This window comes from Hydrogenophaga sp. (assembly GCF_026125785.1).
Classification (GTDB): Bacteria; Pseudomonadota; Gammaproteobacteria; order Burkholderiales; family Burkholderiaceae_C; genus Hydrogenophaga.
The window spans coordinates 56561-111617 of the sequence record NZ_JAHCKL010000011.1 but is presented as its reverse complement, the minus strand read 5'-3'; the positions used below and the strand labels follow the sequence as shown (position 1 = coordinate 111617).

General features: G+C 68.1%; 54 protein-coding genes (2 of these 54 cut by a window edge). 17 read left to right on the top strand and 37 right to left on the bottom strand.

All coding sequences use genetic code 11. From position 1 onward, the window contains the following. The 4 genes in view from KIT53_RS12425 to KIT53_RS12410 are tightly spaced (at most 15 nt apart) and all read left to right on the top strand, a layout consistent with a single transcriptional unit that may run on beyond the window. Nucleotides 1–51, top strand: partial view of an FAD-dependent oxidoreductase gene (locus tag KIT53_RS12425; protein WP_297752821.1) — the end only. The gene continues 1050 nt to the left of window position 1, outside the view; 51 of the gene's 1101 nt are visible here — the last part of the coding sequence; its start codon lies off the left edge, out of view; the stop codon is at nt 49–51. Then, entirely contained in the window at nt 48–245 is a 198-nt protein-coding gene (gene thiS, locus KIT53_RS12420) for a sulfur carrier protein ThiS (RefSeq protein ID WP_297752819.1), read from the top strand. Before KIT53_RS12425 ends, thiS begins: the two co-directional genes overlap by 4 nt. Nucleotides 246–260: 15 nt before the next feature. Further along, a complete protein-coding gene (locus KIT53_RS12415; protein ID WP_297752847.1) occupies nt 261–1067 on the top strand; it encodes a thiazole synthase in 807 nt (268 codons plus the stop codon). An 8-nt stretch (nt 1068–1075) separates the two neighbouring features. Then, a complete protein-coding gene (locus KIT53_RS12410; RefSeq protein WP_297752816.1) occupies nt 1076–1984 on the top strand; it encodes a thiamine phosphate synthase in 909 nt (302 codons plus the stop codon). On the opposite strand, the gene KIT53_RS12405 is transcribed toward KIT53_RS12410, so the two are convergent. Then, nucleotides 1971–2525: an MOSC domain-containing protein gene (locus KIT53_RS12405; protein ID WP_297752814.1), complete on the bottom strand. Its 555-nt coding sequence runs from the start codon at nt 2523–2525 to the stop codon at nt 1971–1973. The two genes, KIT53_RS12410 and KIT53_RS12405, sit on opposite strands and share 14 nt — an antisense overlap. A gap of 26 nt (nt 2526–2551) precedes the next feature. Between KIT53_RS12405 and KIT53_RS12400 the strand changes: the two genes are divergently transcribed. Continuing rightward, on the top strand, nt 2552–2791 hold the full coding sequence (locus KIT53_RS12400) for a SlyX family protein (RefSeq protein ID WP_297752812.1): 240 nt from the start codon (nt 2552–2554) through the stop codon (nt 2789–2791). 295 nt (nt 2792–3086) lie between these two features. Here KIT53_RS12400 and KIT53_RS12395 read toward each other — a convergent pair whose 3' ends face one another. The 3 genes from KIT53_RS12395 to KIT53_RS12385 form a co-directional block, all read right to left on the bottom strand. Continuing rightward, nucleotides 3087–3791, bottom strand: a complete 705-nt coding sequence (locus tag KIT53_RS12395) for an enoyl-CoA hydratase/isomerase family protein (RefSeq protein WP_297752810.1) — start codon at nt 3789–3791, stop codon at nt 3087–3089. Nucleotides 3792–3795: 4 nt separating this feature from the next. Continuing rightward, complete coding sequence (locus KIT53_RS12390) at nt 3796–4191, bottom strand: hypothetical protein (RefSeq protein WP_297752808.1); 396 nt, start codon at nt 4189–4191, stop codon at nt 3796–3798. Between the two features lie 187 nt (nt 4192–4378). Then, nucleotides 4379–5623 carry an FAD-dependent oxidoreductase gene (locus tag KIT53_RS12385; RefSeq protein ID WP_297752806.1) on the bottom strand — a complete coding sequence of 415 codons (1245 nt, stop codon included), beginning with the start codon at nt 5621–5623 and terminating at the stop codon, nt 4379–4381. Between the two features lie 110 nt (nt 5624–5733). Here KIT53_RS12385 and KIT53_RS12380 point away from each other — a divergent pair, with 110 nt between their 5' ends. Beyond that, complete coding sequence (locus tag KIT53_RS12380) at nt 5734–6714, top strand: diacylglycerol kinase family protein (protein ID WP_297752804.1); 981 nt, start codon at nt 5734–5736, stop codon at nt 6712–6714. Next, nucleotides 6711–7502, top strand: a complete 792-nt coding sequence (locus KIT53_RS12375) for a metallophosphoesterase (protein WP_297752802.1) — start codon at nt 6711–6713, stop codon at nt 7500–7502. The genes KIT53_RS12380 and KIT53_RS12375 overlap by 4 nt, the downstream gene beginning before the upstream one ends. 66 nt (nt 7503–7568) lie before the next feature. Here KIT53_RS12375 and KIT53_RS12370 read toward each other — a convergent pair whose 3' ends face one another. Both KIT53_RS12370 and KIT53_RS12365 read right to left on the bottom strand, forming a co-directional pair. Further along, nucleotides 7569–8093, bottom strand: coding sequence for an Mpo1-like protein (locus KIT53_RS12370; RefSeq protein WP_297752800.1), 525 nt, complete (start codon nt 8091–8093; stop codon nt 7569–7571). Between the two features lie 82 nt (nt 8094–8175). Beyond that, nucleotides 8176–8985: a hypothetical protein gene (locus KIT53_RS12365; RefSeq protein WP_297752798.1), complete on the bottom strand. Its 810-nt coding sequence runs from the start codon at nt 8983–8985 to the stop codon at nt 8176–8178. Nucleotides 8986–9018: 33 nt separating this feature from the next. Between KIT53_RS12365 and KIT53_RS12360 the strand changes: the two genes are divergently transcribed. Further along, the gene (locus tag KIT53_RS12360) at nt 9019–11328 is read left to right on the top strand and encodes an ATP-dependent DNA helicase (RefSeq protein ID WP_297752796.1); all 2310 of its coding nucleotides are present in this window, start codon (nt 9019–9021) and stop codon (nt 11326–11328) included. On the opposite strand, the gene KIT53_RS12355 is transcribed toward KIT53_RS12360, so the two are convergent. From KIT53_RS12355 to KIT53_RS12340, 4 genes are read right to left on the bottom strand one after another with little or no spacing between them, the layout of a single operon-like run. Beyond that, nucleotides 11307–13640 (bottom strand): nitric oxide reductase activation protein NorD, encoded by a 2334-nt coding sequence (locus KIT53_RS12355; RefSeq protein ID WP_297752794.1) that lies wholly within the window; start codon nt 13638–13640, stop codon nt 11307–11309. The genes KIT53_RS12360 and KIT53_RS12355 overlap by 22 nt on opposite strands. Nucleotides 13641–13643: 3 nt before the next feature. Next, nucleotides 13644–14447 carry a CbbQ/NirQ/NorQ/GpvN family protein gene (locus KIT53_RS12350; RefSeq protein ID WP_297752792.1) on the bottom strand — a complete coding sequence of 268 codons (804 nt, stop codon included), beginning with the start codon at nt 14445–14447 and terminating at the stop codon, nt 13644–13646. Continuing rightward, nucleotides 14444–14791, bottom strand: coding sequence for a ribulose bisphosphate carboxylase small subunit (locus KIT53_RS12345; protein WP_297752790.1), 348 nt, complete (start codon nt 14789–14791; stop codon nt 14444–14446). Before KIT53_RS12345 ends, KIT53_RS12350 begins: the two co-directional genes overlap by 4 nt. A 21-nt stretch (nt 14792–14812) precedes the next feature. Continuing rightward, nucleotides 14813–16234: a form I ribulose bisphosphate carboxylase large subunit gene (locus KIT53_RS12340; protein WP_297752788.1), complete on the bottom strand. Its 1422-nt coding sequence runs from the start codon at nt 16232–16234 to the stop codon at nt 14813–14815. Nucleotides 16235–16359: 125 nt separating this feature from the next. Between KIT53_RS12340 and KIT53_RS12335 the strand changes: the two genes are divergently transcribed. Next, on the top strand, nt 16360–17280 hold the full coding sequence (locus KIT53_RS12335; protein ID WP_297752786.1) for a LysR family transcriptional regulator: 921 nt from the start codon (nt 16360–16362) through the stop codon (nt 17278–17280). A 12-nt stretch (nt 17281–17292) separates the two neighbouring features. Here the strand turns inward: KIT53_RS12335 and KIT53_RS12330 are convergent, their stop codons facing one another. After that, nucleotides 17293–18603 (bottom strand): hemolysin family protein, encoded by a 1311-nt coding sequence (locus KIT53_RS12330; RefSeq protein WP_297752784.1) that lies wholly within the window; start codon nt 18601–18603, stop codon nt 17293–17295. Between the two features lie 9 nt (nt 18604–18612). Between KIT53_RS12330 and KIT53_RS12325 the strand changes: the two genes are divergently transcribed. After that, a complete protein-coding gene (locus KIT53_RS12325; RefSeq protein ID WP_297752782.1) occupies nt 18613–19452 on the top strand; it encodes a symmetrical bis(5'-nucleosyl)-tetraphosphatase in 840 nt (279 codons plus the stop codon). Nucleotides 19453–19520: 68 nt separating this feature from the next. On the opposite strand, the gene KIT53_RS12320 is transcribed toward KIT53_RS12325, so the two are convergent. From KIT53_RS12320 to dcd, 4 genes are all read right to left on the bottom strand, one after another. Further along, on the bottom strand, nt 19521–20981 hold the full coding sequence (locus KIT53_RS12320; RefSeq protein ID WP_297752780.1) for a DEAD/DEAH box helicase: 1461 nt from the start codon (nt 20979–20981) through the stop codon (nt 19521–19523). 145 nt (nt 20982–21126) lie between these two features. After that, nucleotides 21127–22035, bottom strand: a complete 909-nt coding sequence (locus tag KIT53_RS12315) for a neutral zinc metallopeptidase (RefSeq protein WP_297752778.1) — start codon at nt 22033–22035, stop codon at nt 21127–21129. 68 nt (nt 22036–22103) lie between these two features. Continuing rightward, nucleotides 22104–23207 carry a fatty acid desaturase gene (locus KIT53_RS12310; protein WP_297752776.1) on the bottom strand — a complete coding sequence of 368 codons (1104 nt, stop codon included), beginning with the start codon at nt 23205–23207 and terminating at the stop codon, nt 22104–22106. Nucleotides 23208–23270: 63 nt separating this feature from the next. Continuing rightward, nucleotides 23271–23837 carry a dCTP deaminase gene (gene dcd, locus KIT53_RS12305; protein WP_297752774.1) on the bottom strand — a complete coding sequence of 189 codons (567 nt, stop codon included), beginning with the start codon at nt 23835–23837 and terminating at the stop codon, nt 23271–23273. Between the two features lie 104 nt (nt 23838–23941). On the opposite strand from dcd, the gene KIT53_RS12300 reads away from it, so the two are divergent. The 3 genes from KIT53_RS12300 to KIT53_RS12290 are packed head-to-tail and all read left to right on the top strand — an operon-like array spanning nt 23942 to nt 26931. Then, on the top strand, nt 23942–24532 hold the full coding sequence (locus KIT53_RS12300; protein WP_297752771.1) for a GbsR/MarR family transcriptional regulator: 591 nt from the start codon (nt 23942–23944) through the stop codon (nt 24530–24532). A gap of 22 nt (nt 24533–24554) precedes the next feature. Next, nucleotides 24555–25907 (top strand): cytochrome ubiquinol oxidase subunit I, encoded by a 1353-nt coding sequence (locus tag KIT53_RS12295; RefSeq protein ID WP_297752769.1) that lies wholly within the window; start codon nt 24555–24557, stop codon nt 25905–25907. Nucleotides 25908–25932: 25 nt separating this feature from the next. Then, the gene (locus KIT53_RS12290; protein ID WP_297752767.1) at nt 25933–26931 is read left to right on the top strand and encodes a cytochrome d ubiquinol oxidase subunit II; all 999 of its coding nucleotides are present in this window, start codon (nt 25933–25935) and stop codon (nt 26929–26931) included. Between the two features lie 217 nt (nt 26932–27148). On the opposite strand, the gene guaD is transcribed toward KIT53_RS12290, so the two are convergent. The 9 genes from guaD to KIT53_RS12245 all read right to left on the bottom strand — a co-directional run bounded on the left by guaD (nt 27149) and on the right by KIT53_RS12245 (nt 37650). Continuing rightward, nucleotides 27149–28438, bottom strand: coding sequence for a guanine deaminase (gene guaD, locus KIT53_RS12285; RefSeq protein WP_297752765.1), 1290 nt, complete (start codon nt 28436–28438; stop codon nt 27149–27151). Nucleotides 28439–28511: 73 nt separating this feature from the next. After that, nucleotides 28512–29621, bottom strand: a complete 1110-nt coding sequence (locus KIT53_RS12280; RefSeq protein WP_297752763.1) for a BMP family ABC transporter substrate-binding protein — start codon at nt 29619–29621, stop codon at nt 28512–28514. Nucleotides 29622–29704: 83 nt separating this feature from the next. Next, complete coding sequence (locus KIT53_RS12275) at nt 29705–30721, bottom strand: adenosine deaminase (RefSeq protein WP_297752760.1); 1017 nt, start codon at nt 30719–30721, stop codon at nt 29705–29707. A 29-nt stretch (nt 30722–30750) separates the two neighbouring features. After that, nucleotides 30751–31767, bottom strand: a complete 1017-nt coding sequence (locus KIT53_RS12270) for an aromatic ring-hydroxylating dioxygenase subunit alpha (protein WP_297752758.1) — start codon at nt 31765–31767, stop codon at nt 30751–30753. Between the two features lie 148 nt (nt 31768–31915). Next, nucleotides 31916–33070 (bottom strand): BMP family ABC transporter substrate-binding protein, encoded by a 1155-nt coding sequence (locus tag KIT53_RS12265; protein WP_297752756.1) that lies wholly within the window; start codon nt 33068–33070, stop codon nt 31916–31918. An 81-nt stretch (nt 33071–33151) separates the two neighbouring features. After that, on the bottom strand, nt 33152–34072 hold the full coding sequence (locus KIT53_RS12260) for an ABC transporter permease (protein ID WP_297752754.1): 921 nt from the start codon (nt 34070–34072) through the stop codon (nt 33152–33154). Nucleotides 34073–34079: 7 nt separating this feature from the next. Next, nucleotides 34080–35138 carry an ABC transporter permease gene (locus KIT53_RS12255; protein ID WP_297752752.1) on the bottom strand — a complete coding sequence of 353 codons (1059 nt, stop codon included), beginning with the start codon at nt 35136–35138 and terminating at the stop codon, nt 34080–34082. Further along, on the bottom strand, nt 35125–36672 hold the full coding sequence (locus tag KIT53_RS12250; RefSeq protein WP_297752750.1) for an ABC transporter ATP-binding protein: 1548 nt from the start codon (nt 36670–36672) through the stop codon (nt 35125–35127). Before KIT53_RS12250 ends, KIT53_RS12255 begins: the two co-directional genes overlap by 14 nt. Nucleotides 36673–36705: 33 nt before the next feature. After that, on the bottom strand, nt 36706–37650 hold the full coding sequence (locus tag KIT53_RS12245) for a LysR family transcriptional regulator (RefSeq protein WP_297752748.1): 945 nt from the start codon (nt 37648–37650) through the stop codon (nt 36706–36708). A 94-nt stretch (nt 37651–37744) separates the two neighbouring features. Here KIT53_RS12245 and xdhA point away from each other — a divergent pair, with 94 nt between their 5' ends. Both xdhA and KIT53_RS12235 read left to right on the top strand, forming a co-directional pair. Further along, nucleotides 37745–39241 (top strand): xanthine dehydrogenase small subunit, encoded by a 1497-nt coding sequence (gene xdhA, locus KIT53_RS12240; RefSeq protein WP_297752746.1) that lies wholly within the window; start codon nt 37745–37747, stop codon nt 39239–39241. Then, complete coding sequence (locus KIT53_RS12235) at nt 39238–41898, top strand: molybdopterin cofactor-binding domain-containing protein (RefSeq protein ID WP_297752744.1); 2661 nt, start codon at nt 39238–39240, stop codon at nt 41896–41898. The genes xdhA and KIT53_RS12235 overlap by 4 nt, the downstream gene beginning before the upstream one ends. A gap of 56 nt (nt 41899–41954) precedes the next feature. On the opposite strand, the gene KIT53_RS12230 is transcribed toward KIT53_RS12235, so the two are convergent. The 10 genes from KIT53_RS12230 to KIT53_RS12185 all read right to left on the bottom strand — a co-directional run bounded on the left by KIT53_RS12230 (nt 41955) and on the right by KIT53_RS12185 (nt 51701). Next, nucleotides 41955–42971, bottom strand: coding sequence for a porin (locus KIT53_RS12230; protein WP_297752742.1), 1017 nt, complete (start codon nt 42969–42971; stop codon nt 41955–41957). A gap of 39 nt (nt 42972–43010) precedes the next feature. Next, nucleotides 43011–44015, bottom strand: coding sequence for a 2-dehydropantoate 2-reductase (locus KIT53_RS12225; RefSeq protein WP_297752740.1), 1005 nt, complete (start codon nt 44013–44015; stop codon nt 43011–43013). A 2-nt stretch (nt 44016–44017) separates the two neighbouring features. After that, nucleotides 44018–44779: a class II aldolase/adducin family protein gene (locus KIT53_RS12220; protein ID WP_297752738.1), complete on the bottom strand. Its 762-nt coding sequence runs from the start codon at nt 44777–44779 to the stop codon at nt 44018–44020. Nucleotides 44780–44785: 6 nt separating this feature from the next. After that, a complete protein-coding gene (locus KIT53_RS12215) occupies nt 44786–46165 on the bottom strand; it encodes an MmgE/PrpD family protein (RefSeq protein ID WP_297752736.1) in 1380 nt (459 codons plus the stop codon). A 24-nt stretch (nt 46166–46189) separates the two neighbouring features. After that, nucleotides 46190–47206: a TauD/TfdA family dioxygenase gene (locus KIT53_RS12210; RefSeq protein WP_297752734.1), complete on the bottom strand. Its 1017-nt coding sequence runs from the start codon at nt 47204–47206 to the stop codon at nt 46190–46192. Nucleotides 47207–47253: 47 nt separating this feature from the next. Then, nucleotides 47254–47574, bottom strand: coding sequence for a DUF4387 domain-containing protein (locus tag KIT53_RS12205; RefSeq protein ID WP_297752732.1), 321 nt, complete (start codon nt 47572–47574; stop codon nt 47254–47256). Between the two features lie 2 nt (nt 47575–47576). Continuing rightward, on the bottom strand, nt 47577–48947 hold the full coding sequence (locus KIT53_RS12200) for an acyclic terpene utilization AtuA family protein (RefSeq protein WP_297752730.1): 1371 nt from the start codon (nt 48945–48947) through the stop codon (nt 47577–47579). 95 nt (nt 48948–49042) lie between these two features. Further along, nucleotides 49043–49834, bottom strand: coding sequence for an amino acid ABC transporter ATP-binding protein (locus KIT53_RS12195; RefSeq protein ID WP_297752728.1), 792 nt, complete (start codon nt 49832–49834; stop codon nt 49043–49045). 15 nt (nt 49835–49849) lie between these two features. Further along, nucleotides 49850–50761, bottom strand: coding sequence for an amino acid ABC transporter permease (locus KIT53_RS12190; RefSeq protein ID WP_297752726.1), 912 nt, complete (start codon nt 50759–50761; stop codon nt 49850–49852). A gap of 31 nt (nt 50762–50792) precedes the next feature. Beyond that, nucleotides 50793–51701 (bottom strand): transporter substrate-binding domain-containing protein, encoded by a 909-nt coding sequence (locus KIT53_RS12185; RefSeq protein ID WP_297752723.1) that lies wholly within the window; start codon nt 51699–51701, stop codon nt 50793–50795. A gap of 147 nt (nt 51702–51848) precedes the next feature. Here KIT53_RS12185 and KIT53_RS12180 point away from each other — a divergent pair, with 147 nt between their 5' ends. Both KIT53_RS12180 and KIT53_RS12175 read left to right on the top strand, forming a co-directional pair. Continuing rightward, nucleotides 51849–52373: a MarR family winged helix-turn-helix transcriptional regulator gene (locus KIT53_RS12180; protein WP_297752721.1), complete on the top strand. Its 525-nt coding sequence runs from the start codon at nt 51849–51851 to the stop codon at nt 52371–52373. A 60-nt stretch (nt 52374–52433) separates the two neighbouring features. Then, nucleotides 52434–53009, top strand: coding sequence for a mechanosensitive ion channel family protein (locus tag KIT53_RS12175; protein WP_297752719.1), 576 nt, complete (start codon nt 52434–52436; stop codon nt 53007–53009). A gap of 7 nt (nt 53010–53016) precedes the next feature. Here the strand turns inward: KIT53_RS12175 and KIT53_RS12170 are convergent, their stop codons facing one another. The 3 genes in view from KIT53_RS12170 to KIT53_RS12160 are tightly spaced (at most 59 nt apart) and all read right to left on the bottom strand, a layout consistent with a single transcriptional unit that may run on beyond the window. After that, entirely contained in the window at nt 53017–53910 is an 894-nt protein-coding gene (locus tag KIT53_RS12170; protein WP_297752717.1) for a LysR family transcriptional regulator, read from the bottom strand. A gap of 59 nt (nt 53911–53969) precedes the next feature. Then, entirely contained in the window at nt 53970–54551 is a 582-nt protein-coding gene (locus KIT53_RS12165; RefSeq protein ID WP_297752715.1) for an amino acid synthesis family protein, read from the bottom strand. A 7-nt stretch (nt 54552–54558) separates the two neighbouring features. Continuing rightward, nucleotides 54559–55057 carry the 3' portion of an NAD(P)-dependent oxidoreductase gene (locus tag KIT53_RS12160; protein ID WP_297752713.1) on the bottom strand. The gene runs 407 nt beyond the window's last position, so the window shows 499 of its 906 coding nt (coding positions 408–906); its start codon lies beyond the right edge, outside the window — the gene reads right to left on this strand; its stop codon occupies nt 54559–54561.

Sequence of the window (55057 nt, the reverse complement as noted above, 5' to 3'; positions counted from 1 at the left end):
CTGGCCGAGTCGCTCGGCCTCGCGGTCCACAGATCGGAATCCGCCACATGAACGTGTTCATCAACCAGCAGGCCCGCGAGCTGCCCGAGGGCGCGACACTGGCCGACGCCGTGCGCCTGTGGGAAGCGCCCGCGGTGTTCGCCACCGCCGTCAACCTGCAGTTCGTGCCCCGCACCCAGCACGCGCAGCATCTGCTGCACGAGGGTGACCGCATCGAGATCATTGCCCCCATCACCGGAGGCTGAGGACAAGCCATGGACATGACGCCCACGCTCACACACCAGGACCCGCTGGTGCTCTATGGGGAGGTCTTCGCCAGCCGCCTGCTGCTGGGCACGTCGCGCTATCCCTCGCCGGCCACGCTGCGCGCCGCCGTGCAGCGGGCGCAACCGGCCATGCTGACCGCTTCGCTGCGCCGCCAGGGCGCGGCGCAGCCCGAGGCCGGCACGGCCTTCTGGACACTGTTGCAGGAGCTCGCCGTGCCGGTGCTGCCCAACACGGCCGGCTGCCACACGGCGCAGGAGGTCATCACCACCGCGCAGATGGCGCGCGAGGTGTTCGGCACCGAATGGATCAAGCTCGAGCTCATTGGCGACGACTACAGTCTGCAGCCCGACACGCTGAACCTGGTGGACTGCGCCAGGCAACTGATCGACGACGGCTTCAAGGTCCTGCCGTACTGCACCGAGGACCTGGTGCTGTGCCAGCGCCTGGTCGACGTCGGGTGCCAGGCGGTGATGCCGTGGGCCGCGCCCATAGGCACCGGCCAGGGACCCGTCAACCCGTATGCCATGCGCCTGCTGCGCGAACGCCTGGAGGTGCCCCTGATCGTGGATGCCGGTCTGGGCCTGCCCTCGCACGCCTGCACCGTGATGGAATGGGGCTTCGACGCCGTGCTGCTCAACACCGCCGTGGCGCTGGCGCAATCGCCGGTGGACATGGCCGGCGCCTTCGCGGACGCGGTGCGGGCGGGCCGCGCGGCCTTTCGCGCTGGCGCCATGCAGCCACAGCAGCAGGCACAACCCAGCACACCGGTAATGGGCACCCCCTTCTGGCACCACACCTGAGCATGAACATGACCCCGACCGACCCTCTCGCCCAGGCCATCGTGGACGCGCACCGCGGTACCCTGGCGCTGCCGCTGCGCGCCCAGGCCAGTCCGCTGTCGGTGCAAACCGGCGATCCGGTATTCAGCGCCAGCCTGCAGGCGGCTCAGGCACTGGGCTTCGTGCCCGACGACGCCCTGTGCATCGCACGCGCGTGGTCGCGCCAGAGCCAGCGCACCGGCGGGTTCGACCCGCTGCGCTGGCCAGATGAACCTGTGGATTTCGGCATGGCACCGTTCCCACGCAGCGAAGCCTTCGCCGCCTGCCCGCGCGCCCTGGGTCTCTACGCCGTCATGCCCGATGCCGCATCCACCATCCGCATGGCGCAAGCCGGTGTGCCCACGGTGCAGTTGCGTTTCAAGTCCACCGATGCCGCCGCGGTACGCGCCGAGGTGCAAGCCGCTGTCAAGGGCGTGAGCGGCACCGCGGCGCGCCTGTTCATCAACGACCACTGGCGAGAGGCGATCGATGCCGGCGCCTACGGTGTGCACCTGGGCCAGGAGGACCTGCAGGCCATGGCCCCGGCCGCGCTGGCAGCCATCCGCCAGGCGGGACTGCGCCTGGGCCTGAGCACCCATGGCTATGCCGAAATGCTGACAGCCGACCGGCACAGCCCGAGCTACATCGCCATGGGAGCGGTGTTTCCCACCACACTCAAGCAGATGGCCACGGCACCGCAGGGCACCGGCCGGCTGGCGGCCTATGCGCGGCTGCTGCGCGACTATCCCCAGGTGGCCATTGGCGGCATCGACCTGGAGCGCCTGCCCGCCGTGCTGCCAAGCGGAGTGGGGTCGGTGGCCGTGGTGCGGGCGCTGCTGACGGCCGATCCGCTGGAGGCAGCGGTCGCACGCTGGAACGCGGCGCTCAGACAGGCCTGAGCGGCGAGTGCGGTGGTGCGGGCGGCGTCACCTCGATGAGGTCGCGCGCGCAGACCGTGCCGCCTCGAAGCACCACGCCCATCACCCCCGCCTTGCGCACCAGTTCGCCGTCCGGCCCTCGGTCGAGCACGGCCGCCATGAGCCCCTTCTGGAAACGATCGATCTGCACGCACGGATTGCGCAAACCGGTGATGCGCACCACCGCGCTGGCCCCCAGCCGCAGCTCCGTGCCGGTGGGCAAGGCCAGCAGGTCGATCCCCGCAGTGGTGATGTTCTCGCCCATGTCACCGGGCTGCACGGTGTGCCCCATGACGGCCAGCCAATCGAACAACTCCGCGTGCAACAGGTGCACCTGCCGCAGGTTGGGCTGGCTGGGGTCGCGCGCCACACGCGAACGGTGCTTGACCGTGATGCCGCAATGCGCATCGCCCTGCACACCGCGGCCTTCGAGCAGCGTGATCACCGCCTCGGCCTGCTTGGAAAACCGGTGCGACGGACTGCGGTGAACCGCCATGACGTGTGCCGAACTGCTGCTGGACATGGTCGCCAGGTTTTAGCATAGGCGTCATGCCCGAACCTGACGACTCCCCCCTGCCCCACGACCTGGTCGACCAGCGCCTGACCGAACTGGAGATCAAAGCCAGCTACGCCGACGACCTGCTGGACACGCTCAATGCGCTGGTGACCCGGCAACAGGCGCAGATCGACCTCCTGCTGCGCGAAGTCGCCCGCCTGCGCCAGCGCGCCGACCCCGAGGCACCCACCACGCCCCGCAGCCTGCGGGACGAGCTGCCTCCGCATTGGTAGAGGGGAACTCCCCCCTGCGCCGCTGCGCGGCTTCCCCCCTCTCTGGCGCGCCTTCGGCGCTGGGAGGGGGGACGATGCCTTGGGCCGGCGAAGCCGGACCCTCGGCATCTCTGGGTTGGGGCGCCTCGCTACGCTGGGGTGCTTCGTGCTGACCTCTGGGCTGGGTTGATCAGCGCTAGTTGCAGCAGCCCGGTGGTCTCTGTCGTCGCTCTACGGTGCAACCGAGAATTTCGACGTCCAATGTCTGCATGCGGTCGAGGTCGCGCTCGCGCAGCAGCGGATGGTCGCCCGGCGCCTATGGCGCGGCGGCTGGCTGCGCGTGTGCGGCCGCTTCGCGCGCCAGCGACGCTGTGAAATCGCCCAGTTGCTCGCGGTGCACCAGGTGCTTGACCTGGGTCAGCAGCGCCGGATCGCTCTGCGCCAGTTGCGTGGCCAGCGCTCGGGCGTGCCCATCCAGCCTGTCGTCGTCCACGACCTGCCAGACCAGGCCCCACTGGGCGGCCTCCTGTGCGTCGATCTCCTGTCCCAGCATCAGCAGGCCCTTGGCGCGCTGCAAGCCCACCAGACGCGGCAACAATGCGGCCACCCCGCCGGTGCCCAACAGGCCCACCCGCACTTCGGGCAGCGCAAAGCGCGCACTGCGCGCGGCCACGACAAGATCGCCATTGAGCATCAGTTCAAGGCCGGCACCGACGGCCCAGCCGCGCACGGCAACCACCACCGGCCTGGGTCCCTCCACCAGTGCGCCGGCCAGCGCCTGGAGCGTGTCGACGAAGTCGGCGGTCGGTGGGTCGTCACGGTCCTTCCCCGCACAGAAGGCGCGGCCCTCGCCGCTGAGGAGCAGGACGCGCACGTCGGGATCGCCCATGCCGGCACGCACCGCCGCCAGCAGTGCACGCGCGAGCTCCGCGGTGAGGGCATTGAGGCGCGCAGGCCGGTTCAGGCGCAACTCCAGCACGCCCTCGCGGTGGTGCACGCGCAGCAGGGGGGCGTCCGTCACGGGGTCAGGGGCGCACCAGCCGCAGCGGGCGGCCGTTGTCGAAGCTGCCTTCGAGCGTTTTCTCGTCCACCCGCTGCAGGGTGGCCTTGCGGTCGCGGCAGCCGCTGACCACCGATGAGGCCTCCACGCGCAGTTGCAGCGCGGACGAGGCGCCATCACCGCCACTGAGCGTCAGCGGCAGCGCGCGTCCCACGCAGGGGTCGCGCTTGTCCTTGTCCGAACGTGCGTAGGTGGTCCAGGTACCGCTCTGCCCCCGGATCTCCACCTGGGCCTCGCGGCCATCGGCTCCTTCGGTGGAGAAGGTCACGCGCCAGGCACCGTCCAGCGGCGCCTGGGCCCAGTTCGCACTGGCGGCGAGGCCGCACGACAAGGCGACCAGAAGACGTAAGGGCAGGCGCATGGTAAAGCTCCAGAGAAAGCGTTGAGGGAGGAGGTAGTGGGATGCCGCACGCATTCTCGCGCGCCCGGGCGCGGGCGTGAAGCGGCTCGAACGATGGCGCGGCCCCTTCGCCGATGAAGTTGGGCAGGCATCCTGGACCTGGTCTTGCGCCGTTGCGGACGGCCGGGGCATGCGGTTGGCGGCGATGTCAGGCGCCGAAACGCGCGGGCAGGTAGGGCGTGGGGTCCACGACCGGGGCCGTGCCGTCGATCTGCTCGGCGAGCAACTGCGCACTGATCGGCCCCATGGTGAAGCCCTGGTGCGCGTGGCCGAAGTGGAACCACAGGCCCTTGTGCCGGGGCGCCGGCCCTATGACGGGCTTGAGATCGCCGGTGCAGGGACGCGCGCCCAGCCAGGGCTCTGCCTCCACGGGTTCAGGCAGGTCCAGCAGTTCGCGCGCCAGGGCCTCGGCGCGCCCCATCTGCACCGGTGTGGCCGGCGCATCCAGGCGGGCGAACTCTGCGCCAGTGGTCAGGCGCACCCCCAGCGCCATGGGCGCGAGCACAAAGCCACGCTCGGCATCGAGCAGCGGCAGGTCTGGCCCTTGGGCGCCGCGGTAGTGGCGGTGGTAACCCCGCTTGACGAACAGCGGGTAGCGGTAGCCCAGCCCACGAATGGCCTGATCGGACCAGGGACCCAGTGCGATCACGGCGTGCGCGGCCTCCATCGGGCCCTCTTCACTGCGCACCTGCCAGCCCGCGCCGGTCTGCCGCAACGTGGCCGCGTCACCCCGCACGATGCGCCCGCCCTGGCGCACCAGCAGGTCGGCGTAGCGCTGAACCAGCGCGCCCGGGTCGGACACGGACCAGGGGTCGGTCCATTGCAGCGCACCGGCCAGCCGGCGCCGCAGCGCCGGTTCGGCGGCGGCCAGCGCGTCGCTGTCCAGCACGCGGAAGTTCACGCCGGCGTCTCGCTGCAAACGCTCGGCGGTGCGCGCCTGGTCGTCCAGCGCCGCCTGGGTGCGGAACACGTAGCGGTAGCCCTCGCGCCGCACCAGGTCCTGCGCGCCGGCCAGCTCGATCAACGGCGCATGCGCCAGCACCGAGCGGCTGGTGAGCTGGCCATACTCGTGGGCCACGCGCTCGTACAGAGGCGCGCGCGAATGGCGCCAGTAGCGCCACAGCGCCGGTACCAGCGCGGGCAGCGCACCCAGGTGGTAGTGGGCGTCTGCGCCCCGGCGCAGCGCCATGCGCAACAACACCGCCGGATCCTGCGGAAAAGGGTACGGCTCCACCGCCTCGCACTGGATGATGCCGGCGTTGCCGTAGGAGGTCTCGCGGCCTGGTTCGCGCCGGTCCAGCAACACCACCGCATGGCCGCGCAGCGCGAGCTGCAGCGCAGTGCAGGTGCCGATCATGCCGGCGCCCAGCACCAGGATGTCTTTCTTCGTCATGTCATGCGTCCTCAGGACCTGCTCACCAGGCCATGGCAGAGAAGCATTATCCCGACCCCATCTGACGGATGCCAACCACACGCCACTACACTGGACCGCCCCTCGAGCCCATGTCCAAACCCATGCCCATTCCTACCGACCTCGACCCGGGCGCGCCGCTGCACTTCATCTTGAATGGCCAGGCTGGCAGCCAGGATGGCGAGGCCACGCGCGCCGGGATCGAAAACGCCCTGGCCGCTGCGGGCCGGCGCGGCCAGTTGCATGCCTGCGCGCCTGCGGAGTTGCCCCGTCTGGCGGCCGCGCTGGCCCGTCAGGCGGTCGACGAGGGCGGCGCCATCGTCGCCGTCGGTGGCGACGGCACCATCAACACCGTGGCGCACGCCGCGCACGCCGCCGGCTGCGTGATGGGCGTCGTGCCGCGCGGTACCTTCAACTACTTCGCGCGCGCCCACGGCATGGCCACCGATGCGGCGCAGGCGGCCGCACAGTTGCTGGCGGCGCGCGTCGCACCGGTGCAGGTCGCGGCGGTCAACCAGCAGATCTTTCTCGTCAACGCCAGCGTGGGCCTCTACCCGGACCTGCTGGAGGACCGGGAGGCCTGGAAGGCGCGCTTTGGCCGCAGCCAGATCGTCGCACTGTGGGCGGCTGCGGCCACCCTGCTGCGTGCACAGCGCCGTCTGACGCTCAGCGCATCGCTCGATGGCGAGCAGCGCGAACTGCGCACGCTCACGCTGTTCGTCGGCAACAACCGGCTGCAGCTCGAACAGTTGGGCGTGCTGGTGGACGCCGGGCCGGATGGCGCATCCGATCGAGGCCGCGTCACCGCCGTCGTGCTCAAACCCATTGGCACACTGGCCATGCTGCGCCTGATGTTGCGCGGTGCCATGGGATCGCTCGGGGACGACGACGGCATAGAGCGCTTTGCCTTCCAGGACATGGTCGTCAATCCACCGCGCGTCATGCGCCTGCGCCGCATGAAGGTCGCGTTCGACGGCGAGGTAGCGCACATGAAGCCGCCTCTGCGCTTTCGTGTACTGCCCGAGCCGCTGTACCTCTTGAGGCCAGACGCCCCGCAGGAGGCTGCCACTTGAGCCGTGTGCTGCACATCTCCGACACCCACTTCGGGACCGAGGTACCTGGCATAGCGCAAGCGCTGGTCCATCTGAGCCAGGCGCTGCGGCCCGACCTGGTGGTCCTGTCGGGCGACATCACGCAGCGCGCGCGCAGTGCACAGTTCCAGGCCGCACGGTCCTTCATGGACCGCCTCGGTGCTCCCTGGCTGGCGGTGCCAGGCAACCACGACATTCCGCTGTTCAACCTCTGGGCACGCTGCACGCGACCGTATGCGGGTCACCGCGCGGCCTTCGGCAGCGAACTCGAACCGGTGTTTGCCTCCCACGACCTGCTGGTCCTGGGCGTGAACACCACGCGTGCCCACCGCCACAAGAACGGCGAGGTGTCGACGCAGCAGGTCCAGCGCGTGGCCAGGCGTTTGTCGCAGGCCACGGCGGTCCAGCTTCGCGTGGTGGTGGTGCACCAGCCCATCGACGTGATGCGGCCGCAGGACCTGCCCGACCGCCTGCTGGGGCATACCACCGCACAACAGGCCTGGGCCGAAGCCGGCGCCGACATCGTCCTGGGCGGGCATATCCACCTGCCGTACGTGATGCCACTGCCCGGCCTGGCGCGGCCGCTGTGGGCCGTGCAGGCCGGCACGGCGGTCTCGCACCGGGTGCGCCCGGGCGTACCGAACTCGGTGAACGTGCTGCAGTGGAACGCCGTGCCAGGCACCTGCACGGTCACGCAGTGGGACCATGGCGCCGCCTCGGGGCGCTTCGAGCCGGTGCGCGAAACCACGCTGCGGCCGGCGCGCGGCTGAGCGCGGGCCGCCCCACTGCGCGCAACGCGCCGCCGATGAAGGCTTGGCCCTGTGGCTCGGAACGGATCACTCGGCCTGCGGGGCCCGACCCGTGTGCACCGGGCCGGCGCGCGCAGTCACCACGGCCTCGACCTCGCGCCGCAAGCCGAGCAGGAAGCCGAACTCCGCCACCACGAACAGCGGGCCGATGATCAGCCCCATGATGTCGTCGACGAAAGCCGGCTTGCGGCCCTCGAAGATGTGGCCCACGAACTGGATCACCCAGCCCACCACGAACAGGCCCACGCCCAGCGTGGCCCAGGCAGCGGTGGCCATGCCGGCGGTGGTCTGCGCGAACGCCAGGCAGGCGGCGAGCAGCAGGCCCATGACGATGCCGTAGCGCCAGTCCAGGCGCAGGTAGTAGAGCGTCGAGGCGATCGCCGCCAGCGTGGCTGCGGACACGGCCACGCCGCCGAGTTCGGCGGCCGGGCGCGCCAGCAGCACCACGACCGAGAGCACGATCATGGGAATGCCAACGAAATGGGTGAGGATGTTGCGACGGTCGCGGTGGTAGGCCGCGTACTGGCTCAGTTGGTCTTCCAGTGTCTTCATGTCTGTCTCCTGGCAACACTGCATGGGGCTTTCATCATCTCCAAAGTCAAGGCGGTGCGCCAGCGGCCGGCGGCGGACGGCGTCACAACAGCGACTGCGCGTCGTCGTCCAGGCGCACCGCCGGCCCGCTGCGCGCCAATGCCATCCACACATGAAAGGGCAGGCGTTCGACGGCGCGGCGTGGCGCCTCGCGCGCCACCACCAGGCGCTCGCCCTGCAATTGCAGCACCCCGCACTCGGCCGGGATTTCCTCGGGTTCGGCGATGGGCCTGCCTTTGGCATCCTGGCCCAGCACGTACCAGCAGGCACCGGCCATCGCGAGGTAGGCGGCGCGCTTGGCCGGCTTCTTGAGGTCCCCCAGCAGATCGGCGCGGCTGACCTTGATCTCGTGCACCACGGGCTCCAGGTAGGCCTCCACCGTGGTGTGGCGCACCGAAAACACGTCCGGACAGGCCATGCACCAGACGTGGCCGGCCACCGGCGCCGCCGGCTCCCGCACCTCGGCCTCGAAGGCGCTGGCCTGGCGCGGCGCCTCGGCAGGCTCCGCCGCGACCCCGCTGTCGAACAGCACCTGCGGCAGCGCCACGCGCAGCATCAGGCCGCGCCAGGTAAGACGCCCGGCTTGCGCCATGGCGATGGCCACGCGCTCGACCAGGGCCTCGTGCGGCGTGCGCACGGCCTTGTTCTGTGCAAACACCTCGGCCAGGCGCCGCACGCCGGCGTCCGTCACGCGCAGGCTCTCAAAACCCTCGGGCGAGGGCCGGCGCTCCAGCAGGCCGGCGGCCAGCAACTCCACTTCCAGCATGTCGTGGCAGGGCCAGCCAGCGGACCGGTAGATCTCGCGCAGGCGCTGGTGGTGGCGCCGAGTCAGGGCGGGAGGGTCTTGGTTCATTCACTGACTATATATCCAGTACCATGCCTGTCCATGCGCCATGCCACGCCAACCGATCGCACGCCGCCCCCGTTGCAGGTGGCGGTGCGTGTGCTGTGCGCGTTCGCGGCCAAGACCGGCGACCTGGACCTGCGCTTCACGCCCGCCCCCAGTGCACAGGAGGGCGTGGCCGGCCATGGCACGGTGACCGCGCGCCGTGCCGAGGGCTACCAGCGCGAGCGGCCGGTCAGCGCCGACTGCGGCGCGCTGCGCGTACAGGGCCGCGCCGACGGTTTCCACCCGGCCGTTCCTCGCCTGGAAGAGATCAAGACCCACAGGGGTGACGCGGCACGCATCCCCGACAACCACCGCGCGCTGCATTGGGCGCAGGCCCGGGTGTACGGCTGGATGCTGTGCCAGGAGCTGGGCCTGCCGCGCATCGAACTGGCGCTGGTGTACTACGACGTCGACACCGGGCACGAGACTGTCGAGGCCCTCTGGGCGGACGCCGCCGCGCTGCGGGCGTTCTTCGATGCGCTGTGTGCGCGCTACACCCGCTGGGCGCAAACGGAGCAGGCGCATCGTGCCGCGCGCGATGCGGCGCTTCAGGCCCTGGCGTTCCCGTTCGGGGCGTTCCGGCGCGGCCAGCGTGAACTGGCCGCGGCCGTCTACCGCGCCCATGGCGCGCGCCGCCATCTGCTGGCGCAGGCACCCACCGGCATCGGCAAGACCGTGGCCACGGTGTTCGGTGCGCTGCGGGCCATGCCCGCCCAGCACGTCGACAAGCTGCTCTACCTGACAGCCAAGACCCCGGGGCGCTCGCTCGCGCTCGACGCTCTGCGGCGTCTGGACGCCAGACCGCTGCGGGTGCTCGAACTCGTGGCGCGCGAGAAAGCCTGCGAGCACCCCGACAAGGCCTGCCACGGCGAGTCCTGCCCGCTGGCGCGCGGCTTCTACGACCGACTCGCCGCCGCGCGAGACGACGCCGCGCAGGCCGGCTGGCTGGACAAGGCCACGTTGCGCGAAGTGGCTGCGCGGCATGCCGTGTGCCCCTACTACCTGGGCCAGGAGATGCTGCGCTGGAGCGACGTGGCGGTGGGCGACTACAACCACTTCTTCGACATCGGCGCACACGCCTGTTCGCTCACCGTCAACGAAGGCCAGCGCGTCGGTCTGCTGGTGGACGAGGCGCACAACCTGATCGAGCGTGCGCGCGCGATGTACAGCGCCGAGTTGCGCCCGGCCGGCTTCAGGGCGGCGCGCGCCGCCGCGCCCGCCGCCCTGAAGAAGCCGATGGACCGCCTGCACCGCCAATGGGCACGGCTGGCGCGCGACCAGACGCAGGACCATGAAGTGCTGACCGACCTGCCGCGGTCCTTCATCGACGCGCTGCGCCGCCACGGCGCCGAGCTCTTGGCGCACCTGGCGCAGGAACCCGGCGCGATGGCGGCCGAGCTGCAGGCCTGGCTGTTCGACGTGCTGCACCTGCTGCGCGTGGCCGATCTCTTTGGCGACCATTCGCTGGCCGATCTCACGCGCGACGCTGCGGCGCGCGGCGGTGCGCGCCACCCGGTGCTGGGCCTGCGCAACCTGCACCCCGGTCCGCTGCTGCAGAGCCGGTGGCAGGCCGCGCACAGCGCGACGCTGTTCTCCGCCACGCTCAGCCCCATGGACCACATGGCCACGCTGCTCGGCCTGCCCGAGGACACCGCGCGGCTGGACGTGCCCTCCCCTTCCGACCCTTCGCAGTTGCGCGTGTGCGTGGCGCCCGATCTGTCCACGCGCTACGCGGACCGGTCCGCCTCGCTCACACCGCTGGTGGCGCGAATGGCCGCCCAGTACGCGCAGCGGCCAGGCAACTACCTGGCTTTCTTCAGCAGCTTCGACTACCTGCAGCAGGCCCTGGCCCATTTGTGCGAGCGGCACCCCGGCATACCGGTGTGGTCGCAATCGCGCGGCATGACCGAGCCACAGCGGGAGTCCTTCATCGCCCGGTTCACCGAGGACAGTCAAGGCATCGGCTTCGCGGTGCTCGGTGGCGCTTTTGGCGAAGGCATAGACCTGCCGGGACGCCGGCTGATCGGCGCCTTCATCGCCACACTGGGCATGCCGGCGGTGTCCCCTCTCAACGAGCAGATGCGGCAGCGGCTGCAGCGCCAGACCGGCGCGGGCTTCGAACACACCTACCTCTACCCTGGCGTGCAGAAGGTGGTGCAGGCCGCGGGCCGTGTGATCCGCGCGCCCAGCGACAGCGGCACGGTCTGGCTGCTGGACGACCGTTTTGCACAGCCCGGCGTGCGTGCGCTGTTGCCCGCCTGGTGGCAGGTGGAACGGGTGGCGCCTCAGCGCGCCAGTCCGGCATAGAGCATGGGCAGTTTCTCCGGCAGGCGCTCCACCCTGTCCACCACCTGGTAGCGCCGGGCGCCAAAGATCTGGCTGACATAGGCGTCGGCGCGCGGATCCAGGCTCATGCAGAAGCTCTGCACGCCAACGCGGGCCGCCGCCTCCACCGCCTTCTTCGCATCCTGGCGCAGGTGCGCGGGATCGCGCTCGTCCACGTCGGCCGGCTCGCCATCGGTGACCACCAGCAGCAGCCGGCGCGCAGCGGGCTGCCGCTCCAGCAGCGCGGTGGCATGGCGAATCGCCGCGCCCATGCGGGTGGACAACTGCCCTCGCATGCCGGCCAGCCGCGCCCGCGCCATATCGGCCCAGGGCTGCTGGAAGTCCTTGAAGCGCCAATAGCTGACGTCGTGACGGCCATCGGAACAGAAGCCGTGGATCGCGAACGGATCGCCGACCTGGTGGATGGCGTCGGCGAGCAGCACGCAGGCCTCCCGCGTGAGGTCGAGCACCGTGCGATCCTGTCCCGGCACCGGATCGTTGGTGGACTGCGACAGGTCCAGCAGCACCAGCACCGCGAGGTCGCGCACCTGGCGCACGCTGCGCACCATCACGCGGGGGTCGGGCTGCGCGCCACGGCGCAGTTCCACCAGCGAAGCCAGCGCGGCGTTGAGGTCGACCTCGTCACCGTCTTCCTGCTTGCGCATGCGCAGAACGCCTTGGGGACGCATGGCGTCGAGCACGCGCTTCATGCGCGCCACCACCGGCCGGTGCCGACTGGCGATGGCATCGACCAACGCCGTGTCGCCCGGCACCGCATGGCGCTCCTGCACAGTGACCCACGACGGCCGGTCGATCTGCACGCGGTGGTCCCACTCCGGGTAGAGCACCGGCGGCGCCAGCCTGGGCCGGCCTTCGAGCGTGTTCCAGGACACGCCCAGGTCCTCATAGGGAAACAGCTCGGAGCCCAGCACCCAGATTTCCTGTGCGTCCTCGCCCGCGGTCTCCACGTCGAGCTCATTGATGAACGCCATCACCGACACCTGCCGCCGCACCGGTGCCGCGGCGCGGGGGGCGCTCGCACCAGCCGGCGCGAAGTCGATGCCGTCGAAAGCCCAGAAGAAGCGGTTGTCGTCGCGGTAGGCCGCTCCGGGCACGTCATGGCGCGGCTGGTAGTTCGGCCCCGGGTAGTCCTGCGCGAGCGCCAGGCCCAGCTCCCATGACACGCGAGGGTCGCCCGGGTTGGCCAGCACCCGGGGCAGCGCGGCCTGCCAGAGCGCCCTGGCCCGAACGATCCAGGGATGCGTGTCGGTGCACGCGGGGTCGATCAGGGCACGCGCCAGGCGGTCCAGCCAGTCGGCAGCACGCTGGTCGCGGACTGGCGCCACCTGAAGCAGGCGACACCAGAGGTTTTGCAGACCTGGAAACCGCGCGATGGCCAAGGCCTCCACCCGCGCGTCCTCCACCTGGGCCACCAGCGCCTTCTGCCAGGGGTCCAGGTCCGGCGCGCGCAGCGGCATGCGGGTGTACACCAGATGGGCGGCGGCATGCGCGGCGGCCGCGCGGTAGAGCGAGGTCGCGTCCACCCCCTGCACCGCATCCAGTGCATCGGGCAGGTGGATGGTGTGGTCCTCGATGAAAGGCCGCAAGCCTTCGCGGTGTTCGAAATCTCCTGCGGTGGGGCGCAGGAAGAAATCGCGTCCCCACAGCGCACGCAGGTACATGCCCAGGCGGCGCTGCACGTCCACCAGCAGCGTGCCCTTGCGTTCCTGCTGCAGCACCGACAGCGAAGCCGGCGACTGCAGCCCGAAGTAACGCACCTGTTCATCGAACTGGGCGCGGTGCGCCTGCGCGCCCCAGTTCGCCCAACGGCGCAACCCGCCGAGCGTGAGCTGGCCCAGCAGCACGTCCAGCTGTTCCAGCATGGGGCGCAGTCCGCGCGGCGCCTGCGCCGCCAGCGTGGCGAGAAAACGCAGGTACTGCCGGAACAGGTCGGCATCGGCCAGTCGGCGGGCGGCGGTGGGCGCGGACGCCAGCACCTGGCCGATCACCGCGCCGGATGTCTTGCTGGCCAGTTGCATGGCGGCCGCCGCCAGGTCGGGCAGCACATCCTCGCCAGTCTCGCGCGCCACCTGCGGCGCGGCATCGATCCACGCGTTCACCACGTCCACGCCGCGCCCCAGGTTGTGCAGCGCCACCACCCCGCCCAGGTGGTGTTCCAGGCCACGCCCGGAGAGCACGCGGGCAGCTTCGGGCCAGCCGCGCGCCAGGCGTTCGCGCGTCGGCGCGTCCAGCACCGCGAGGCGTTCGGCATGCTCCTCCAGACCGGCCGGCATGGCTCAGAAGAAGGTGCTCACCGCCGCGTCCAGCGCATCGCGCATGTCCGGGTCGTCGGTGATGGGCCGCACCAGCGCGACCCGGCAGGCGGCGGGCGGCGCCACGCCCTGCCGGATCAGCCCGCCGGCATGGATGAGCATGCGGGTGGAGATGCCCTCGTCCAGTCCGTGGCCCTTGAGGTTGCGCGAACGCTCGGCAATGCCCACCAGCCGGTCCGCCACCTCGGTGGCAATACCGGTTTCATGCACCACCACCTCCACCTCGGCGGCGTGCTCGGGGTAGCCGAAGTCGAGCGCGCCGAAGCGTTGGCGCGTCGAAGGCTTGAGGTCTTTCATCAGGCTCTGGTAACCCGGGTTGTAGGAGATGACCAGCTGGAAGTCGGGATGCGCGCGCACCAGCTCGCCCTTCTTCTCCAGCGGCAGCACGCGCCGGCTGTCGGTCAGCGGATGGATCACCACCGTGGTGTCCTGGCGCGCCTCCACGACCTCATCCAGGTAACAGAGGGCGCCATGGCGCGCGGCCAGGGTCAGCGGCCCGTCCTGCCAGCGCGTACCCTGCGCGTCCAGCAGGAAGCGCCCCACCAGATCGGACGCCGTCATGTCCTCGTTGCAGGCCACGGTCACCAGCGGCCGGCCCAGCTTCCAGGCCATGTGTTCGACGAAACGCGTCTTGCCGCAGCCGGTGGGGCCCTTGAGCATCATGGGCATGCGCACCGACCACGCGGCCTCGAACAGCGCCACCTCGTCGGCGACGGGCCGGTAGTACGGCTCCCGCTCGACGCGGTAGCCCTGCAGCACCTCGCTCACACCGTCCTGCCTCGGTAGATGACCATGGAGGCACCTTGCGACTGCGACAGGTTGTCGTAGCCGATCAGGCGCACGTGGTTGTCCGGGTTGGCCTGATGGCAGGCCTCGCATTCGGCGAGGATGCGGTCGACGTCGGTCTCGCCGAACATCGGCAGCTTCCACATGTACCAGTACGAGTCCATCAGGTAGGCCGGTTCAATGTGTTCGATGGCAGGGTTCCAGCCACGGCTCACGATGTAGGCCACCTGCTTGCGGATCTCTTCCGTGCTCATCGCCGGCAGGTAGGAGAAGGTCTCGAACTTGCGGCTGGCCGGGTTGGAGAGGCGGGAGTTGTAGTCTTGCATGGGGGGTGTCTCCTTGAAGGTTCAGCGGTGGGCGACGTCGAGCTTGTCGACCGTGTCGAACTCGAAGCGGATCTCTTTCCAGGTCTCCATGGCAACGCGCAGTTCGGGCGAATGCTTCGCCGCCTCGGTCAGCACGGCCTTGCCTTCCTTCTCCACCGCCACGCCCTCGTTGCGCGCCTTCACGCAGGCCTCCAGCGCCACGCGGTTGGCCGCCGCGCCGGCCGCGTTGCCCCAGGGGTGGCCCAGCGTGCCGCCGCCGAACTGCAGCACCGAGTCGTCGCCGAAGATGGTCACCAGCGCCGGCATGTGCCAGACGTGGATGCCGCCGGAAGCCACCGGCATCACGCCGGGCATGGAGCCGAAGTCCTGGTCGAAGAAGATGCCGCGCGAACGGTCCTCCTTGATGAAGCGGTCGCGCATGATGTCGATCCAGCCCAGGGTGGAGGCGCGGTCGCCTTCGAGCTTGCCCACCACGGTGCCCGAGTGCAGGTGGTCGCCGCCCGAGAGGCGCAGGATCTTGGTGAGCACACGGAAATGGATGCCGTGGTGCGGGTTGCGGTCCAGCACCGCGTGCATCGCACGGTGGATGTGCAGCAGCATGCCGTTGTCGCGGCACCAGTTGGCCAGGCCGGTGTTGGCGCACAGGCCACCGGTGAGGTAGTCGTGCATGATGATCGGCGCGCCGATGGACTTCGCGTATGCCGCCCGCTTGTACATCTCTTCGGGTGTCGGCGCGGTCACGTTCAGGTAGTGGCCCTTGCGCTCACCGGTCTCGCGCTCGGCCTTCTCGATGGCCTCCATCACGAAATCGAAACGCTGCTTCCAACGCATGAACGGCTGGCTGTTGACGTTCTCGTCATCCTTGGTGAAGTCCAGCCCGCCACGCAGGCATTCATAGACGGCGCGGCCGTAGTTCTTGCCCGAGAGGCCCAGCTTGGGCTTGATGGTGCAGCCCAGCAGCGGCCGACCGTACTTGTTCATGATGTCGCGTTCGACCTGGATGCCGTGCGGCGGACCACCGCAGGTCATGACGTAGGCGATGGGAAAGCGCACGTCCTCCAGCCGCAGCGCACGCAACGCCTTGAAGCCGAACACATTGCCCACCAGCGAGGTCATCACGTTGACCACCGACCCTTCCTCGAAGAGGTCGATCGGGTAGGCGACGAAGGCGTAGAAGCAGGTGTCGTCGCCGGGCACGTCCTCTATGCGGTAGGCACGGCCCTTGTAGTGGTCCAGATCGGTGAGCAGGTCGGTCCAGACCGTGGTCCAGGTGCCAGTGGAGGATTCGGCCGCGACCGCGGCGGCGAGTTCCTCGCGGTCCACGCCCGGCTGGGGCGTGATCTTGAACACCGCCAGGATGTCGGTGTCCTGCACCTGGTAGTGCGGCTCCCAGTAGGTGCTGCGGTACTCCTTGACGCCGGCGCTGTAGGTCTTCGTGGCCATCGTGTCTCCTTGCAAAAATCGGGTGTTCGAGAGGGTGTGGAGCGCATTGTTGGTTTCCCCGTAAATAAATAAAAGTAAATTGTTTTAACTGTTACGTTAGACTTTGATAAATCATTGGAGTCCACATGTCCGGCCGCCCCATTCCGCTGCGCCATGCCACGCTGCACCAGTTGCGCATCTTTCTCGCGGTCGCCGACCACCTGAGCTTCGCGCGGGCCGCAGAGGCGCTGCATCTCTCTCCGCCCACGCTGTCGCTGCAGGTCAAGCAGTTGTCGGAAACCGTGGGCGAGGCGCTGTTCGAGCAGTTGGGCAAGAAAATCCACCTGACCGCCGCGGGCCGCACGCTGGCCGAGGCCTGCCGGGACATCGAGGGCCGCATGGAGCGCCTTTCGCAGGACCTCGCGGCGCTGCAGGGCGTGGAGCGCGGCAGCCTGCGCCTGTCCATCCTCACCACGGTGAAGTACACGGTCCCCAAGCTGCTGGGTGGCTTCTGCGCGGCGCACCCGGGCATCGACGTGGCGATGCAGGTGGGCAACCGCGAGATGCTGGTGCAGCGCCTGAACGCGAACGAGGACGATCTCTGCATCATGGGCCAGCCGCCCGCGAACATGGACCTGGTGGGCGAGTTCTTCATGGACAACCCGCTGGTGGTGATCGCGCCGCCGGACCATCCGCTGGCGGGCAAGCGGCGCATCGCGCCGCAGCGCCTGGCGCGCGAGCCTTTCATCCAGCGCGAGGCCGGCTCCGGCACACGGCTGACCAGCGAGCGGTTCTTCGCCGAGCAGGGCATCACGCTGCAAAGCCGGCTGGAGGTCGGCAGCCACGAGGCCATCAAGCAGACGGTGGCCGGCGGCCTGGGCATCGCCGTCGTCTCCGCCACCACGGTGGTGTCGGAACTCGCGCTGGGCGAACTGGTACAGCTGGACGTGAAAGGGTTTCCGCTGCTGCGCCAGTGGTATGTGGTCTATCCGCGCGGCAAGCGCCTGTCAGCGGCCGCGCTGGCGTTCAAGGACTGGCTGTTTCAGCACCGTCCGCACCAGGGCTGAGGCCCTGCTGACTCAGATGCCGGCGTCGATCGCCGGCTCGGCCTCTGGCAGGCGGGTGATCAGCACCTGGTCTATGCGGCGCCCCTCCAGCACCAGCACCTCGAAACGCCAGCCCTCGCAGTCCACGCTTTCGCCCTGGGTCAGCAGTTCGCCAGAGACGTTCTGCATCAGGCCGGCGACGGTGTTGTAGCGGCCCTTGTCCTCGTCCGGCAGTTCCTCGATGTGCAGCCGCGACTTGAGTTCGGCCACCGGCATGGCGCCATCGACCAGCCAGGCACCGTCCTCGCGCTGGGTGGCCCATGCGCCGACGGCAGCGCTGGGCGAGAGTTCGCCGGTGATCGCCTCCAGCATGTCCAGTGGCGTGAGCAAGCCTTGCACCACACCGTACTCGTCCACCACGAACACCATGCGCGTGGCACGCGCCCGGAACTGCTCCAGCAACTCCATGCCGGTGAGCGTCTCGGGCACGAACACGGCGGGCTGCACATGGCGCAGCAGCGGCTCGTCGTCGCCCTCGGCCTGCAGGGCCAGCATGCGCGGCAGGTGGATCACACCCACCACGTCGTCCAGACCGCCGCGGCACACCGGGTACCAGGAGTGGCCGATGGCCCAGGCCTTCTGCACCGCGACGGACACGCTGTCCTGCGCGTCCAGCCAGTCGATCTCCGAGCGCGGCACCATGATGGAGGTGAGCTGGCGGTCGTCCAGCAGGAACACGTTGCGCACCATCTGGTGCTCATGCTCTTCGATGATGCCGGCGTCCACGCCCTCTTCCAGGCTCGCGTTGATCTCTTCCTCGGTCACGTGCTGCACGGCGTTGGCGTCAATGCGCAGCAGCTTGAGCACCCACTGCGTGGTCTGGGTGAGCAGCCACACGAACGGCTTGGCCGCCTTGGCCACGAAGGTCATGGGCCGCGAGACCCAGCGCGAGACCGCCTCGGGATAGAGCTGGCCGATGCGCTTGGGCACCAGTTCGCCAAAGACGATGGTGATGAAGGTGATGACGGCCACCACGGTGGCCGTGGCCAGCACGCTGGCGGTGGATTCGGTCAACCCATAAGCCACGAACCAGCGCGCCACCTCGTCGCTGAACGCGGCTTCGCCCACGATGCCATTGAGCATGCCGATGGAAGTGATGCCCACCTGCACCGAGGACAGGAACTGGGTCGGGTTCTCCAGCAGCTTCAGCGCGGTGATGGAGCCCTTGTCACCCGCTTCGGCCATCGCCGTCAGGCGCGCCTTGCGGCTGGAGGCCAGCGCCAGCTCGGACATGGCGAAAGCGCCATTGAGCAGCGTGAGGAAGACGATGAGGACGGTATCCATAATGCGCGGATGTCAATTTACATGATTGGTGATGTCCAGGGCTGCGACGAGGCCCTGGGCCGCCTGCTCGAGGAGGTCGGCTTTTCTCCCAGCCGCGACACGCTCTACCTGCTGGGCGATCTGGTCAACCGGGGACCCAGTTCGCTGGCGGTGCTGCGCCGCCTGATGGCGCTGGGCGAGGCGGCGCAGTGCCTGCTCGGCAACCACGACCTGCACCTGCTGGCCACGGCCCACGGCGTGCGCAAGCCCCACCGCAGCGACACCGTGGACGACATCCTGCGGGCACACGACCGCAAGGCACTGCTGGACTGGCTGCGCGCCCGGCCCCTGGCCATCGCCGCGCACGGCTGGCTCATGGTGCATGCGGGGGTGCTGCCGCAATGGGACCTCACGCAGACCCTGGCGCTCGCGCAGGAACTGCAGGCTGCCCTGCGCGGGCCGGACTGGGTGGATTTTCTGCACGGCATGTACGGCAACCAGCCCGACCGCTGGGACGACCACCTCACCGGTGCGGCCCGGCTGCGCGTGGTGGTCAATGCGTTGACCCGGTTGCGCTTCTGCAGCGCCGACGGCGTGATGGAGTTCGAGACCAAGGACAGTGCCGCAGCGGCGCCCGAAGGCTTCATGCCCTGGTTCGACGTGCCGGGGCGGCGAACCGCGGGCGTACCGGTCGCGTTCGGCCACTGGTCCACGCTGGGTGCGGTGGCGCGGGCCGATCTGCAGGCGCTGGACACGGGCTGTGTCTGGGGTGGCTGTCTCACGGCCGCTCGCATCGATCCGCAACGCCCGGGCGCCGCCGAAAGGCTGTCGGTGCGCTGCCCGCAGGCCAGCAAGCCCGGCAGACACTGAAGACGGGAGCGATGCAGGCGGCGGCGTGCGCCGCCTCGAAGGCTCAGGGTCGGGCAAGGGCGCGGCCCTCAGCCTTCTTCCTGCACCGGCGCAGGGGCGGGCACACTCTTGAACAGCGCGGGCACCTTGCGGCGGGTCTTGATGTTGGGAGACGCACTGCGCGTGGCCGGGCGCTGGGCCACTTCCCAGGCGGGCGGCGCGTCACCGGCGGCACTGGGCTCGTAGGGCTTGTCGAACAGCGGGTCGGAGGGAGCACGGGGCGGCCGGGGCTGAGCCGCGCGGGCTTCACCGCCGCTGCGTTCGCGCCGGCTTCCCCCCTCGCGCCGGTCCTCGTCGCGCTGCCAGGCACGCTGGCCATCGTTGAAGCGGCCCGCCGGGCGGCGATCGGCCTCGAACTCCAGCGCCTCCAGCTCGAGCTTCTTGCCCAGCAGCTTCTCCAGATCGGCCATCAGGCGGGCATCGCGCCCGCTGACGAAGGACACCGCCAGGCCCGAGGCGCCGGCACGGCCGGTACGGCCGATGCGGTGCACATAGTCCTCGGCGTTGAAGGGAATGTCGAAATTGAACACCGCCGGCACGTCCTTGATGTCCAGGCCGCGCGCAGCCACGTCGGTGCACACCAGCAGGTCCACCGCGCCGGTCTTGAAAGCGTCGAGCGCCTTGAGGCGTTCGTCCTGGCTCTTGTCGCCATGCAGCGCGGCGGTGTTGAGCCCTTCGCGCTCCAGCGAACGCGCCAGCCGGGCGCAGCCGAGCTTGCTGTTGACGAAGACGAAGGCCTGCTTGAGGCCGCGCTCGCGCAGCACCTGCTTGAGCACGCCGCGCTTGTCATCGTCCTCCACGCGGTAGAAATGCTGCTCCACCGTGGAGGCCGTGGCGTTGGAACGCGCGACCTCGATGGTCACCGGGTCCTGCAGGTAGCTGTTGGCCAGGCGCTTGATCTCGGGCGAGAACGTGGCCGAGAACAGCAGCGTGGTGCGCTGCTTGGGCAAGAAGGAGAGGATGCGCTGCAGATCTGGCAGGAAACCGATGTCGAGCATGCGGTCGGCCTCGTCGAGCACCACGTACTCGACCTGGTTGAGCACGCAGTTCTTGGCCTCGATGTGGTCCAGCAGACGCCCCGGGGTGGCCACCAGGACTTCCACGCCCTTCTTGAGTTCTGCGGTCTGCGGCTTCATGTCCATGCCACCGAACACCACCGTGCTGCGCAACTGCGTGTACTTGCCGTAGAGCTTGACCTGGTCGGCCACCTGGTCGGCCAGTTCACGCGTAGGCAGCAGCACCAGGGCGCGCACCGGATGGCGCGCGGGCGAGGTGGAGGCGTTCTCGTGCTTGAGCATGCGCTGCAGCAGCGGCAGCGTGAACGCCGCGGTCTTGCCGGTGCCGGTCTGGGCGGCACCCATCACGTCGCGGCCCTGCAGCACCACGGGAATGGCCTGCGCCTGGATCGGCGTCATGTTTTCATAGCCCATCTCGGCCACGGCCTTGAGCAGCGCGGGCGAGAGAGCGAGTTCGGAGAAGGATTGGGTCATTGCAATAAGGCTGAGAGCCCCCGACCCTGGCACCAGCCAGGCCCCCGCACAGGGGGAACAGCCGTTGCGGTGGGGCGGCCCGGACAACGGCGAAAAGCCCCGTATTGTCGCACCTCGGGCCGAATCGGCCGAAAACGGTGAGTCTCTACAGCGTTTTCGCCTTGAACGTGTCGCAGGCCTGCACGCTGCCCGTCTGCAGGCCGGCGTTGAACCAGCGCTGGCGCTGGATGCTGGTGCCGTGGGTGAAGCTGTCGGGCACGACCTGGCCCTGGCTCTTGCGCTGCAGAGCGTCGTCACCGATGGCGGCGGCAGCGTTCAGGGCCTCTTCCACATCGCCCGGCTCCAGGATCGCGCGGCTCTTCTGGTTGTGGTGCGCCCACAAACCGGCGAAGCAATCGGCCTGCAGCTCCAGCCGCACCGACATGGCGTTGTACTCACGCTCGCTCAGTCGCGAACGCAACTTCTCCATCTGGTCGGTGATGCCCATGAGGTTTTGCACGTGATGACCCACCTCATGGGCGATCACATAGGCCTGCGCGAAGTCGCCCGGCGCGCCGAGCTGGCGGCGCAGCGTGTCGTAGAAGCTCAGGTCGATGTAGACGCGCTGGTCGGCCGGGCAATAGAAAGGACCCATCGCGGACTGCCCGGTGCCACAGGCGGTGGGCGTGGCGCCACGGAACAGCACCAGGCGCGGCTTCTGGTACTGCGCGCCAGCCTGCTGGAAAACCTGGTCCCAGACATCCTCGGTGCCGCCAAGCACGGACGCCACGAAACGGCCCATCTCGTCGGTAGGGGCCTGCGCCGGCGTGCTGGGCTGCGATGTCTCCACCGGCGCGGGTGACATCACGTCCCCGGCGCCGCTCAGCGCGCCCAGAATGGTCATGGGGTTGATGCCGAAGATCCACCCGGCGACCAGCGCGATGGCGATGGTGCCCAGGCCCAGCCCGCGTCCGCCCACCCGGCGTCCGCCACCACCCAGCCCCCCCATGCCCATGCCGCCCTGGTCGCGGCGGTCTTCGATCTGGTCCGATTCCCGGTTGTTTTCCCACTTCATGGCACAGCCTCCTCGCGCAGCCTCATACGGCTGCCGGTATCGGCATTATGGGGCGGCCGGCGGGCCGCTCAGGCGCTGGCGGCGCTGACCGGGCTGGTCGGACGGCCCTGGAAGTCGGTCCAGCAGCGGCGACCGAAGTCGTAGAGCTTGCAGCGGCGAGCGGTATCAAAGTACCAGCGCCAGGAGAACCGTTGCACGATGATGCGGCCGGGCAGCGCGTCTTCCAGCAGCCTTTGCGCGCCCTTGAGCCGGTACAGCGGGATGCTCATGTCCACGTGGTGGGCGGTGTGCTCCATGATGTGGTGCAGCAGCGCGCCGATGCGCAACGGGAAGGTCAGGTGCACGGTGGTGGACACGAAAGGCGCCGCCTTGGCCCACGCCAGCTTGTCGTCGTGCCACTGCACGGCGGTGTGCGTGTGGTGCACATAGACCACGAAGCCGATCATGGCGTTCCAGAACAGGAAGGGCACCGCGAAACCCATGGCCAGCAGCAGCCACGGCGACTGCCCGGTGGCGAACGCCGCGCCCACCAGCGCCCCGATCCACAGGGCGGCCGACGCCAGTACGAACACACCGTCCCAGACGAACTCGGGCCTGCGCGTGCCCATGTAGGTCTTGCTCGGGAAAAACATGCGGCGCCACCACATTTCCACCAGGTAGTAAAGCGCTGGTCCGAAGCCGCTGCGGTACGCACGCTCCATGGCACGGCCCATGGGCGAGAGCGCGTCGAATTCCTCGCGCGTCAGCGGCGCCCAGACGAAGTCCACGCCCTTGAGGTTGGTGTAGCCGTGGTGCACCACGTTGTGGCCCACCTCCCACAGGCTGTAGGGTGTGAGCGAGGGCACCATGGCGATGCGTCCCAGCACGCGGTTGAGCCGGCGGTGCGGCGTGTAGCTCTGGTGGCAGGCGTCATGGCCGATGATGAACAGCCGCCCGATCATGAAGCCCGCTCCCAGGCCGCACAGCAGCTTGGCCCACCAGGCCGCCAGCAGCACCGTACCCGCCATGAGGGCGGCGAAAAGGCACCAGTCCAGCACCAGCAGAGCGATGCCGGTGGCGGTGCGGCGCTCCACGATGGGCTTGAGCCAGTCGCGGATCACCTTGCGGTGCGGCAGCGGTTCGCTGGCGGGAATGGGGTCGGGGCGTTCGAGGCGGGGGGGCATGCGGGACATGGGGCGGGATGCTAGCCCCGTGCGCCGCCGCCGAATTTGACCCAGGTCAAGGTTGGGGCGCCATCAGGCCTTGGGGAGCGTGACCCCGACCTGCCCCTGGTACTTGCCGCCGCGGTCTTTGTAGGAGGTCTCGCAGACTTCGTCGCTCTCGAAGAACAGCACCTGGGCGCAGCCTTCGCCCGCGTAGATCTTGGCCGGCAGCGGCGTGGTGTTGCTGAACTCCAGCGTCACATAGCCCTCCCATTCGGGCTCGAAGGGCGTGACGTTGACGATGATGCCGCAGCGCGCGTACGTGCTCTTGCCCAGGCAGATGGTGAGCACGTTGCGCGGGATGCGGAAATACTCCATGGTCCGCGCCAGCGCGAAGCTGTTGGGCGGGATGATGCAGACGTCGGCATGAATGTCCACGAAGCTCTTCTCATCGAAGTTCTTCGGGTCCACCACCGTGCTGTGGATGTTGGTGAACACCTTGAATTCGGGCGCGCAGCGGATGTCGTAGCCGTAGCTGCTGGTGCCGTAGCTGATGACCTTCTTGCCGTCCACCGCACGCACCTGGCCGGGCTCGAACGGCTCGATGAGGCCGTGCTGCTCGGCCATGCGGCGGATCCACTTGTCGCTTTTGATGCTCATGGGCGGCCATTGTAGGGATGTCGACCAGGCCAATAACCCCACGGAATTTCGTGAATTTTCAGTAATTACTGAAAATTCAGTTGTGACCGGATAGAGTCCCGGCCATGCCGCTGCAAGATCATCTGCCACCGCTCAACCGCGAGTTCGTCGCCCACTTCGGCGAAATGGGCTCGCGCTGGGGCATCAACCGCACCGTGGGGCAGATCTATGCCCTGCTGTTCATTTCACCCCGGCCGCTCAACGCGGACGAGATCGCCGACACGCTGGAGTTCTCGCGTTCCAACGTAAGCATGGGGCTCAAGGAGCTGCAGGCCTGGCGTCTGGTGCGCCTGCGCCACCAGCCGGGCGACCGGCGCGAGTACTTCGAGGCGCCCGCGGACGTGTGGGAGATCTTCCGCGTGCTGGCAGAAGAGCGTCGCCGCCGCGAGGTGGAGCCCACGCTGTCGATGCTGCGCACGGCCTTGCTGGAAACGCCCAAGAGCGACGCGGAACGCCATGCGCAGGCACGCATGCGCGAGATGCACGACCTGATCGACCGGCTCATGACCTGGTTCGACGACGTGCAGAAGCTCGCTCCCGAAACCGCGATGCAACTCATGGGCATGGGTGCCACGGTCACGCGCGTGCTGGAGTTCAAGGACCGCCTGACGGGCAAGTCTTCGAGCGGCAGCAGCCGCGGCGACAAGGCCGCCTGAAACACACCACGAGGAACCTGCCATGGACGCCCTGATCCTGTCGCGCATCCAGTTCGCGGCCAACATCAGTTTTCACATCCTCTTTCCCACCATCACCATCGCACTGTGCTGGTTCCTGCTGTTTTTCCGCCTGCGCTTCGTGAAGACCCGCGACCCGGCCTGGGAAGAGGCCTACTACTTCTGGACCAAGGTGTTCGCGCTGACCTTCGCACTGGGCGTGGTGTCTGGCATCGTCATGAGTTTCCAGTTCGGAACCAACTGGCCGGGCTTCATGGAGAAGACCGGCAACATCGCCGGCCCGCTGCTGGGCTACGAGGTGCTCACCGCCTTCTTCCTGGAGGCCAGCTTCCTGGGCATCATGCTGTTCGGGCGCGGCCGTGTGAGCGAGCGCGTGCACCTGGCCGCCACCTTCCTGGTCGCTCTGGGGACCACGCTGTCGGCGTTCTGGATCCTGAGCCTGAATTCGTGGATGCAGACGCCGGCCGGCTATGAGATCGTGGACGGCAAGTTCATGGCCACCGACTGGCTGGCCATTGTCTTCAACCCCTCCTTCCCCTACCGCTTCGCGCACAAGCTCCTGGCGTCCACGCTCACCGCGTCGTTCCTGATAGCCGGCTTGTGTGCCTGGCAATTGCTCAAGAACCGCGCCACCGCCGGCACGCACAAAGCCTTGCGCACCGCCATCGTGGCCGCCAGCGTGGCCATGCCACTGCAGTTCCTGGCCGGCGACATGCATGGCCTGAACACCCTGGAGCACCAGCCCGCCAAGATCGCCGCGCTGGAAGGCATCTGGCACACCGAGAAAAGCGCACCGCTCACGCTGCTGGGCTGGCCCGACGAAGCCGCCGGCACCACGCACTACGCGCTGAAGATTCCCAAGGCGGCGAGCCTGATCCTGGCGCACGACATCAACGCCGAACTCAAGGGCCTGAACGAATTCCCGGGCGCGCACCCGCCGGTGGCGCCGGTGTTCTGGGGCTTTCGCATCATGGTCGGCGTGGGCACGCTCATGCTGCTGGTGGCCTGGTGGGGCGCCTGGACGCTGTGGCGCCAGCGCGGACGCAAGGCCGTGCTGTCCCGTCCGCTGCTGTGGACGCTCACCGGCATGACCTTCTCCGGCTGGCTGGCCACGCTCGCCGGCTGGTACGTGACCGAAATCGGCCGCCAGCCCTTCATCGTCTACGGCCTGCTGCGCACCAGCGAGGTCGCCACGCAGATCGCGCCGCCGATGATCGCGCTCACGCTGACCGCCTACCTGGTGGTGTACGGTCTGCTGCTGATCACCTACGTGGGCGTGCTCAAGTACATGGCCGAACACCCTGTGCACCCGGCTCCCGAGGCGCCGCACGGCGAGTTGGGCAAGGCCGGCGTCTGACATACGGAACCGAAGGAGAACGCACATGACCTGGGCCTATGTCCTGCCCCTGATCTTTCTGGCCGTGATGGGTCTGGCGCTGCTGGCCTACGTGATCCTGGACGGCTACGACCTCGGCGTCGGGCTGTTGCTGCCCCTGGCCAACGACACGCAGAAGGACACCATGATCGCCAGCATCGGCCCTTTCTGGGATGCCAACGAGACCTGGCTGGTGCTGGGCGTGGGCGTGTTGCTGGTGGCGTTTCCCGTGGCCTACGGCGTCGTGCTGCAGGCGCTGTACCTGCCGGCGGCGGCGATGCTGGTGGGGCTGATCCTGCGCGGCGTGGCCTTCGACTTCCGCGTGAAAGCGCCCGCCCCCTACAAACCCTTCTGGAACCGCGCGTTCTTCGCCGGCTCGCTGCTGGCCAGCATGGCCCAAGGTTGGATGCTGGGCAGCTACATCACCGGCTTCGAACGCGGGTCACTGGGCCTGGCCTTCAGCCTGGGCATCGCGCTGACGCTGCCGGCGGCCTACATCCTGCTCGGGGCTGGCTGGCTGATCATGAAGACCGAGGGTGAACTGCAACAGCGGGCCGTGCACTGGGCGCGCCGCGTGCTCTGGCCCATGGGCGTGGCGCTGGTGGCGATCTCCATGGCCACGCCGCTGGCCAGCCCGTCGGTGTTCGCCAAATGGTTCAGCGTGCCCGAACTCTTCGCCCTGCTGCCGGTCCCGCTGACCTGCGCGATTGCCTTCTTCGCGGTGCGCTGGGTGGTGACGCATCCGGAGGTCGTGAGGGCCGGCTACGGCTGGGTGGTGTTCGCCGCCACGGTGCTGATCTTCGTGCTGGCCTTCTTCGGCCTGGCCTACAGCATCTTTCCGGACATCGTGATCGGGCACCTGAACGTCTGGGATGCCGCCATCTCCACCGGCTCGCTCACCGTGGTCTTCATCGGCGTGGCCATCACGCTGCCGGTGATCATCGTGTACACGGCCTACATGTACCGGGTGTTCTGGGGCAAGGCGCGGGCCCTGACGTATCACTGAAAACACCCCCCTGCGCCGCTGCGCGGCTTCCCCCCTCCGTGGCGCGCCTTCGGCGCTTCGAGGGGGGACGGCACCTTGGGCCGGCGGAGCCGGACCCTCGGTGCCTCTGGGGACTTTGGCCTCGCTGCGCGGCCTTGGGGGGTGAGGGTCTTCCTTGGGCCGGTGTGGCGCCTTTGGGGACTGTGGCCTGGAGAGAGAAGGTCTTCCTCGGTCTGGCCTACCTGTGCTGCGCCGCGGCGATGGTGGTGCGTTCGACCACGCGGTCGTCGCCCAGCACGATCAGTGCGAACAGCAGTTCGTCGAGGCTGTCGGCCTGTGCGGTCTTGCGCGCGAGCAGGGGCGTGGCCTGGGGGTTGAGCACCACGAAGTCGGCCTCGTGGCCCGGCTGCAGGTTGCCCACCACGCCTTCCAGGCCCAGTGCGCGCGCCGCGCCTGCCGTGTGCTGCCACCAGAGCTGGCCCGGTGTGAGGCTGAGCCCCGGCTTGGTCTGGCCTTCGCGGCCCACGCAGTAGGCGGCCAGCATGGTGTGGAAGGGCGAGAAGCTGGTGCCTCCGCCGACGTCGCTGGCCAGGCCGTAGCGCATGCCCGCCGCATCGGCCGCGGCGTAGTCGAAGAAGCCGCTGCCCAGGAACAGATTGCTCGTGGGGCTGACCGCCGCCACGGTCCCGGTGGAGGCCATCAGTTCACGGTCCGCCTGATCCAGGTGGATGCAGTGGGCGTACACCGCGCGCTCGCGCAGCAGGCCGAAGTCGCCGTACACGCCCAGGTAGCTGCGCGACTCGGGAAACAGCTCGGCCGCCCAGCGCACCTCGTCGCGGTTCTCCGCCACGTGCGACTGGATCCACACGTCCGGGTACTTCGCGGCGAGTTCACCCGCGCCGCGCAACTGCGCCGGCGTGCTGGTGGGCGCAAAGCGCGGCGTGATGGCGTAGCCCAGGCGATCCACGCCGTGCCAGCGCTGGATCAGCGCCTCGGTGTCGATCAGGCTCTGCTCGGTCTCGTCGCGCACGCCATCGGGGCTGTGCCGGTCCTGCAGCACCTTGCCGGTGATGAAGCGCAGACCGCGTGCGCGCGCCTTCTCGAAGATCGCATCCACCGAAGCCGGGTGCGAGGTTGAGAAGGCCAATGCCGTGGTCACGCCGTGGCGGGCCAGCTCGTCCAGGAACACCTCGGCCACCTCGGCCGCATGCGCCGGGTCGGCAAAGCGGGTCTCGTGGGGGAAGGTGTAGTTCTCCAGCCAGGGCAGCAGACCCGCCGCCGGCGCGCCGATCACGTCGGTCTGTGGGTAGTGCACATGCAGGTCGATGAAGCCCGGCGCGATGAGCTTGCCGCGCAGGTCTTCCACCGCCAGGCCTGGGTAGTTGCCGACCAGCGCCGCATGGTCTCCCACCGCTCGCACCACACGACGGCCTTGCGCATCGGGGCCGACCACCAGCAGGCCGTCGGCTTCGTAGAGGGGGGAATGGTCGTCGGCGAAACGCAGGATCGCGGCGCGGTAGGCTCTCATGCCGGCGAGCTTAACGCCTGTGGCGCGGCCCGGCATACGGAGCCGCCGATAAGGCCCATACCCGGCTGCGCGTTCAGCGGTCCACGCTGCCCTGCACGCCTTCCACCAGCCAGTTCATGCTCAGGATCTGCGCATCGCCCAGGCTTTGGCCGGCTTCGATCACGGTCCGCCCCTGGTTGTCGCGCACCGGCGAGGTGCGCGGTGCTGCGAACACCGGCAGCCGGCCGGTCTCCATCTCGGCCTGGCGGGCTTGCACCTCGTCGCGCACCGCCGCGGGCACCTTGCTGCCAAAGGCTTCCACACGGATCATGCCGTCCTTCACACCACCCCAGACGCTGCCGCTCTGCCAGGTGCCGTCCAGCACCGCCTGCACGCGGCGTGTGTAATAGTCGCCCCAGCGGTGCGTGACCGCCACCACCTGCGCATCGGGCGCGACGCGGCGCATGTCCGAGTGGTAGGCCACGGCGAGCCGGCCGCGCTCCTGCGCGGCGACCATGACGGCGGTGGAGCCGGTGTGGAAGGCCAGCACCTCGGCGCCCTGGTTCATCAGCGCCATCGCCGCGTCGCGCTCGCGCGGCGGGTTGAACCACTCGCCCAGCCACACCACCTTGACGGTGGCGCGCGGGTTGACCGAGCGCATGCCCAGCGTGAAGGCATTGATGCCCTGGATCACCTCGGGAATGGGAAAGCCCGCCACGTAGCCAGCCTGCGTGGCCATGCGCCCGGCCGCCACGCCTGCCAGGTACCGGCCCTCGTAGTAGCGCGCATTCGCGGTGGCCACGTTGGGCGCGGTCTTGTAGCCGGTGATGGACTCGAACTTCACGTCCGGGAATTCGCGCGCCACCTTGAGCGTGGGCTCCATGTAGCCGAAGCTGGGCGTGAAGATGATGCGCGCGCCCTGCTGGGCGAGGTCGCGTATCACGCGCTCGGCGTCGGGCCCCTCGGGCACGTTCTCCACGTAACGCGTGTCCACGCGGCCACCCAGCGCGGCCTGCACCGCCAGACGGCCTTGCTCGTGCTGGCGCACCCAGCCGGCGTCGGTGAGGGGCGCCACATAGACAAAGGCCGCCTTCAGCGGCGCCGTGGCTGCCAAGGGCTGCGCGTGCAGGGTTGGGGGAAGGACTGAAAAGCTGGCGGCCGCCAGCACGCCGAAGGCGCACCGGGCCACGAGGTTTTTGTACATGGTGTTCCTCTACATGGCTTCCGTGAATGAAAAAGCGAGCCAGGGAAGCACCGGCTCGCTGCGGCGGATTTTACCCGTCGGCCTCAGCCGGTCGCGGCCTCCAGCAGCGCCATGAGTTCCTGGCGGCGGGTGTCGCTCACGAAGCTGGCCTCGAAGCTGTTGCGTGCGAGGGTGATGACGTCTTCGCGCGAGAGGTCCAGCGCCTGTACCGTTCGCACGAAGTTGGCGTTCAGGTAACCGCCAAAGTAGGCCGGGTCGTCGGAGTTGACGGTGGCGCACAGGCCGGCGTCGAGCAGGCGCTTCATCGGGTGGTCGGCCAGGTCTTTCACCACGCACAGCTTGAGGTTGGAGAGCGGGCACACGGTCAGCGGCGTACGCCGCCGGGCCAGTTCGGCCACCAGTGCCGGGTCTTCCAGGCTGCGCACGCCGTGGTCGATGCGCTCGGCCTTCAGATCGTCGAGCGCTTCCCAGATGTATTCGGGTGGGCCCTCTTCGCCCGCGTGCGCCACCACCCGCAGACCGAGTTCGCGGCAGCGCGCGAACACGCGCGAGAACTTCGAGGGCGGGTGCCCGACCTCGCTGGAGTCCAGCCCCACGCCAATGAAATGCTCACGCAGCGGCAGCGCCGCCTCCAGCGTGTCGAGCGCGTCCTGCTCGCTCAGGTGGCGCAGGAAGCACAGGATGAGCGCGCTGCTGATGCCCAGTTCGCCGTGCGCACGTTCGCAGGCACTGGCCAGGCCCCGGACCACGCTGGCCATGGGCACACCGCGCGCGGTGTGGGTCTGCGGGTCAAAGAAGATCTCCGTGTGCGCCACGTTGTCGGCCTTGGCACGCAGGAAGTAGGCCCAGGCCATGTCGTGGAAGTCCGCCTCGTGCAGCAGCACGCTGGCGCCCGCGTAGTAGATGTCCAGGAAGCTCTGCAGGTTGGTGAACGCGTACGCTTCGCGCAGCGCCTGCACGTCCGGGTACGCGAGCTTCACCCCATTGCGCTGAGCCAGCGCGAAGATCAGTTCGGGCTCCAGGGAGCCTTCGATGTGGATGTGCAGCTCGGCCTTGGGAATGGCGGCGGCCAGGGTGGCGGGATTGACGGCGGTATCCATGTTGAGACGCTCTTTCCGGTTCGGGCGGGTCAGGTGGTGCCCAGGGTGATGCCCAGGCGATTGAGGTAGCGCCGGTAGGCGCTGGAAACGCGGTCGGCCGGGCCGTGCACCTCGGTCACGGGCGCGGTGCGGCCTATCGGCAAGGCACGCGGTGTCTGCGATTCCACCACGGGCCGGTCCTGCGCGAACACCGTGTCCTGGAACGCCAACAGATCCCGGTCGGAGGACGCATCACCCAAAGTGGCCATGACGAACCAGGCGGTGCAGCGCTCGTGTGCGTCCGGCCGTATGAACAGGGCGATGGCGTTGCTCACCGGGTCGCCATTGGCGGCGTCCTTGCGCAGGACGGCGGCATACGGGTGCTGCACTTCGTAGCGGTAGGCGATCCATGCGCCCTGTTCGGCGCCGGCATAGGCGCGCGGCTGCCAGGCCTGGGCATCGCGCACGGCCAGGCCTGCGGCCCCCTCCTCCACCACGCCGGTGCGCACCTGGGCATGCCCGCGCTCACCCAGCCAGCCCTCGTGCACGAAACCGAAGTGGCTGAGGTCCAGGAAATTCTCGACCAGGCGCGGCGCACTGGTGGCGACCTCATAAGGGCCGCACAGCACCACGCGCCAGCCGGCCTCGCCGCCGGGGGCGAACAGCGGTGGCTCGGCCAGCACCGGTGCCAGCGCCGACTCCGGCGCCGCGAGCCGCACCCACACCAGCCCATGCCGCTCGCAGGCCTCGAACATCTGCGCCGCATGTCCGGCGGGCGGCACGAAGTCCGGCGCCGCCGGCACATGCTGGCAGCGCCCCTCGCCGCCGAACTGCCAGCCGTGGTAAGGACACTCCAGCCGCGCCCCGCGCACCCCGGACAGCACCCGCCCCAGCGACAGGCGCGCGCCCCGGTGCGGACAACGGTCCGCCCAGGCATGCACCCGGTCGCCGCCATGCCCTGGCTCACGCCACAGCACCAGCGGCTCGCCCAGCAGGGTGCACGCCAGCGGCGCATCGCGCACTTCCCGCGAAGCAGCCACCGGATGCCAGAGCTGTTTTTCAACCATCGGAACCCCTGAAAAAAACAAAGGCCGCCCGAAGGCGGCCAAGCGACCCGGCAGACACTGCGGAACCGCCCTTCGACCAGCTCGGGACGGGCCACCAGTGCCACCCCCTTGAGGGGGGCCGCGCAAAGCGCGGCGGGGCATGCCTCACTTACTGCGGCACTTTGCCTTCCACGCCCTTCACGTAGAACTTGATGCCGCCCAGGAACGCATCGTCGGCCTTGGCGTCCTTGGCCAGCACTTCCTTGCCCGCCTGATCGACGATGGGGCCGGTCCAGGGGTGGAAGCTGCCGTCCTTCAGGCCGGCCTTGATGGTGTCGATCTTGGTCTTGATCTCGGCGGGCACGTCCTCGGCGATGGAGACGAGGTCGATGGCGCCTTCCTTGTGGCCCCACCACACACCACTGCTGCCGGTCCAGGTGCCTTCCAGCGCGTCCTTGGTGGCCTTGATGTAGTACGGACCCCAGTTGATGATGGCCGAACCCAGGTGGGCCTTGGGGCCATAGGCGGTCATGTCGGAGTCCCAGCCAAAGGCGCGCTTGCCGGCCTTCTCGGCGGTCTGCAGCACGGCGGAGGAGTCGGTGTTCTGGAACAGGATGTCGGCGCCCCCGTTGAGCAGCGAGGTCGCGGCTTCCGTTTCCTTGGGCGGATCGAACCAGCCGTTGACCCAGACCACCTTGGTCTTGATCTTGGGGTTGACCGACTGCGCACCCAGCGTGAAGCTGTTGATGTTGCGGATCACCTCGGGGATGGGGATCGACGCCACCACGCCCAGGGTGTTGGTCTTGGTCATGCCTCCGGCGATCACGCCAGCCATGTAGGCACCTTCGTAGGTGCGGCTGTCGTAGGTGCGCATGTTCTCGGCTGTCTTGTAGCCGGTGGCGTGCTCGAACTTCACGTCCTTGAAGTCGGCGGCCACCTTGAGCATGGGCTCCATGTAGCCGAAGGTGGTGCCGAAGATCAGCTTGTTGCCGTTGGAGGCCATGTCGCGGATCACGCGCTCGGCGTCGGCGCTCTCGGGCACGCTCTCCACGAAGCTGGTGACGACCTTGTCGCCAAATTCCTTTTCCAATGCCTTGCGGCCGTTGTCATGGGCAAAGGTCCAGCCGCCATCACCCACCGGGCCGACATAGGCGAACGCGATCTTCAGCGGCTCGGCCTTGGGCGCCTCGGCAGCCGGCGCGGGCGCCGGCGCAGCTGCGGGCGCGGCGGCCTCTTCCTTCTTGCCGCAGCCAATCAGCACGGCGGCGCTCAGCGCGGTCAGCGCGGCAACCTTCATCAGGGAACGTTTGTTCAGGTCAGTCATGGAAGTCCTCGGAATGGGAGGGTGGTGGAAAAGTGGCGATACGCAGTTGAATACCGGTTTGGGTACCAGGTCGCTAGCAAATTATGCACCCGGGTAGAAGGGTTTCCCGATGGAACTGGGCATGTTGATGCGTATCCAGGTCGGGTTGCGCGAGATCAGCACCAGCACCACGATGGTCGCCACGTAGGGCATCATGGTCAGGAACTGGCTGGGCACGTTCACGCCCATGCCTTGCAGGTGGAACTGCAGCATGGTCACGCCGCCGAACAGGTAGGCTCCCAGCAGCACGCGCGCCGGGCGCCAGGTGGCGAAGGTGGTGAGTGCGAGCGCGATCCAGCCCTTGCCGGCGATCATGCCCTCCACCCACAGCGGCGTGTAGGCGGTGGAGACGTAGGCCCCGGCCAGGCCACAGAGCGCGCCCCCGGCCACCACCGCCAGCAGGCGGATGCGCCGCACCGGATAGCCCAACGCGTGCGCGGACTCCGGGCTTTCGCCCACGCTGCGCAGCACCAGGCCCGCGCGCGTGCGGTAAAGGAACCAGATCAGGAACACCACCAGCGCCACACAGATGTAGACCATGGGATGGTGGCGGAACAGCGCGGGGCCGATGAAGGGGATGTCCGCCAGCAGCGGGATGGCGTGGCGCACCTGTTCCGGCAGTTTCTCCTGCACATAGCCGGTGCCCGCGAAGGCCGAGAACCCCGCACCGAACAGGCTGAGCGCCAGGCCGGTGGCGTACTGGTTGGTGTTGAGCCAGATGACCAGCACGCCAAAGATGGCGGCCAGCAGCGCACCGGCAGCCATGCCGGCCACGAAGCCCAACGTGGAGCTTCCCGTGTGCACCACGGTGGCGAAACCCGCGAGCGCGGCGCAGAGCATCATGCCCTCGGCCCCCAGGTTGACGATGCCCGCCTTTTCATTGATGAGCAGGCCGAGCGAGGCGATGGCCAGCACGGTGCCGGCGTTGAGCGAGGAGGCGATCAGAAGTGCGGTGGAGTCCATGGCGTCCTCAGTTCTTTTTCCACACGAGGCGGTAGGCGATGAGCGTGTCGCAGGCCAGCAGTGCGAACAACAGCAGGCCCTGGAACACACCGGTGATGGACTTGGGCAGGCCCAGGCGCGACTGCGCGAGTTCACCGCCGATGTAGAACATGCTCATGAGGATGGCGGAGAACACGATGCCCACCGGGTGCAGCCGCCCGACGAAGGCGACGATGATGGCGGCGAAGCCGTAGCCCGCCGGCACGTAGGGCGTGAGTTGGCCGATCGGGCCGGCGACCTCCAGCGCACCGGCCAGGCCGGCGGCCGCTCCCGAGCTCAGCAAGGCGATCCACAGCGCCTTGCGCGAGGAAAAGCCGGCGTAGCGTGCGGCGGCAGGCGCCAGGCCACCCACCAGTTGCGCATAACCCGCATAGGTCCGGAACAGGAAGATCCACACCCCAACCACGCCGGCCAGCGCGAACAGCAGGCCGATGTTCACCCGCGAGCCCTGCATCAGGCGCGGTATCTGCGCCACAGCCTCGAAGGTCTTGGTCTGCGGGAAGTTGTAGCCTTGCGGGTCCTTCCACGGGCCGTAGACCAGGAAGTTGAGCAGTTGCACCGCCACATAGACCAGCATCAGGCTGACCAGGATCTCGTTGGCGTTGAAGCGGTCGCGCAGCAGCGCGGTGATGCCGGCCCAGAGCATGCCGCCCAGCACGCCGGCTGCGATCACCGCGGCGACGATCCAGGGGCCGGTGGTCTTGTCGGCCGTGAGCGCCACGCCTGCGGCGAAGATCGCGCCGACTATGTACTGCCCCTCGGCGCCGATGTTCCACACATTGGAGCGGAAACACACCGCCAGCCCCAGGGCGATGATGAGCAGCGGCGTGGCCTTGACCATCAGTTCGGAGATGGCATAGCCGCTCTTGATGGGTTCCCAGAAGAACACCTGCAGGCCGCGCACCGGGTCCTTGCCAAGCACGGCAAAGAGGATCACACCGATCACCACCGTGATGGCCAGTGCCAGCAGGGGCGAGGCGTAGCCCCAGCGCGCCGAGGGCTGGGGACGGACTTCAAGCCGCAGCATGGGCGGTCTCCTTCTTCTGGTGGTTGTCGTTGGCCGGGGCATCCCACAGGCCCGACATCCATTCGCCGATGCGCTCTATGGTGGCAGCCGCCCGGTCCAGGCTGGGCGAGAGGCGGCCCTTGGCGATCACGTGCAGGCGGTCGCTGATCTCGAACAGCTCGTCGAGTTCTTCGCTGACCACCAGCACCGCGCAGCCGGCGTCGCGCAGCGCCAGGATCTGGCCGCGGATCTGCGCCGAGGCACCCACGTCCACGCCCCAGGTCGGCTGGCTGACGATGAGCAACCGCGGCTTGGCCTCGATCTCGCGGCCGACGATGAACTTCTGCAGGTTGCCGCCCGAGAGCGACTTGGCGGCGGCATCCGGCCCGTTGGCCTTGACCTTGTAGCGCGCGATCACGTCGGCCGCCTGCGCCTTGAGCGCGCCCACCTGGATCCAGCCGCCCGAGCCGAGCGCATCGCGCCGCGTGAGCAGCAGGTTCTGCGCCAGCGACAGCGTGGGCACGGCACCCCGGCCCAGGCGTTCTTCCGGCACGAAGTGCTGGCCCAGGGCACGTCGCCGCCCCGGGCTGAAGCGCGAGATGTCCTGACCCTGCAGGCGGATGCTGCCGGCCGGCGCGCGCCGGTCCTCACCCGAAAGCGCGTACAGCAGCTCGCTCTGGCCGTTGCCGGACACGCCGGCAATGCCCACCACCTCGCCCGCGCGCACGGTCAGCACGATGTCGGCCAGCGCGGTACCGAAAGGATCGTCGCTGGCCAGCGACAGGCCGCTGACCTCCAGCACCGGTTCGCCCGCATGCAGCTCGCGCACGTCCAGCGCGGGCGGTTCGGCACCGATCATCAGGCGCGAGAGCGAGGCGTTGCTCTCCTGGCGCGGATCGCATACGCCGGTGACCTGGCCGCCGCGCAGCACCGTGCAGGCGTTGCACAGCTCGCGGATCTCGTGCAGCTTGTGGCTGATGTACAGGATGCTGCAGCCCTCGGACGCCAGCTTCTTCAACACCACGAACAGGCGCTCCACCGCCTGCGGCGTGAGCACCGAGGTGGGCTCATCCAGGATCAGCAGTTGCGGGTTGGTCAGCAGCGCGCGGATGATCTCCACCCGCTGCATCTCGCCCACCGAGAGCGTGTGCACCGGCCGCGCGGGGTCGATGTCCAGCCCGTATTCAGTTGCCTTGGCGGTGATGCTCGCGCTCACCTCCGACAAGGTGAGGGACTTGTCCAGCCCGAGCCAGACGTTCTCGGCCACGGTGATGGTGTCGAACAGGCTGAAGTGCTGGAACACCATGCTGATGCCCAGGGCGCGCGCCTCCTGCGGGTTGCGGATATGCACCGGCTTGCCGTTGAACATCACCGAGCCCTCGTCGGGCTTGACCGAGCCGTAGATGATCTTCATCAGCGTGGACTTGCCCGCGCCGTTCTCGCCCAGCACGGCATGCACCTCGCCAGGCGCCACCGTGAGCGAGACGCCACTGTTGGCGACCACACCGGGATAGCGCTTGGTGATGCCGCTCAATTGCAATCGGGGGGTGGTCATGGGTCTCCTCGGTCGTGGGGTGGGCGGGATCGGTCAGGATTCGGCGTCCGGCCGCTTGAGCGAAGCGGCCACGCTCTTGATCTGTTCTCGCAGCCAGCGCGCCGCGTTGGACGCGTGGGTGCGTTCGTGCCAGAGCTGGTAGTACATCATCCGCGGGAACGCCACCGGACTGGGCAGCACCTTCACCGGCAGCACGCCCGTGAAGCGCTCGCAATACTGGCGCCCCGTGGTCAGCACCAGCAGGCTGCCCGCCACCATGGCCGGGATCAGCCCGAAGTGCGGACAGCGCGCGGTGATGTTGCGGGTGAGCCCCTGGCTGGCCAGGTGGTCGTCGATGAAGCCGCGCGCGCCGGGGCGCGTGGGCGTGGGCGCAATGTGCTCGGCCCCCAGCCAGGCTTCCACGTCCCAGCCCCGGCGCACTGCCGGATGCTGGCTGGAGACCAGGCAGACCACCTCGTCGCCGAACAGGCGGCCCAGGTGCAGGTCCTCGGGAGGCTGCGCCCAGTTGCCGATCACCACGTCCACGTCGCCCTGGGCCAGGTGGTTGCGGTAGTCCGAGTCGCGCGACAGCGGGTGGATGTCGATCGGGCAATGCGGCGCCAGGCTCTTCACCTGGGTGACCAGTTGCGGCAGGAACAGCGGATCCAGGTAATCGCTGGCGGCCAGGCTGAAGCTGTGGTGGGCGGTAGCGGGTTCGAAGCTGCGGGCATCGGAAAACAGCACCTCGGCGCTGCGCAGGATGTCCGCCGCCGGCTCGATCATGCGCAGGCCAGCCACCGTGGGCACCATGCCCGACCCCGAACGCACCAAAAGGGGGTCGCCAGCCAGTTCGCGCAGGCGCTTGAGCGCTGCACTCACCGCCGGCTGGTACATGCCCAGGCGCAGCGCCGCGCGCGAGACACTGCGCTCGGTGAGCACGGTGTGGAGCACGCGGATCAGGTGCAGGTCAATCTTGTCGAACATGGACCCGTATTTCATACCCATGTCATATGCGGCTGAATGGTGTTTTGGGCATTTTGGACATATGGCTGAGCATATGTTGTGCCATGGGGGCGGCGCTATGCTGGCACGCATGAAGCCCGAAACATCCGCACAAACCCTGACTTTCCTGCGCCGCGGGACACCCGTGACGCTGGCCAATGTAGCACCCGACCGCACCCTGCTGGAGGTGCTGCGCGAGGACCTGCACTGCACCGGCACCAAGGAAGGCTGCGGCGAGGGCGACTGCGGCGCCTGCACCGTGGTGCTGGGCGAAGCGGTGGACGGTGGCCAGCTGGCCTACAGGGCCATCAACAGCTGCATCCGGCTGGCGCACTCGGTACAGGGGCTGGCGGTGTGGACGGTGGAGGACCTGGCGGCCCCGGGCGGCGAACTGCATCCCGCCCAGGAAGCCATGGTGCAGTGCCATGGCAGCCAGTGCGGTTTCTGCACGCCCGGCTTCGTCATGAGCCTGTTTGGCATGTACCAGAACACGAAGGGCGGCCAAGGCATTGACCGCGCGCAAGCCCAGGCCGACCTCTCGGGCAACCTCTGCCGCTGCACCGGCTACCGCCCCATCCTGGACGCCGCCCAGCAGATGGGCAGCCTGCCCCTGCCCGCCGGCTGCGCGGTGGACGAGGCGGCCACCGTGGCCGCCCTCAAGAAGCTTCCCGCCGCGCAGACCGATCGCTACCTGCGCCCCACCACGCTGGCCGCCCTGTTGCAGGCCCGCGCCCGGCATCCGCAGGCGCAGGTGGTGGCCGGCTGCACCGACGTGGGCCTGTGGGTCACCAAGATGCACAAGCGTTTTGGCCAGATGCTGGACGTGACCGCCGCGCGCGAACTGCGGCGCGTGGAGACCTATCCGCACCACATCGCCATCGGTGCAGGCGTGACGCTGACCGACGCCTACGCCGCGCTGGTGAGCGAGCGCCCGCAACTCAAGACCTTCGCCCAGCGCTTCGCCGGCCTGCCGGTGCGCAACTCCGGCACCCTGGGCGGCAATGTGGCCAACGGTTCGCCCATCGGGGACTCCATGCCCTTGCTGATCGCCCTCGGCGCCAGCGTGGTGCTGATGCGCTGGGACACCAGACGCGGACAGATCACCCACCGCGAACTCCGGCTGGAAGACCTGTACACCGGCTACCGCCAGAACGTGATGAAGCCGGACGAACTGCTGTGCTGGATCAAGGTGCCCCGGCCCACCGCCGATGAGCAGCTGAAGGTCTACAAGATCAGCAAACGCTTCGACGACGACATCTCCGCCGTCTGCCTGGCCATCCGCCTGACGCTGAAGAACGGCAGCGTGAAAACCGCCTCCATCGGGGCCGGCGGCGTGGCCGCCACCCCGGTGCGCGCCCACCAGACCGAGGCCGCCCTGCAAGACCAGGCCTGGAACGCCGACACCGTGATGGCCGCCACGGCCGCGCTGCGCGCCGAGTTCCAGCCCATCTCCGACATGCGCGCCAGCGCCACCTACCGCCAGGCGGTGCTGGGCAACCTGCTGCAGCGCTTCTGGCTGGAGAGCCAGGGCCTGCGGCAGATCAACCTGGAAAACCTGACCGCACCCGACCTGGAGACCCTGGCATGAACGCGCGCGATCAACCCCACGCTCAGGCCAAGCCTGCTTCCACCCAGGCCAAGCCAGCTTCCACCCGAACCAAGCCAACGTCCGTTCGAGCTGAGCCAACGTCCGTTGGAGCTGAGCCAACTTCCGTTCGGGCTGAGCTTGTCGAAGCCCTCACCCCAGCGCAGCCCGACCCATCGACACCCCCGGGGCGAACGGAGAATACCGGGCAGGCCGCAGGCGTCTCCCGCTTCCACGAAAGCGCACGCGCCCAGGTCGCCGGCGGCGCCACCTACATCGACGACATCCCCGAAGTGCGCGGCACGCTGCACGCCGCGCCGGTCTGCTCACCCGTGGCGCACGGCCGGCTGCGCGGTATGGACACGTCCGCCGCACTGGCCGTGCCCGGCGTGCGCGGCGTCTTCGGCGCGGGCGACATCCCTGGCGACAAGACCCTGGCCGCCTTCGCGCACGACGAGCCCGTGTTCGCCACCGACACCGTGCAATTCCTCGGCCAGGTGGCCGCGCTGGTGGTGGCCGATGATGTGATGACCGCGCGCCGCGCCGCCCGGCTGGTCAGGTTCGACATCGAACCCCTGCCCGCCGTGGTCTCGGTGCACGAAGCGCACGCGCGCCAGAGCTATGTGCTGCCGCCCGTGCATGTGAACCGGGGCGACGCCAAGGCCGCGCTGGCCCGCGCGCCGCACGTGGCCGAAGGCGCGTTCGAGATCGGCGGCCAGGAGCATTTCTACCTCGAAGGCCAGGTGGCCTATGTGCTGCCTCTGGAGCAGGACCAGTGGTGGGTGTACTCCAGCACCCAGCACCCCGGAGAGGTGCAGCACTGGGTGTCGCACGCGCTCGGCCTGGACAACCACGCCGTGACCGTGGAATGCCGGCGCATGGGCGGCGGCTTCGGTGGCAAGGAAACCCAGGCCGGCCACCTCGCGGTGTGGGCCGCCATCGCCGCCAACCGGCTCAAGCGCCCGGTCAAGCTGCGGCTGGACCGCGACGACGACTTCATGGTCACCGGCAAGCGCCACCCCTTCGCCTACCACTACCGCGTTGGCTTCGACGACAGCGGCCTGCTCTGCGGCCTGGAGCTGGACATGCTGGCCAACTGCGGCTTCAGCGCCGACCTCTCCGGCCCCGTGGCCGACCGCGCCATCTTCCACGCCGACAACGCCTATTTCCTGGAAGACGTGGCCATCTCCAGCTACCGCTGCAAGACCCACACGCAGAGCCACACCGCCTTCCGTGGCTTCGGCGGCCCGCAGGGCGTCATCGTCATCGAACGCATCCTGGGCGACGTCGCCCGCCGCCTCGGCCTGGACCCGCTGGACGTGCGGCTGCGCAACCTCTACAGCGACGAACCCACCTCGCGAGCCCTTCGACACGCTCAGGGCGAACGGGGCATGCCACTTCGGTCAAAAAACTCCCCTGCTCAAACGGAACATGCCTCCGTTCGAGCGGAACATGCCTCCGTCCGAGCTGAACCATCCCCCGTTCGGGCTGAACCATCCCCCGTTCGGGCTGAGCCTGTCGAAGCCCAGGCCACCCACCGCAATGTCACCCACTACCAGATGAAGGTGGAGGACAACATCCTCGACCCGCTCATCACCACGCTCGCACGCACCAGCCAATACCGCGAACGGCGCGCGCAGATCGCCGCGTGGAACGCGAAGAGCCCAGTCATCAAGAAAGGCATCGCGCTCACGCCGGTGAAATTCGGCATCAGCTTCACCGCCACGCTGTTCAACCAGGCCGGCGCGCTGGTGCACGTCTACACCGATGGCAGCGTGCAGGTGAACCACGGCGGCACCGAAATGGGCCAGGGACTGAACACCAAGGTCGCCGCCATCGTGGCCGACGAACTCGGCATCCCGTTCGAGCGCGTGCTCTCCACCGCGTCCGACACCAGCAAGATCCCCAACGCCAGTGCCACCGCGGCCAGCAGCGGCACGGACCTCAATGGCCGTGCCGCACAGTTCGCCGCGCGCCACGTGCGCGACAACCTCGCTGCCTTCGTCGCCGGCCTGGACGGCTGCGGAGCCGGCGCGGTGCGCTTCGCCGGCGGCCGGGTCATCACCCCGCGCAGCACGCGCCGCTTCGAGGACGTGGTGAGCGCCGCGTACGCCAACCGCATCCAGCTCTGGAGCGACGGCTTCTACCGCACGCCCAAGATCCACTACGACAAGACCACCCTCACGGGCCGGCCTTTCTACTACTTCGCCTACGGCGCCGCCTGCACCGAAGTCGCCATCGACACCCTCACCGGTGAAAGCCGCGTGCTCAAGGTCGACATCCTTCACGACGTGGGCCACAGCATCAACCCGGCCATCGACATCGGCCAGATCGAAGGCGGCTTCATCCAGGGCATGGGCTGGCTCACCACCGAGCAACTGGTGTGGAACGACAAGGGCTACCTGCAGACCCACGCCCCGAGCACCTACAAGATCCCGGCCACCGGCGACGTGCCCGAACACTTCAGGGTCGACCTCTGGCCCGAAGCCAACCGCGAAGACAACGTGCACGGCAGCAAGGCCGTGGGCGAACCGCCCTTCATGCTGGCCATCAGCGTGTTCGAGGCACTGCGCGACGCCGTGTCGCAGGCGGGCGGCAAGCCCGAGGCGATGAATGCGCCGGGGACGGCGGAAGAGATCTTGAGGGCAGTCAGCGCGTGAGCCAGTACGACCTGGACTGAATATCAGTCCCCCTGCAGGGGGTTGAGCCGCCCGGTTCAAAAGGCGTGCACGATCCCCAGTTCCACGCCACGCGAGTTCTGGCCGGCGGCACCTGCCAGCGTGCTGCCCACGGTGGCGTTGGACGCGCCCTTGTTCTGGATGCGCGAGTAGGTGCCATACAGCATGGTGCGTTTCGACAGTTTGTGCAGGTAACCCACCGCGAACTGGCGCGCGTCGTTGGCGTCCGTGCCGCCGCCCGAGGCGTTCTTGGGCACGTAGGATGCCCGCAGCGTGCCGGCGTCACCCACGGGCACGGCGGCGCCCAGCAACCACACGTTCTCCTTGCGCGGCAGCCAGGCGTTCTGGATGTGGACCGCCGTGAGCTTGACGCTCTTGAAGTCGTAGGTGCCACCGATGGTGCGCACCGTGAACTTGCCGCTGCCCACGGCGTCGGTCTCGGAGTAGGCCACGGAGACATCGATCGGCCCTTGCGCGTAGCCGACACGCAAGCCGGTGTAGGCACTGCCCGCCACGCCTTCGCCCAGCGCGTGCATGAACTGGCCGTTCCAGCCGCCCAGGTTCGACGGAAGGAAGTAGGAAATGGCGTTGTCGGTGCGGCTGGACGTGACGGCGCCGCTGCCCAGGGTGTAGCCCGCGCCGCCGAACACGTTCTGCACCGAGCCCACGCCGTTGACAGCGAAGGGGTCGTAATAGACGAAGCCCTGGAAGCTTGCCGTGAGGTCGCGTCCCAGGCGCAGTTCCCCCATGGAGCCGCTCAGGCTCAAGGTGGAGCGCCGGTGGAAGAAGCGGGGTGCGGTGGTGCCGGTGTCGGGGCTGAGCGCGGCCTCCAGCCAGTAGCTGGCCTTCATGCCGCCGCCCAGATCCTCGCTGCCCCGGAAACCCAGCCGACTGCCCGCCACGCTGCTGTTGTGCATCTCCGTCTTCGACGTGGGGCCCACGCGGATGTTGCGCACGTTGACGTCCAGCAGGCCGAACACGTTGACGTCGGACTGCGCCCAGGCTGGGACTTGCAGGGCGAGGATGGCGGCCAGGGCCGCACCGGATTTCTTCATGTGTTGTCTCCGTCGATGAATGAAAGGAACGAGAAAAGGTCAGGCGGCGTCCGGGTACAGGCCCGCCACGCGGGCCTTCAGCCGCGCCAGCCCCAGCAGGGTGTCGATCTCCGGTGTGGGCACGCCCAGTTGCCGGGCAATCTCCACCACGGCGCGAACGAGCGCATCGATCTCCAGGGGTTTGCCGGCTTCGGCGTCCTGGAGCATCGAAGTGCGGAAGGCACCGAGTTGGCGCGTCACGGCATGCCTGCCCTCGGGATCGGCATCGATGGGCAGGCCGATGCGCTCGCCGATGGCGGCCGACTCGCGCATGCAGCGCGACATGAAAGCGCGCACGAGTTCGTCGTCGAGGATGCGGTCGCCCGTGGCGCCGGTGAGCGCCGAGATGGGGTTCACTGTCATGTTCCCCCACAGCTTGAACCAGATCTCGCGCTGGATGGATGCCGCGGGGTCCACGTCGAAGTCCGCGTTGCGCAGCAACTGGATCAGGTGCCTGCTGCGCGCGGAATCGGCGCCGCCAACGGGCTCGCCGACGATCAGCCGTTGGCCCGCCACATGCTGCACGACGCCCGGCGCCGGCGTGGTGGCGGAGAGGTGTGTGACGCAGCCGACCACCCGTTCGGGCCTGATGGCGCGCGACAGGGCGCCGCCCGGGTCCACGCTGTCGAGTTTCAAGGACGCCAGTTCCGGGGCCATGCCATGGAAGAACCACCAGGGCACGCCGTTCATGGCCGACAACACGGTGGTGTGCTCGTCCATCAAGGGTGCAATGCCGGCGGCCACGCCGGCCAGACCGGTGGTCTTGACGGCCACCACCACGACGTCCTGCACGCCCAGATCAACCGGGTTGTCCGTGGCATGGACGGCATGCTGGGTGGTGACGGGCTGGCCTTGCACTGTCTCGCGCAGTGAAAGGCCCTTCTCGTGCACCGCGGCCAGCGTGGCACCGCGCGCCACCGCGTTCACCGCGACGCCCGAGCGCGCCAGCCGTGCGGCCAGCAGGCCGCCTACGGCGCCGAGTCCGTAGATGCAGATCTTTGTCATGCTCAGTCCCGCGCGGGGTCCAGGTCCCGGTAGGACGGGTCGATGCGCTCGACCTGCCGCGTCAGTGCCGCGAACACGTCGCGGCCGGCGCCGTGCGCCGGGTCAAACTGCAGGGCATCGGCGCTGGCCTGGATCTGGATGGCTTCGGAAATGGGCAGCGCCGGCCCAAGCGCCGCGCCGGCCACCTGGATTTCGCACGCGCGCTGCAAGGTCCACAGGTACGCAAAGGCCTGCGGGATGCTGCTGCCCCAGGCCAGCAGGCCATGGTTGCGCAGCACGACAGCCTGGCGTCCACCGATGGAACGCACCACCCGGGGCCCTTCGTCCGCGTGCACCGTGATGCCCTCGAAGTCGTGGTACGCCACCCGGCCATGGAGTTGCGCGGCGTAGAAGTTGTCCATGGTCAACCCTTGGCGGCAACCGGCAACCGCACAGCCCGCGGTGGTGTGCGTGTGCATCACGCAGTGCGCTTCGCCAATGCCCTGGTGGATGGCCGAGTGCAGGGTAAAGCCAGCCGGGTTCACCGGCCAGTTGGAAGAGCCCACGGTGCGGCCGGACAGGTCCACGCGCACCAGGTTGGAGGCCGTGACCTCGCTGTAGTGCAGGCCGAACGGGTTGATCAGAAAGTGCTTCTCGGGGCCGGGCAGGCGCACCGTGATGTGGTTGTAGATGAGCTCGGTCCAGCCGAGCAGGTGGAAAACGCGGTAGCAGGCCGCGAGTTCGGTGCGCAGCGCGCGTTCTTCGGCGGTGATGGCAGGGCTCATGGCGGTTCAGTGGCCCAGAGGCTGCACGAACAGAGAGCCCACCGGCTTGCCCTGGGCCATGGCCTGTATCGCATCGAACAGTGCGGACTCGCCGGACTCGCCCAGCGTGTCGCGCACCAGCAGGCTGAACTTGGCACGCAGTTCGGCGGCGGTGAGCATGGTTTCGGGTTCGCCGCGCGGCTGGTAGATGAACTCACGCCAGGTCTGGCCGTCGGTGGTGCGTATCTCCACCACGCCCGAGAACGCGGTGGGAAAGTTGGCCTCGCATTCGGCGTCTTCGTAAACGTCGATGCGCTGCATCAGTGAACGGATGTCCGGGTCGGCCAGGGCCGGCTCGTAATCGTCCCAGCCCATGCGCCGGTGCTTGAGCGCAATCGACAGGCACAGGTGGGTGGAGAACTGGCAGTCCACCACGTTTTTCGGATCGCGCCGACGCTCCTGCGGAATGCCCACCACGTACACGCTGCGGCGGGCCAGCCCCACACGCACCGACTGAATGCGGTGGATGTCGATGTCGTGCCGCTCGTGCAAAGCCATCACCGCGTCCAGCGGCGCATGGATGCCCCGGCAGCAGGGGTAAGGTTTCAGGCCGGCACGCAGAATTTCCCAGGTGCTGCCCAGGCCTTGCACCGCCTTCTCGGGTTGCGGTTCGGGGGAATAGACATGGAAGAATCCTTCCTTGCCCTCGAAGGCCTGGGTGGCCCCTGTGTAGCCCCGTCGCGCAAGCGCGGCCGCCAGCACGCCGCCAGCGGCCGCGTTGCCCACGTGGAAGCGCTTGGTCCATGCGCCGTTCACCACGAACTGACCGGTGCCCGCGGACTCGCTGAGCGCGGTGCCGAAGGCGTGTTCCATCTGCACAGGGCTCAGACCCAGCAGGTTGCCGGCGGCCGCCGTGGCGCCGAACACACCCACCGTGGCGCTGGGGTGGTAACCGCGCTCGCCGTGTTTGAGGACGGGCAGGCCCAGGGCCACACGGATCATGACCTCGTACCCCGCCACGATGGCCGCGATCAACTCCCGGGTACCAGCGCCCACCATCTGTGCGGCGGCCAACGCGGCCGGAATGACGGGCGCCCCCGGATGCAGTTGCGCGGGTGCATGGGTGTCATCGAAGTCCAGGCTGTGCGCGGCGGCCCCTGCCAGCAGCGCGGCCGCCTGGGGGAGCCAGCGTTCGCGGCTGCCCTGTACCTGGATGTGGCCGCCGTTCAACCCCAGGTCGCGCAGCGTTTCCTTGAGCACGAGGGTCGAATCCAGCGTCTGCGAGCGGATGATGATGCCGCTCAGATCCATGACGAGCAGTTGGGTGCGCTGCACCACCTCGGTGGGCAGGTCGTCGAAGCGGAGTTCAGCCGCGAAGCGGGCCAGTGTCTGTGTGACGGCGGTCATGGCGGGTCCGTGGTGCGAGGTTGCTCAGGCGGTCTGCCGGATGGCGGGAATGCCGCGCCGCACGAAGGAGGCGAAGTCGGGCGAGAGCTGCACGCTGTCTTCCAGGTTGATCCACATGCGCAGCAGGTAGCGCTTGCGTCCGTCCTCGTGGTCGAAGTAGTTGCTGCGCGAATGCAGCGTGATGTAGTTGTTGATGATCTGGATGTCGCCGGGCTCCAGCATCATGTCCACGCGCATGTCCTCGCGGGTCCCCAGTTCGTGCACGTAGTCGATCGCCTTCTGCTGCAGCGCGGTCAGGGGAACGCCGCGCTTGTGGGCGCCGGTCTCGATGATCTTCTTGGCAAAGGCGCAATTGACGCGGCCGTTGTTGTATTCAAAGACCGGGATCGGCGTGGCGGTCACTTCGTTGGGGTCCGCGTTCGGGCCATAGCCCCGGTAGTCGTGGTAGAAGCCCTCGTACAGCACCTCCAGGTACTCGGGGTGGTTCTGCAGGATCTCGTTGTGGATGGCCACGCTGCTCACCAGGCTGCTCATGCCGCCTTCGCGCGCCTTCTCCACGCACAACAGCGCCACCACATCGGCCAGGTCCGTGTGCGGGTCCAGCAGCTGGTTGGTGGTGTTGTTGCGGCGGTTCGGGTCGGACGAGTTGAGGGCCAGGTCGGTGACCGCGGCCACGAAGTCACCGGCCACGTTGTGCGAAATCACCTGACCCATGTGCGTCCCCAGACCCCAGTAGATGGTCTTGAGGTCGTCGAGCGTGTAACGCTGCACCGGGAAGCCGCGCAGCAGCACGAAGCCGCGGCCGTTGCGGATCTGGTCGTCGATGCGGGCCAGTTTGGCCGACAGCACCGGCAGCGCGAACGCGTCCTTCCCGAAATCGCCCCAGCTCAGGCCGTTGGCCCGCACCTGGCGAAAGGCGGTGTCGATCTCGCCGAGTTCGCTTGGGGTGAAGTGGTAGATCCAGGAACTGTCGTTGCGCACGTCGGCGCCTTTCCAGGCGGTGGCATCCTGGACGATGCTGCGAAGAATGGTCTTGCTCATGGCGTTGTCTTTGCGGGTAGGAATGCGGAGAGGCCTGATGCGCGCGATCAGGACTGGCGTGGGGGTACTTCGATGTCGACCAAAGGGCCGAACTGCTGCCCACCGAAGAGGTCGGTATCGGCCGGATCGCCGGACGGCACCAGACGAGGCACGGTGACCTTGATGGCATTGCCCGGCGCGTAGTTGAAAAGCCGGACCCGGGACTCTTCGACCTTGAAGAAGGCGGCCATGGCAGCCTTGTTGATCACACCGCTGGCCACAACGTGTTCGTAGCTGGAGGCGTCGGGAAACATGATGTCCAGCGTGAGCTGGAACGGGCCCGCGTTCTTCGTGCGGATGAGTTTGGCGATGTCGCGCAGACGTGGCATGGTCAGACCTCCTCGTACCGGATGGGATGCAGCTCAAGCGGATGGTCGAGTTCGACCACGTGGTTGAGCACGAACTGGTAGGCCTCGCCCAGGTTCCAGAAATGCGGCGCGATGGGGAAAGCCAGGTTGGAGAGCAGGCCCTGCCACTGCGGAACCGCGTGGTGGAGCACCATGTGCGCGGCCTGCCCCGCAATCGCGTAGGCCACTTCCTGGCTTTGCGCCAGCGTCACCATGAGCAGCCCGATCTCGTGACCCGTCTGCCCGGCACAGGGCTCTCGCTCGCCCATCACACCGGACTTGCCGTACAGCTTGTAGTGGATCTGGTACTGCCCGCGGATGGTCGGCCCGTAGACCGCCTCGACGTTTTCGGCGATGTGGTCCTTGAGGCCATCGAACCAGGTGTCGAACTGCTCCAGGATCACGGGGTCCCGCACGCCACCGAGCACCATGGCCCGGTACCCGATGAGGCTCGCGCCTTCGAGCTTGACGGTGTAGGGCATGGGCCGGAACTCGCTGCCGCTGACGCGCACCTCGCGGTCGTTGACGGCCTCGTAGCGTGCCCCGGTGAGGTCCATTTCGCCACCAGGCTCCAGCATGCGGTAGGGGTCCGCAGTTTCGTACAGCGCGTGCGCGGCCACGCTGAGCGGCGAACAGCGCTGCACAGGGCTCACCGGCTCCAGCGTGAAGTGCTCGTCGGTGATCGTGCAGATCATGCCTTCGGGCTTTTCCATCGTGACCACCGCGGCGCCACCGCACTCCATGATCTTGGCGGCATGCCAGCACAGCCCCGGCGGAAAGCCCCGCGCCACCGGAAGCGCGGCGAAGATGGCGGCGTCGGTGGAACGGCCGGCCAGGACCACGTCCGCCCCGCCCTCCAGCGCGGCGACGTACGCTTCCGCGCCCATCATGGCAACGATGTGGTCGGCATTCTCCAGCACGGCCTCGCTGATTTCGGGCGCCGGGTCCAGCGGGCGGATGCGGCCCTCGCGGTACTTCTTCAGCAGCAGCTCGCGTGGCGGCTCGGACTCGATCACAGCGATACGGAAATGCAGGTCCTCTTCGCGGGCAATCTCCAGCACGATCTCGCGCACCCAGTTCAGGTTCCAGTTGCCGCCGCTGCCGCCGCACGAGCCGATCAGCAGGGGCACCCCGATGGAACGCGCACCGGTGACCAGGATGCGCAGGTCGCGCTTGATCGCCGCTCGGGAGAAGAAAGGCTTGTTGCCGCCCAGGTTGGCGGGGCCACCGTCGGTGGAACCCGCATCGCAGCCGATGAAGGCCAGGCCACGCGAGAGTGCCGCGCGAAAGTGGCTCTCGGAGAAGCCCACGCCCAACACGCCGGTGGGCGACAGGTAGCGGATATGGCGAGTCATGTCTTGGGTTTCCTTGATGGCTTCATTGGCACTGCTTGTTATCAATATCAAAAGTTACTGAGTGGGCAAAAAAAAGGAGAGACGCCGCGACCCGCTCACATCACCCTGGAGAGAAACGTGCGCAGACGCTCGGTCTTCGGGTTCGACAAGGTTTCACGTGCGTCACCCTGTTCCAGGATGCGCCCGCCCTCCATGAACACGACACGGGACGCGACCTCACGGGCGAAGGCGATCTCGTGCGTGACGATCACCATCGTCTTGCCCGCCTTGGCCAGGTCCGACACCACGTTGAGAACCTCACCGACCAACTCGGGGTCCAGCGCGCTGGTCGGTTCGTCGAACAGCATGACCTTGGGCCGCATCGCCAGGGCGCGGGCAATCGCCACGCGCTGCTGCTGCCCGCCGGAGAGCATCTGCGGGTAGGCATGCACCTTGTCGGCCAGCCCCACCCGTCCCAGCAGGTGGTGGGCACGTGTGCGCGCATCGGCAACGGTGTCACCCAGCACCTGCACCGGTCCTTCCATGACGTTTTCCTCCACCGTCATGTGGGGAAAGAGGCCGAACTGCTGGAACACCATGCCCAATTGCTGCCGCTGCCGGGCCAGCTCTCTGGGGCTGAGGGCGCGAAGATGCTCGCCCTCCTGCCGGTAGCCCAGCAGTTCGCCGTTCAGGCAGATGGAGCCCCCCTCAATGGTTTCGAGTTGGTGAATGCAACGCACAAGCGTCGACTTGCCCGAACCCGATGGGCCGATCACCGCGACCACCTCGCCTTCGTCGATGTCCAGAGAGACTTCGTTGAGAACCTGAAGGCTGCCATAGCGTTTGACGATCTTGTGCAGTCGGAGCACGTGGCCCTGCGGGCCGGAAGAAGAATGAAGGTTCTGCATGGAATTTCCAACGACCTATGCCTGTCCGGTCGGCGTGGCGGACGGCGCGGCATCGCGGCGATGGCCTTTGGAGTAGTGGCGTTCCAGCCGGGACTGGAAGGCGTACATCAAGGTGATGACCGCCAGGTACCAGAACACGGCCACCAGCAGCAGCGGCACGATTTCATAGGTCCGGTTGTAGATGATCTGCACCGAATGCAGCAGGTCGTTCATGGCGATCACGCTGACCAGCGCAGTGGCCTTGGCCATGCCGATGATCTGGTTGCCCGTGGGCGGAATGATGAAACGCATGGCCTGCGGAAAGATGATGCGGAAGAAAGACTTGGATGGCGTCATGCCCAGAGCCTTGGCCGCATCGTGCTGGCGCGGGTCCACCGACGACAGCCCTGCCCGCACGATCTCCGTCATGTAGGCCCCTTCGGCCAGGCCCAGGCCCAGCAAGGCGGCCAGAAAGGGCGTGATGACCGTGTTCGTCGACCACTGCGCCAGTGGCGGCAGGAAAGGCAGCCCGATGGAGATGTTCGGAATCAGGTACGCCAGGTTGTACCAAAAGATCAGTTGGATCAGCAGGGGCGTTCCGCGGAAGGCCCACAGATAGGTCTGGGCCGCCCACCGACCCGGCTTGAAGTCCGAGATCAGGGCCAGCGCGGCGATGGTGCCGATCACGATGCCGATCACCATCGCCAGCGCAGTGAGCATCAGAGTGGTGCCCAGGCCCAGCAAGATGTTGACCGAGAACAGGTACTTCCACACCACGGCCCATTCGAAGCGCGGGTTGGTGAAGAGGAAGTAGACCACCTGCAGGGCCACCACCAACAGCAGCAAGGTCATGCCCCAGCGCAGCGGACTCGTGCGGTGGCGGGCCGTCGCGACGTCCACCGGTTCGGTGGCACCTGCGGCTGCGGACAGGCGGGGATGGACAGGCATGGCAACGCTTCCCTGTGTCATGGCTGGCGCATCACTTTCCGCTGGATGGGTTCAAGCGGGGTTCGGGTGCCTTGGCCAGCGTCAGGCCCCATTTGTCCATGATGCGCCCGTATTCACCGGACGCCCACACCTGTTTGAGCGCGTCGTGCAGCACCGGGCTGAGCTCGGCATTCTTCTTGAGCACGAAGCCCTGGTTGAGGATGCCCAGACCGTCGGTCTCGTCCGTCTGTATGGTGAACTTGCCAGGGTTGCGCTGTTGCAGGTACAGCGCGGCAGCGAGCTGCATCCCGGCCACATCGGCCCGGCCCGACTGAGCCGCCAGCACGGTGGCATTCTGGTCCGCCAGCGGCACCAGTTGCATGGTCGGCTGTTTGCTGCTGACACAGCGTTCGCTGACCTTGCGCGCATATTCCTCTTGCGCGGAACCTGCAGGGAAGGAAATGCGAAGGCCGCACAGGTCCTCCAGCCGGGAGGTCTTGCGCCCGCCAGCCACAGGCAACACGAAAGCCGGTTTGCTCAGCAGCCAGGTCAGGATGTCGTAGCGCTCTTCGCGCGCCTTGGTGGATAGCAGCGGACCGGCGGAAAAATCGTAGCGGCCGGTGTCAATGCCGGCCAGCATGGCCGGCAGGTTGCTGACAATGGTCAGCTCGATCTTCACGCCCAGCAACGGCTCCAGCGCCCGCGCCATGTCGGCGTCGATCCCGGTGACGGTCTTGCTATCGTCTCCCACGATGCGGTAGGGAGCAAAAGAGTCACCGACCATGCGCAGCACCTTGGTGCTTTTGACCGATGCGGGCAGGCGGTCGAAGAACGGGGCCTGAACCGTCTGAGCGGACGCGGTGGTGCCAAGGGCCCAAGTCAATGCACCCAGGCACAGCGCGCGGTACAGCAAGTGGCCAGCACCCGCCAGGGCACGGGAGTGGGAAGGTCTGGATGGCATCGGAAGTCTCCTGCTGGGTGGGCTCGCAGAGGCAAGCTGTTTGATATGGGTCAAATGTTATCGATATCAAATGTTATCGATATCGGTGTTTACCCTAAACTTGCGTCTTGCGCACAGAATGTCCCCCGTATCCTTCCGTCCGACACCATGAAAGCCCTGTCCCGATCCTCCAGCACCGCCTCGCCCGCCCGCCGCGCCAGGGTGGCCGAGCGCGCGACCGAAGGCGCACAGACACTGGCGCCGGACATGGCGGGCTTTCGCCTGCTCAAGCTGACCAACCTGATGAGCCGCCCTTTCTTTGGCCAGTTCGCGCGGCAGCATGCGCTGACGCTGAACGAGTGGCGCTCCATCGTGGTGCTGTCCAGCCGGCCAGGCAGCGCGGCCCAGGACGTGAGCGCCGCGACGGGCCTGCACCCGATGAACATCAGCCGTGCGGTGATCGCGTTGCGCAAGCGCGGCCTGGTCGAGGAGGCGCGCGACCCCGACAACCACCGTCGCATGCTGCTGTGGCTGACCCGAGCGGGTGAAGATCTCTTCGCTTCCATCGCTCCGCATTCGGAAGCCCAGAACCGACGCCTGTTCGATGTGCTGAGCGCCGAGGAACTGGCCAGCTTCACGCGCACGCTGGAGAAGCTGACCGCTCGCGCCGAGGAAATCACGCGGGACGAGTGACACCGTGCCCGCCGCGCCATGTGTCAAGCCCGTTATGCTCGGGCCTGACCCATGCAACACATGAAGAATTTCCTGCCCGATTGGGCGCACCCCTGGATCGACGTCATCACCATCGCGCTGCAGATCACCCTGATCGTGCTCGTGGCGCTGTTGCTGCGCTCGCTGCTGCACCGGATCATCAACCGTCTGGGCGAAGACAGGCACCTGCCACTGGAGCTGATGGTGGGCAGCCGCCGGCTGGTCAGCATCGTGCTCTTTGGAGCCGCGCTGTTGCTGGCGATGGACCGCGTGGGCGTCTCCGGCACCGTGATCTGGACCGCCTTCACCGGCTTCGCCGCCGTGGCGGCGGTGGCCTTCTTCGCCGCCTGGAGCGTGCTCTCCAACATCTTCTGCGCGGTGCTGATCTACACCACGCGGCCCTTCGGGCTGCACGACCACGTGGAGCTGCTGGAAAGCGGCGACAAACCTGGCCTGGGCGGCGAGGTCATGGACATCACCCTGATCTACACCACGCTGCGCGAGACCCCGGTGGCTGGCCGCGAGCCCAGTTACCTGCGCGTGCCCAACAGCCTGTTCTTCCAGCGCGCCATGCGGCTGCGCACGAACGCCGACGTGGTCGGCTCCGTGCTGGATTGAGTGAACACTAGGCCCACCGGGCCGCGTGCGCCTTGAGCAGTTCGATGAAGGCCTGCGCCAGCCGGCTCATGGGCTCGTAGCGCGAGCGCACGATGCTCAGGGTCAGCGGGATGTGTTCCTCGATGGGCACCACCCTGATGCCAGGCCATCCCGGGCCGCCGACGGAGAACTCATCGACGATGGCCACCCCCACGCCAGCGCGGACCAGGGCACAGGCGTTCTCTGCCCGTTCGATGTCCACCACCGGCTCCCAGGGAACGCCCGCGTGCTGCAGGGCGCCGCAGACCAGTTGCCCGAACGGGATATGGCGGCTGTAGAGGATGAGCGGATGCGTGGCGATGTCCGCCAGGCTGGCGGACCGCCGCGAGGCCAACGCATGGCCTTCGGGAACGATGCACACCATGCGCCCGGCCACCAGGGGTTCGGTGCTGAGGTTGGGGTTCTCCAATGGCAGCACCGCCACCGCCAGCTCGGCCTTGCGCGCGAGCAACTCTCCAGGCATGTCCGAGATCAGCGTGGTGTGGTAACGCAGGCGCACCTGTGGCCATGTCTCGCGCAGGCGCGCTACCACCGGTGGAATGAAGTTCAGCGCCAGGCTCGGGCTGGTGCACAGCGAGAGCACGCCCTGTGGCCGGGCGGCGAGCTGACGTGCGAAATCGTCCACCTGCACCGCCCGCTCATACAGCGCATCCACCTCCAGGAACAGCAGGCGCGCCTCGGCCGTGGGCACGAGCTTGCCCTTCTCGCGTTCGAAGAGCTTGAAGCCCAGGCTCTGTTCGGTGTAGGCCAGCAGGCGGCTCACCGCGGGTTGGGACACGAAAAGCAACTGCGCGGCGCCATTGGTCGAGCCGGTCAGCATGACCGCCCGAAACACCTCCATGTGCCGCAGCTTGAACTTCATGACCCCAACGCCTGTGTGCCCGCCATCGGGGCACTATAGGCGAAGAGGCGCTCGCGGCGTCAGCGCTGGCCGTCGTGCACCGACACCTTGTCCTTGGTCAGCCCTCCCAGGCGGGAGTGGATACGGCCGCCGTCGCCCATGACGAGCGCGAACAGGATTTCCTTGGGACGCGGTGCGTCCTGGATGCCGATCTCGATGCTGTTGAAGTGGCTGCGCACGTAAGAGGCATGCACATAGTGCACTGGCACCATCACGCGGTAGCCCGCGCTGGCCACGGCCTTGACCGCGGGCACCATGGCCTTGGGCTCGCCCAGCACGGTGCGCATGGCCCATCCCCCGGCTTCGTGCCAGACGGCGCCATGCTCCATTTCGCCATCGATGCCCACAATGGCGGCCTTGCTGTACACCTCCACGTTCTGCCGACCGCCCAGGGTGTCCACCAGCTCCGTGGCGAGTTCGGTCCCGAGCGAGCGCAGCGCCTGCATGAAGGGCATGAGGTCGGGCTCGTAGCGACCGGCAAAGGGGTTGTGGATGACGGCACAGGCAGCGGCCAGGCGCAGAGGTTTCTGCGGCGGCGGACCGCCCTCGTGGTAGGTGGTCTCGATGAGCAGGTGGCGTTTGCGGATCTGGATCAGGGACATGGCGCGCTCAGGCAAGGTTCTCGATGAAACGGACAATGGTGGTGTTGTCGGCGCCCGGCTCCAGGGTCTGGACGGCCTGGCGCCAGAGGTCTTCGCACAGCACCATCTGGGGCGTTCTCACGCCGCAGCGGCTGGCCAGTTCCCGCGCGGTGGCGATGTCCTTGGCCTGCAGGCGCAACTGGAAGCCGCCATTGAAGGTACGCGGGATCACGAACTGGGTCAGCTTGGTTTCGGTGGCAACGTTGCGGCCACTGGATGCGTTGAGCACGCTGGCGAACACGTCCAGGTCGAGCCCGGCTTTGCTGGCCACCGTCACGGCCTCTGCCATGGCCAGAAGCCCGGCAGCGTAGACATAGTTGTTGAGCGCCTTCATGGCGTGCGCAGAACCCACGGCCCCGGTGCGGATGAGCTTGCTGCCCATGCGGCGCATGACGGCGTCGATGCGTTCGATCGCCGCATCGCTGCCGCCGAGCATGATGGACAGCTCACCCGTCCTGGCCTTGGCC

What these genes read in the sequence shown, in the direction of transcription:
- thiS (WP_297752819.1), top strand. Translation starts at nt 48, where the DNA reads ATGAACGTGTTCATCAACCAGCAGGCCCGCGAGCTGCCCGAGGGCGCG.
- KIT53_RS12415 (WP_297752847.1), top strand. Translation starts at nt 261, where the DNA reads ATGACGCCCACGCTCACACACCAGGACCCGCTGGTGCTCTATGGGGAG.
- KIT53_RS12410 (WP_297752816.1), top strand. Translation starts at nt 1,076, where the DNA reads ATGACCCCGACCGACCCTCTCGCCCAGGCCATCGTGGACGCGCACCGC.
- KIT53_RS12405 (WP_297752814.1), bottom strand. Translation starts at nt 2,525, where the DNA reads ATGTCCAGCAGCAGTTCGGCACACGTCATGGCGGTTCACCGCAGTCCG.
- KIT53_RS12400 (WP_297752812.1), top strand. Translation starts at nt 2,552, where the DNA reads ATGCCCGAACCTGACGACTCCCCCCTGCCCCACGACCTGGTCGACCAG.
- KIT53_RS12390 (WP_297752808.1), bottom strand. Translation starts at nt 4,191, where the DNA reads ATGCGCCTGCCCTTACGTCTTCTGGTCGCCTTGTCGTGCGGCCTCGCC.
- KIT53_RS12385 (WP_297752806.1), bottom strand. Translation starts at nt 5,623, where the DNA reads ATGACGAAGAAAGACATCCTGGTGCTGGGCGCCGGCATGATCGGCACC.
- KIT53_RS12380 (WP_297752804.1), top strand. Translation starts at nt 5,734, where the DNA reads ATGTCCAAACCCATGCCCATTCCTACCGACCTCGACCCGGGCGCGCCG.
- KIT53_RS12370 (WP_297752800.1), bottom strand. Translation starts at nt 8,093, where the DNA reads ATGAAGACACTGGAAGACCAACTGAGCCAGTACGCGGCCTACCACCGC.
- KIT53_RS12365 (WP_297752798.1), bottom strand. Translation starts at nt 8,985, where the DNA reads ATGAACCAAGACCCTCCCGCCCTGACTCGGCGCCACCACCAGCGCCTG.
- KIT53_RS12360 (WP_297752796.1), top strand. Translation starts at nt 9,019, where the DNA reads ATGCGCCATGCCACGCCAACCGATCGCACGCCGCCCCCGTTGCAGGTG.
- KIT53_RS12355 (WP_297752794.1), bottom strand. Translation starts at nt 13,640, where the DNA reads ATGCCGGCCGGTCTGGAGGAGCATGCCGAACGCCTCGCGGTGCTGGAC.
- KIT53_RS12345 (WP_297752790.1), bottom strand. Translation starts at nt 14,791, where the DNA reads ATGCAAGACTACAACTCCCGCCTCTCCAACCCGGCCAGCCGCAAGTTC.
- KIT53_RS12340 (WP_297752788.1), bottom strand. Translation starts at nt 16,234, where the DNA reads ATGGCCACGAAGACCTACAGCGCCGGCGTCAAGGAGTACCGCAGCACC.
- KIT53_RS12335 (WP_297752786.1), top strand. Translation starts at nt 16,360, where the DNA reads ATGTCCGGCCGCCCCATTCCGCTGCGCCATGCCACGCTGCACCAGTTG.
- KIT53_RS12330 (WP_297752784.1), bottom strand. Translation starts at nt 18,603, where the DNA reads ATGGATACCGTCCTCATCGTCTTCCTCACGCTGCTCAATGGCGCTTTC.
- KIT53_RS12325 (WP_297752782.1), top strand. Translation starts at nt 18,613, where the DNA reads ATGTCAATTTACATGATTGGTGATGTCCAGGGCTGCGACGAGGCCCTG.
- KIT53_RS12320 (WP_297752780.1), bottom strand. Translation starts at nt 20,981, where the DNA reads ATGACCCAATCCTTCTCCGAACTCGCTCTCTCGCCCGCGCTGCTCAAG.
- KIT53_RS12315 (WP_297752778.1), bottom strand. Translation starts at nt 22,035, where the DNA reads ATGAAGTGGGAAAACAACCGGGAATCGGACCAGATCGAAGACCGCCGC.
- KIT53_RS12310 (WP_297752776.1), bottom strand. Translation starts at nt 23,207, where the DNA reads ATGTCCCGCATGCCCCCCCGCCTCGAACGCCCCGACCCCATTCCCGCC.
- dcd (WP_297752774.1), bottom strand. Translation starts at nt 23,837, where the DNA reads ATGAGCATCAAAAGCGACAAGTGGATCCGCCGCATGGCCGAGCAGCAC.
- KIT53_RS12300 (WP_297752771.1), top strand. Translation starts at nt 23,942, where the DNA reads ATGCCGCTGCAAGATCATCTGCCACCGCTCAACCGCGAGTTCGTCGCC.
- KIT53_RS12295 (WP_297752769.1), top strand. Translation starts at nt 24,555, where the DNA reads ATGGACGCCCTGATCCTGTCGCGCATCCAGTTCGCGGCCAACATCAGT.
- KIT53_RS12290 (WP_297752767.1), top strand. Translation starts at nt 25,933, where the DNA reads ATGACCTGGGCCTATGTCCTGCCCCTGATCTTTCTGGCCGTGATGGGT.
- guaD (WP_297752765.1), bottom strand. Translation starts at nt 28,438, where the DNA reads ATGAGAGCCTACCGCGCCGCGATCCTGCGTTTCGCCGACGACCATTCC.
- KIT53_RS12280 (WP_297752763.1), bottom strand. Translation starts at nt 29,621, where the DNA reads ATGTACAAAAACCTCGTGGCCCGGTGCGCCTTCGGCGTGCTGGCGGCC.
- KIT53_RS12275 (WP_297752760.1), bottom strand. Translation starts at nt 30,721, where the DNA reads ATGGATACCGCCGTCAATCCCGCCACCCTGGCCGCCGCCATTCCCAAG.
- KIT53_RS12270 (WP_297752758.1), bottom strand. Translation starts at nt 31,767, where the DNA reads ATGGTTGAAAAACAGCTCTGGCATCCGGTGGCTGCTTCGCGGGAAGTG.
- KIT53_RS12265 (WP_297752756.1), bottom strand. Translation starts at nt 33,070, where the DNA reads ATGACTGACCTGAACAAACGTTCCCTGATGAAGGTTGCCGCGCTGACC.
- KIT53_RS12260 (WP_297752754.1), bottom strand. Translation starts at nt 34,072, where the DNA reads ATGGACTCCACCGCACTTCTGATCGCCTCCTCGCTCAACGCCGGCACC.
- KIT53_RS12255 (WP_297752752.1), bottom strand. Translation starts at nt 35,138, where the DNA reads ATGCTGCGGCTTGAAGTCCGTCCCCAGCCCTCGGCGCGCTGGGGCTAC.
- KIT53_RS12250 (WP_297752750.1), bottom strand. Translation starts at nt 36,672, where the DNA reads ATGACCACCCCCCGATTGCAATTGAGCGGCATCACCAAGCGCTATCCC.
- KIT53_RS12245 (WP_297752748.1), bottom strand. Translation starts at nt 37,650, where the DNA reads ATGAAATACGGGTCCATGTTCGACAAGATTGACCTGCACCTGATCCGC.
- xdhA (WP_297752746.1), top strand. Translation starts at nt 37,745, where the DNA reads ATGAAGCCCGAAACATCCGCACAAACCCTGACTTTCCTGCGCCGCGGG.
- KIT53_RS12235 (WP_297752744.1), top strand. Translation starts at nt 39,238, where the DNA reads ATGAACGCGCGCGATCAACCCCACGCTCAGGCCAAGCCTGCTTCCACC.
- KIT53_RS12230 (WP_297752742.1), bottom strand. Translation starts at nt 42,971, where the DNA reads ATGAAGAAATCCGGTGCGGCCCTGGCCGCCATCCTCGCCCTGCAAGTC.
- KIT53_RS12225 (WP_297752740.1), bottom strand. Translation starts at nt 44,015, where the DNA reads ATGACAAAGATCTGCATCTACGGACTCGGCGCCGTAGGCGGCCTGCTG.
- KIT53_RS12220 (WP_297752738.1), bottom strand. Translation starts at nt 44,779, where the DNA reads ATGAGCCCTGCCATCACCGCCGAAGAACGCGCGCTGCGCACCGAACTC.
- KIT53_RS12215 (WP_297752736.1), bottom strand. Translation starts at nt 46,165, where the DNA reads ATGACCGCCGTCACACAGACACTGGCCCGCTTCGCGGCTGAACTCCGC.
- KIT53_RS12210 (WP_297752734.1), bottom strand. Translation starts at nt 47,206, where the DNA reads ATGAGCAAGACCATTCTTCGCAGCATCGTCCAGGATGCCACCGCCTGG.
- KIT53_RS12205 (WP_297752732.1), bottom strand. Translation starts at nt 47,574, where the DNA reads ATGCCACGTCTGCGCGACATCGCCAAACTCATCCGCACGAAGAACGCG.
- KIT53_RS12200 (WP_297752730.1), bottom strand. Translation starts at nt 48,947, where the DNA reads ATGACTCGCCATATCCGCTACCTGTCGCCCACCGGCGTGTTGGGCGTG.
- KIT53_RS12195 (WP_297752728.1), bottom strand. Translation starts at nt 49,834, where the DNA reads ATGCAGAACCTTCATTCTTCTTCCGGCCCGCAGGGCCACGTGCTCCGA.
- KIT53_RS12190 (WP_297752726.1), bottom strand. Translation starts at nt 50,761, where the DNA reads ATGCCTGTCCATCCCCGCCTGTCCGCAGCCGCAGGTGCCACCGAACCG.
- KIT53_RS12185 (WP_297752723.1), bottom strand. Translation starts at nt 51,701, where the DNA reads ATGCCATCCAGACCTTCCCACTCCCGTGCCCTGGCGGGTGCTGGCCAC.
- KIT53_RS12180 (WP_297752721.1), top strand. Translation starts at nt 51,849, where the DNA reads ATGAAAGCCCTGTCCCGATCCTCCAGCACCGCCTCGCCCGCCCGCCGC.
- KIT53_RS12175 (WP_297752719.1), top strand. Translation starts at nt 52,434, where the DNA reads ATGAAGAATTTCCTGCCCGATTGGGCGCACCCCTGGATCGACGTCATC.
- KIT53_RS12170 (WP_297752717.1), bottom strand. Translation starts at nt 53,910, where the DNA reads ATGAAGTTCAAGCTGCGGCACATGGAGGTGTTTCGGGCGGTCATGCTG.
- KIT53_RS12165 (WP_297752715.1), bottom strand. Translation starts at nt 54,551, where the DNA reads ATGTCCCTGATCCAGATCCGCAAACGCCACCTGCTCATCGAGACCACC.